This is a genomic window from Pilosibacter fragilis (genome assembly GCF_032490495.1).
Taxonomy (GTDB): Bacteria; Bacillota; Clostridia; order Lachnospirales; family Lachnospiraceae; genus Pilosibacter; species Pilosibacter fragilis.
In genome coordinates, this window is sequence record NZ_JAVYJB010000011.1 from 1 (window position 1) to 57,455 (window position 57,455).

The window sequence follows — 57,455 nt, forward strand, 5'->3', positions numbered from 1 at the left end:
CACTGGCGATCGACTTCGGGATCGACAATCTCATGACGGCCGTTTCCAACAGAGGGGAAAGCTTCCTCATCGATGGGAAACGCTTAAAATCCATCAACCAGTGGTTCAACAAGCGGAACGCCTGCCTGCAGAGCGTCAAAGACAAGCAGCACTACGGAAAGAAAACAACCAGACGTCAGGCCGTTTTGCAGAGGAAGAGAAACAACCAGGTCCGTGACTACATGGGTAAAGCAGCGAAACAGGTGGTCACCTACTGTATCCGGAACGATATCGGAACCCTGATCGTGGGCTACAATACCACATTCCAGCGCTCCTCAGACCTTGGCAGGCAGATGAACCAGGTCTTTGTGGGAATTTCGTTCGGGATACTCCGCAGGAAACTGAAATATCTGTGTGAAATGAATGGGATCCGCTACGTGGAACAGGAGGAAAGCTATACTTCCATGGCATCCTTCTGGGATCTGGATGAAATGCCCGTATATGGAGAAGCAGGACTTGTGCCACCAGTCTTTTCCGGCCGCCGGATCTGCCGTGGCCTGTATCAGGACCGCTCTGGAAGGCGGATCAACGCTGATGTCAATGGTGCTTTAAATATCATGCGTAAATGTAACATTGTGAGTCTAAGGGCTCTATATGATAGAGGCGATGTGGATACGCCTGTAAGAATAAGGATCGCCTGAGAGCGGGCGGAAACTCAAAGATCAAACTTCTTAAACGGGAGTCCAAGGATTCCCCAGAAGCCCCCACTTCAAATTTCTTCAAAATTAAGTGGTGGGTAATTCACTGTAAAAGTATCTGGCTGTCTATTGTATCCCTAACGCGGACAGTCAGGCATTGGGAAATTACTGAAGGTTTTTATAAACCTCAAAGCTCGGCTTCTTATTTCCGTTCACATCGATGAGGCCGAACGCATAATGCGCACCCAGAAGTCCCTGCTCATCCTTCATGCGGTTCAACAGGAATGCCTCAACATACGGGTTTGCCTTTGCTGCCTCGTAAGCCTCTTTGATGCACTGAGCCTGGAGATCGAGGCACTGGCCGTTGTGGGCAGGAGAATCGGATGTGAAGCCCTGCTCGGAGAGGATCAGGTGGCGGACCTTTCCGGTCGGGGAGAGCATGTCTGCCTGCTGCATATAGTCGGTCAGAACGTGGAGATTCTTCAGGTTGATAATATAAGTATCTGCTTTCTCCAACGTGTAGATATCATCGGTGAAGACCGGATCCTCGAAGGTCTCCGGATATGCGTGCCATGCGATGCCGTAGTCGGTATCTTTCAGGCGGCTGTTTAACCGCGGGATCATGTCCATAGCGCCGTACTTGAAGCCCTCGACCTGTCCGCAGTTCCAGCGGAAGTCAAACGGAATATAGACGTTTGCCAGCTTGTTGGAACCTTTGATGGTGTCGTACCAGGTGCGGAATCCGGTGGCGTAGTTGGAACAGTAGGTGTCGATATCCATCTGTCCGATATAGTTCCATGCCTGACCGTCATTGACTTCGTTGCCGATGACCCAGTTGGAGACACAATCCTTGAATGCCTCTGTGACGCGCTTTGCGGCATCTCTTGTGGACTGGACGCCTGCATCGTTTAAGGTGTTGAACGCGTAGTAGCTTGCGCCGGTTGGCTGGGATACCGGAAGAAGGGACGGGCTGTAGCTCGCTGCCGCCCAGTCGTTTAAGACGATCAGTGTCACGGTGACACCCGCCTGGTCAAGCTTTGTGTAGAGATCCTGGCAGACAGACAACTGGCTGCTGAATGCCCAGGACATTGGAAAGTTTAAAACGACCTGAGATGCGCCCACCTCGAGGACATCCGGGATCTGGGCGTGCTCGTTGATCAGAACGCCCTTGATGGACTTCGGAGTCTGATAGTGGTCGGCATAGGCCGGAACAGCCATGGAAAAACAGAGAGCTGCGGACAGCGCGGCAGCTGCGATGCGTTTTAGCGAATTCATAAAATATCCTCCTGTGGAATGAGCCACTTTTGCGGAGTTTTGATTTCTGAAAATAATGCCTCCGCGTTGCTGGCAATGTTAATATATTTACTATACCGTGAGGGAAAATAGAAGTCAATGGAAAGGAACATAAAACTGGTGAAAAGGGAAGGATGTCGAAAGTTGAAGTTGAAATCAATAGCTGGAAGGATTATGTCCGGAAATAAAAGTTAAAAAACAAGAATATAGGAAACAAGGACTTTGGTAAATTGGCTGAGCAAAAAAATAGGAACCGCAGCCGTTCCTGCAGTCCCTAAGGGGAGTATGGAAAGTATCAATTTTTTAGGGGGACCTGCCAGAGTTGCCTCCGACAGGTATGAGTATGAAAAAGCTTTGTGTGTTCAAGTGTAACACTTGAAACAAAGGCAGGTTATCCTTTCGGATAACGTAATTATATTATATAGACAAAATGTGTCTAAACTGTGAGTAAAAAATTAAAAGAAAGTAAAATTACTTAACGAATAATGAAGAGCCGTATCGAAATATGGCGAAAATTGGCACAGAGACAGACAACAAATCCTGCGCCGAGGATTTCCCGGAGATCTGCCGCATTTTTGCCGAAGTTTGGCAGGAAATTTGAACATAAATTGTCCATAAATATCTGATATACTATATAATAAATTGGTATCAGAGAGGCCAAAAGCTTTTGATCCCAACATCTTGAGATAAGAGAAAAAGAAAACGGGGAGGTTCACAATGAAGAAAGAAAAAATGATATTAGTACCCGCAGCGTTTCTTATGACAGCAATGCTGGCATTTCCGGTTATGGCATCGGAAAGAATCGAGGAGGTCACGATCGATATCAGTGCAGTCCTGACAGATTCCGACAACCTTGAAGTTGAGGCGGAAGTGTCGGATGACGGCTGTTATGTGGATGAGGTGACAGTCACAAATACACCGAGCGGAGACTGGAACGACAGCACAAAGCCGAAGGTAAAAGTTACTCTTGGCGCGGAGAGCGGATATACGTTCTCCACCGGACTCGGTAGATCCGATGTATATCTCGGAAATGATGATCAGACGGTGACATCTGTTTCGAGAAGTACTTCAAAGCTGTCTGTCTATGTGACACTCCCGAAGATCGAAGATATCGACACGGACTATGATTCTGATGATGATTTGGAAGTATATGATCTTTTCTGGGATGACAGCTACGGTGGAGTTGCATGCTGGGAGGGATCTGATTCCGCAAAGAAATATCAGGTTCGTTTATATAGGGACGGAAGCGCAGTGGGCTCCACATATACGACAACGAATGATTACTACAACTTCTGTGGTTCCTTCACAAAAAGTGGAAGTTATACATTTAAGGTAAAAGCGATCCGGGGAAACAACGAGACCAGCTGGCAGGAGTCTGACTCCAAAGATGTAAACAGCAGCGAGGCATCCGCAATCTACGCGAACCGCACAGCAGCAGCGAAGTATTACGGCAGCGGTTCCTCAGGATCAAACAATCAGACAAGCTCCAGCTCCTCCAGCACCGTAGACGGCGCATGGCTCCGCGACGGCAACGGCTGGTGGTGGTGCAACCCGGATAAGACTTACCCAGTGGCGAACTGGAAGCTGATCAACAACGTATGGTATTATTTCAACCAGTCCGGATATATGACAGAGAACCAGTGGGTAATGAACAACAACCGGTGGTATTACTGCGGAGTGTCCGGCGCGCTGGTCAAGAGCCAGTGGGTACAGACCAACGGCGCATGGTACTACTGCGGAGCTGACGGCGCGATGCTCACGAGCCAGATGATCGGCGGACAGTATTATGTTGATAAAAATGGCGTCTGGGTGCAGTAGAATAAAAATTTCAAAAACCCCTTTAAAAACAAAGGTCTTTCGTATATAATAAAAACTGATATTTCGCGCCCTGAATAAAGCAGGGTTTTCTGATAGAGAGATAAGCGAGGCACATCCCACCGATGGGATGTGGAAATGGATTCAGGAGATTTTCAGTTAGAGAGACAGGAGGAAGACGACAATGATGATGTCCAACGACATTGGAATTGACTTAGGTACCGCCAGCATCCTTGTATACATTAAGGGAAAAGGCGTTGTTTTAAAGGAGCCGTCCGTAGTAGCACTGGACAGGGAGACGAATAAAGTAATTACCTTCGGTGAGGAGGCGCGTCTGATGATCGGACGTACTCCGGGTAATATCGTTGCGGTAAGACCGCTCCGTAAAGGTGTAATTTCCGATTATACCGTAACCGAAAAAATGTTAAAATATTTCATCAACAAAGCGGTCGGAAAGAGAACCTTAAGAAAACCGCGTATCGCTGTCTGCATCCCGAGCGGAGCGACAGAGGTTGAGAGAAAGGCCGTTGAGGATGCAACATACCAGGCAGGTGCCCGTGAGGTCTGCATTATCGAAGAGCCGGTTGCAGCAGCAATCGGTGCCGGAATTGATATCTCCAAGGCATGCGGAAATATGATCGTAGATATCGGAGGCGGTACTGCGGATATCGCAGTCATCTCTCTCGGCGGTACTGTAGTCAGCACCTCGATCAAGACGGCCGGAGATGACTTCGATGAAGCCCTTGTCCGCTATATGAGAAAAAAACACAACCTCCTGATCGGTGAGAGAACCGCTGAGGAGATCAAGATCAACATCGGCGCGGCTTACCGCCGTCCGGAGCTTGTGACGATGGAAGTCCGCGGAAGAAACCTTGTGACCGGCCTTCCGAAGACCATCGTTGTCACATCTGACGAGACACTTGAGGCGTTAAGAGAGCCGGCGATGCAGATTGTAGACGCTGTACACAATGTATTGGAGCGTACCCCACCGGAACTCGCGGCCGATATCTTCGACCGTGGAATCGTTCTTACCGGCGGCGGATCCCTGATTTCCGGACTTGACGCCCTGATCGAGGAGAAGACCGGAATCACGACAATGATCGCGGAGGAGCCGCTTACAGCGGTTGCGATCGGAACCGGTAAGTTTATCGAGTTCGCACACGGCGGAAAAGGCGCAGAAAAATAAAAAATGGCAACTGTAACAGGCTATGTGGAAAGAATCAAATACCGCAACGAGGATAACGGTTACTCGGTCTTAAGCGTGGCGGACGGGGGAGAAGAATATATCCTCGTCGGCACATTTCCCTACATCAGTGAGGGAGAGCGGATCGAGGCGACGGGCCGGATGGTGGAACACTCCATCTACGGTGAACAGCTTGCGGTGGAGAGCTATGAGATAAAAGCTCCCGAGGACACACTGGCAATTGAACGGTATCTCGGCTCCGGTGCTATCAAAGGCATCGGAGCTGCTTTAGCTAAAAGGATCGTGAAAAAGTTCAAGGCGGATACATTCCGGATCATGGAAGAAGAGCCGGAGCGCCTCGCAGAGGTCAAAGGCGTCAGCGAGCGCATGGCGATGGAGATCTGCAGCCAGGTGGAGGAAAAACGGGATATGCGCCAGGCGATGGTCTTCCTTCAGCAGTACGGGATTTCCATGAACCTTGCGGTGAAGATCTACCAGCATTACGGTCCGAAGATGTACTCGGTCATCCAGGAAAATCCTTATCAGCTCGCGGATGATATCCAGGGCGTAGGCTTTAAGATCGCGGATGAGATCGCGGCGAAAGTCGGTATCTTTACGGATTCCGATTACCGGATCCGCAGTGGACTCTTCTATGCACTGCTCCAGGCGACGGGAAATGGCCATACATATCTGCCGGAGGAGGAGCTGTTTGCCAACGCATCGGCACTCTTAAATGTGGAACCGGAGCACATGGAAAAACATCTGGTGGATCTCCAGATGGAGAAGAAGCTGGTGGTGAAAGAAAAGGACGGAAAGCGGATCGTCTATCCGGCACAGTTCTACTATATGGAACTCAATACGGCGAGAATGCTGCATGATCTGAATATTCACTCGAAGATCAATGAGGAGGACGTGAAAAAACGGCTCAAAAAGATCACGGAGGCGGAGAAGATCGAGCTGGATGAGCTCCAGGAGCAGGCGGTGATGGAGGCGGTGAGCAATGGTCTCCTTATTATCACCGGAGGACCTGGAACTGGTAAAACAACGACGATCAACACGATCATCCACTATTTTGACCAGGAAGATATGGAGATCCTTCTGGCGGCCCCGACGGGGCGTGCGGCAAAGCGCATGACGGAGGCGACCGGATATGAGGCAAAGACGATCCATCGCCTTCTGGAGCTGACCGGAGCGCCTGTCGCGGATCCGAAAAACAACGGCAATTCTGGCGAGAACCGGCTGGAGGGCATGCATTTTGAGCGGAACGAGGAAAATCCTCTCGACGCGGATGTGATCATCATCGATGAGATGTCGATGGTCGACATCAGCCTGATCCACTCACTCTTAAAGGCAGTAAATGTGGGGACGAGGCTGATCCTTGTGGGAGATGTGAACCAGCTTCCGAGCGTCGGACCGGGAAATGTCCTGCGGGATATGATCGCGTCTGAGGCGTTCCCTGTTGTAAAACTTACAAAGATCTTCCGCCAGGCGGCCCAGAGTGACATTATTGTCAATGCCCATAAGATCAATGACGGCGAGGTGGTTCCCTTAAATAAGAAGAGCCGTGATTTCCTTTTTATTCGCCGTGACTATCCGGCGGACATCGTGAAGGATATGATGGTCCTTGTACAGGATAAGCTGCCGAACTACGTCCATGCGGAGATGTCGGATATCCAGATCATGACGCCGATGCGGAAAGGTGCTCTCGGAGTGGAGGCGCTAAATAAGCAGCTTCAGGAGCGGTTTAATCCGCCTGCACCGCAGAAAGCGGAAAAAGAGTCCGGCGGAACGATCTTCCGGGTCGGCGATAAGGTCATGCAGATCAAAAACAATTACCAGATCGAGTGGGAGGTCCGCAACAGGTACGGGATCCCGGTGGAAAAAGGGGAAGGCGTCTTTAATGGAGACACGGGGATCATCCGGTCCATCAACAGCTTTGCGGAAACTCTGGAGGTGGAGTTCGATGAGCGGAAGATGGTGGAGTATAGTTTTAAGCAGCTGGAGGAGCTGGAACTTGCCTATGCGATCACGATCCACAAGTCCCAGGGAAGCGAGTATCCGGCAGTGGTGATCCCGGTCCATTCCGGTCCGAGGATGTTGATGACGAGAAACCTGATCTATACAGCGGTCACGAGAGCAAAATCGTGTGTCTGCCTGGTCGGGATCCCGGAGGTGTTCCAGGCGATGGTGGACAATGAGGTGGAGCAGAAACGGTACTCGGGGCTGAAGGACCGGATTCTGGAGATTGATACATCTATGATGCAGAAATAGACCTGCACTATTTGTTCGAATATTTATATTTAATATGAAATTTAATAAAATTCTTGATGTTCTATATCCCCGCCGCTGTCCGGTATGCGGGGATATCACTGGCGGTTCCGGGCGGATGATCTGTCCGGACTGCCTTCATAAACTATCGTTTGTAAGATCGCCGGTATGTAAAAAATGCGGAAAAGAGATTGAAGACGGGAGTCTGGAGTTCTGTCCGGACTGCATGCGCCATCCGCGTGCCTTTGAGTACGGAATCGCCTTATTAAATTACGATGAGGTGGCGAGGCATTCCATGGCGCAGATCAAGTACAATAATAAGAGAGAGTACCTGGATTTTTACGGGACAGCTCTGGCGGCACGGTACGGACGGACAATCCGCCGGATGCAGGCAGATGCCCTGGTCCCGGTGCCGGTCCATGCCACGAGGAAAAAGACCCGGGGATTCAATCAGGCAGAGATTCTGGCACGGGTCATCGGAAAGAAGCTGGGGATTCCGGTAATACCGGAAATGCTGGTGAGAAATAAGAAGACGCTGCCGCAGAAGGATCTTTCGGCAGCGGAGCGGCTTAAGAACCTTTCCGGTGCCTTTGCGGCGGGGGAGATCCCGGAGGGGATCAGGAGTGTGATCCTTGTGGACGACATTTATACAACGGGCAGTACCATCGAGGCGTGCGCGAGAGCCCTGCGGGCATCGGGGATCAGCCGGATCTATTTCGTTGTGATCTGCATGACCGGGGGCAGATAGGACAGGGAAAAGTGATATGCATACAGGTTATAGAATGAGAGATACTGCATAAATATGCAAAAGCATATGCATAAACACTTGCTTTTTGTATAGGCCTGTGGTATAGTGGGTTCCGTCGAAAAAGTTGCAAATCCGTATTGGGTTAGAGGAGGAAAATATTATGAAAAAGGCGATTGCATTATGTCTGACCGCTGCAATGGCAGCATCACTTCTTACAGGCTGCGGCAGCAAAACTACAGAGACAACGGCAGCAGCAGAGAACAAGACAGAGACAACAGCAGGTGCGGCTGCAGAAGAAAAGAAAGATGAGGCAGCCGGAGTTGTTAAGGTGATCGAATATGATCTTACAGATGAGCAGTATGCATTCGGCGTGGATAAAGACCAGCCGGAGCTGCTTGAGCAGGTAAATGCATTCATCGCAAAGATCCAGGAGGACGGAACCTTCGATACGATCTGTGATAAATATTTCAGTGATGGCGAGCCGGCTGCAGTAGAATCCGCAGAGTATGATGCTTCCAAGGATCAGCTTGTTGTTGCGACAAACGCATCCTTTGAGCCGTTTGAGTACGTAGACGGCGACAGCTACAAGGGAATCGATATGGAGATTGCTTCTCTTCTTGCACAGGAGCTTGGCAAGGAGCTTGTGATCGAAAACATGGACTTTGATGCCGTATGCTTATCCGTTGGACAGCACAAATGCGATATCGCAATGGCCGGTTTAACGATCAACGAGGAGAGAGAAGAATATGTAACCTTCTCCGACCCGTATTATAAAGCATCCCAGAGACTGGTTACACTGGCGGGTGACACGGCTTTTGATGACTGCAAGGACGCAGCTTCCGTAGAAGAGATCCTTAAGGGCTTAAGTGCGAGCGACAAGATCGGCGGACAGCAGGGAACAACAGCCCAGTACTTCATTGAGGGCAGTGATGACTGGGGCTTTGAAGGATTTCCGGCTGAGTGGGTACCGTATAAGAGCGCATCTCTTGCAGTTCAGGATATGATCAATGGCAACTTGAAATATGTGCTCATTGATGCGGCTCCGGCAGCAAGCATCACAAAGGCGATCAACGCAATGCAGTAAAAATATTGGAAATACTGGTTATAAAAGCGGGGGCAGGATACGGTTCGCTCCCGTTTTTGACTGTACTGGAACATGGCTGGAAACGCTGTGTTTTTGCTATCTGGAGGTATTATGGGAAACTTCGGGAACAAATGGAACAAGTTTGTACAGATATTTATTGAGAAAAACGGTTACGTCAAGGTCGTACAGGGTCTGCAGAATACGCTTCTGATCGCGGTAGTCGGCATGCTCATCGGTGTTTTGATCGGTACCATCATCGCGACGGTCCGCGTCCTGCCGAAATATAAGACACTTCCGCGGGCGCTGAATGCGGTCTGCAGCTTCTATGTGGGTCTCTTCCGCGGAACCCCGATGGTCGTGCAGCTTCTGATCTTCTACTATGTTATGCTGCCGCTTATGGGGATCAAGCTGCCGGGTGTCCGTGTTGCCATGGTGGTCTTTGGCTTAAACAGCGGCGCGTATATTTCCGAGATCATGCGAAGCGGTATCCAGTCCGTTGATCCGGGACAGCTTGAGGCGGGACGTGCAGTTGGTCTTGGCTTTGGTCCTGCGATGATCCGGATCGTAATCCCGCAGGCAGTGAAAAATATTCTTCCGACTCTGGGCAATGAGTTTATTGCCCTGATCAAGGAAACCTCCGTTGTCAGCTTCGTCGGCGCGGCGGATCTTTACGTTGCCTTCAACTATATCGGAAGCAACAGCTACGAGTTCATGGTCCCGTATCTTGTCATGGCGGCGATCTACATCGTTCTCGTGCTGGTGATCTCAATTCTTGTTAAACTGATGGAAAGGAGCCTGAAGAAGAGTGATAGACGTCATTGATCTGAAAAAAACATTTGGTGATCTGGAAGTCCTGAAGGGAATCAATGTGACCATCAATAAAGGTGACATCGTTGTAGTCATCGGTCCGTCCGGCTCCGGAAAAAGTACATTTTTAAGATGCCTGAACTGTATGGAGGATCCGACCTCCGGCAGCATCATTTTTAACGGCGTAGATATCGCCGATATGCGCGTGGACATCAATATCCACCGCCGCCATATGGGCATGGTATTCCAGCACTTCAACCTGTTCAACAATATGACTGTGATCGAGAATATCATGATGGCGCCGGTCTATGTGCGCTGTAAAGAGTTAAAGAAGGCAAAGAGAAAAGGAACGCTGGCACCTGATGCGCCGAAGACAAAGGCGGAGATCAAGGCACAGGCGAGAGAGGAAGCCCTTGAGCTGTTACGCCGCATCGGCCTTGAGGATAAAGCAGACGTTTACCCGTCCACTCTTTCCGGCGGACAGAAGCAGCGTGTGGCCATCGTCCGCGCTCTGGCGATGAAGCCGGATGTGATCCTCTTCGATGAACCGACGAGTGCTCTCGATCCGGAGATGGTAGGTGAGGTACTGGATCTCATGAAGGAGCTTGCAAACGAAGGAATGACCATGGTCGTTGTAACCCACGAGATGGGCTTTGCGAGAGAGGTTGCAAACCGCGTGCTGTTTATGGATCAGGGAAAAATTCTCGAAGAAGCTCCACCGGAAGAATTCTTCGCGCATCCGAAGAATGAGAGAACAAAGGAATTTTTATCGAAGGTCCTGTAAATATTAGATAATGAAAAGCTTCTTGTTGCCTGAAAGATGGAAACGAGAGGCTTTTTTTATTTACGCGACAACTGACCAAAGTCCGCTCTTGCGCAAAATCTTGTTCCCAATAGTGCCCCTTCTCCTTGGCGTGCCAACTACACAGCAGCACCCCGCCAATCAACTAAAACTCCACGAAAACTCTTATTTCTCAAGGAAATGCTTGACGCGCCGCAATTTTTATGTTACAATATTCGGGCGAATGGAAGATATAGGTCTTTTTTTTATGCTCAAAAAACGATAGCAATGAATAGAGAAAAGACCGCCTTACAAAGAAATTAAACGGAGGTGGAAGTCGTGCGCACTAAGATTACACTGGCATGCACAGAATGCAAGCAGCGCAACTACAACATGACGAAGGATAAGAAGACTCATCCGGACCGCATGGAGACAAAGAAGTACTGCAGATTCTGCAAGAGACATACGATGCACAAAGAAACTAAGTAATCCGGTTTGCAAGAAGGACGTGAATTTATGGGAGAAACGGCAAGTAATGAGAAAGCCCCTAAAACGGACTTTATCAAAGGCTTAAAAGCTGAATTCAATAAGATCATCTGGCCGGATAAGGATACGCTTACGAAAGAGACCGCTGTAGTAGTCGTATCAACAGTAATTCTGGGGATTGTTATCGCAGCCCTTGACCTGATCATCAAATTTGGTCTCAATATTGTACTTGGTTAAGGATGAGGTGAAGATATGTCAGAAGCACAATGGTATGTTGTACACACTTATTCCGGATATGAGAATAAGGTAAAGGTTGACATTGAGAAAACAATCGAAAACAGAGGTCTTCAGGATCAGATCTTAGAGGTCTCCGTCCCGCTGGAAGAAGTCATCGAGCTTAAAAACGGTGCTCAGAAGCAGGTCGAGCGTAAGATGTTCCCGGGCTATGTGCTGATTCATATGATCATGAATGATGATACATGGTACGTTGTACGGAACACCAGAGGCGTAACCGGATTCGTAGGACCGGGATCCAAGCCGGTGCCGCTTTCAGAAGAAGAGATGATGAGCCTTGGCTTTAAGACACCGGATGTCGTTGTGGATTTCGCCGTCGGAGATACCGTCGTTGTTACGGCCGGCGCATGGAAGGATACAGTCGGTGTCATTAGAACCGTCAATGAGTCCAAGCAGTCCATTACAATCAACGTCGAAATGTTCGGCCGTGAAACACCGGTGGAACTGAGCTTTTCTGAAATCAAGAAGATGTGACCGTAAACGGACTAAGATCCGGACCGGTCGTCCGTACCTTTTTTAGGAAAACGGACTTTGTGCCCGCGTGGGAGGGAAATCCCCGACATTACCACATTATTTAGGAGGTGCCTAATTATGGCAAAGAAAGTTACAGGTTATATTAAATTACAGATTCCTGCCGGCAAGGCAACACCGGCTCCGCCAGTTGGACCGGCTCTTGGACAGCACGGTGTAAACATCGTACAGTTCACAAAGGAGTTCAACGCTAAGACTGCTGATCAGGGCGATATGATCATCCCGGTTGTTATCACGGTTTACGCTGACAGAAGCTTCAGCTTCATCACAAAGACTCCGCCGGCTGCTGTATTATTAAAGAAGGCTGCAAAGATCAAATCCGGTTCCGCAACACCGAACAAAGCAAAGGTAGCTACTCTTACAAGAGCTGAGGTACAGAAGATCGCTGAGCTCAAGATGCCAGACTTAAACGCTGCAAGCATCGAGGCTGCTACAAGCATGATCGCTGGTACTGCTCGTTCCATGGGTATCACCGTAACAGACTGATCGTAAGCGACTGAATGGAGGATGGACCTCCATATACAGCAACAATCACGTGGGAGGGAGGACTCCCGACACTACCACAGGAGGTTTTTTATAATGAAAAGAGGAAAAAGATACGTAGAAGCGGCAAAAGCTATCGACCGCGCTACTCTTTATGATACAGCAGATGCAATCGCATTAGTTAAAAAGTCTGCTGTTGCTAAATTTGATGAAACAATCGAGGCTCACTTAAGAACAGGCTGTGATGGCCGTCATGCTGATCAGCAGATCCGTGGTGCAGTAGTTCTGCCGCACGGAACAGGTAAGACTGTTCGTATCCTTGTATTCGCAAAAGGACCGAAGGCTGATGAGGCTCAGGCTGCAGGCGCTGACTTCGTTGGAGCAGAGGATTTAATTCCGAAGATCCAGAACGAAGGCTGGTTAGATTTTGATGTAGTTGTTGCTACACCGGATATGATGGGCGTTGTTGGACGTCTTGGCCGTGTACTCGGACCGAAGGGCTTAATGCCGAACCCGAAGGCTGGTACCGTAACAATGGACGTTACAAAGGCTATCAAAGAGATCAAAGCTGGTAAGATTGAGTACAGACTCGATAAGACAAACATCATTCACGTGCCAGTAGGTAAGGCTTCTTTCACAGAAGAACAGTTAGCGGACAACTTCCAGACGCTTATGGATGCAATCAACAAAGCAAAACCGAGCACAGTAAAGGGCGCTTACTTAAAGAGCGTTACTCTTACTTCCACAATGGGCCCGGGCGTTAAGTTAAACGTAGCTAAGTTAACAAACTAGTCGATTGTGTCATTTTAACTGTCAGACATTGATCTGGTTCTGCGCCCCAGCGGCGTACAGCCGGATTGACCGTCTGGCAGTATTTTAATGCAAAAAACTAAAAAAGTGATTGACAATCCAAATATATTATGATAAACTATTTGGGTATTGAATGCCGAAGACAGCAGGTGCCGTAAGGCGTAAGGTAAAAACACCTGCCGAGGGACGTACAAAACTCACACAGAATTTTGTAAACCTCTCGGTCTGCGGACAGAGAGGTTTTTCTGATAAGCGAAAAAATGCTGTGACGGCGAATCCAATACTAAATAAAACAGGAGGTAAACCATTCATGGCAAAAGTTGAATTAAAGCAGCCGGTAGTTGCTGAGATCGCTGAAGTCCTCAACGGAGCAAAGTCTGCTGTAGTCGTTGACTACCGTGGATTAACTGTTGAGCAGGATACTGCTCTTCGTAAACAGTTAAGAGAAGCTGGTGTTTCTTATAAAGTATATAAGAACACAATGATCCGCTTCGCTGCAAAGGGAACTGAGTTCGAAGCACTTGAGCCGCATCTTGAAGGACCGACAGCACTTGCTGTTTCTAAAGAAGATGCAACAGCTCCGGCCAGAGTATTAGCTGAGTTCGCAAAGAAAGCTGACAAGCTTGAATTAAAAGGCGGCGTTGTAGAGGGAACATACTACGATGCAGCAGGTATCGGTGTGATCGCAAGCATCCCGTCCAGAGAGGTTCTTCTTGGAAGACTTCTTGGAAGCATGCAGTCCCCGATCACAAACTTCGCACGCGTTCTCAACCAGATCGCAGAGAAGAACGGCGAAGGCGCAGAAGCTCCGGCAGAGGCTTAATCCTCATCCCGGTCCTGCAGGCGGAAACACGCATCGCGTGATCCCGTCAAAGGCAGCATAGATGCTGTATAAAAGTTGTGAAAAACAAACGTGAAATATAAATTATTATGGAGGTAAATTATAATGGCAAAGTTAACAACCGCTGAGTTTATCGAAGCTATCAAGGAATTATCCGTATTAGAGTTAAACGAATTAGTAAAGGCTTGTGAGGAAGAGTTCGGTGTATCCGCAGCAGCAGGCGTAGTAGTTGCAGCAGCAGGCGCTGGCGCAGCAGCAGAGGAAGAGAAGACTGAGTTCGACGTTGAGCTTACAGAAGTAGGCCCGAACAAGGTTAAAGTTATCAAAGTTGTTCGTGAAGTAACAGGTCTTGGCCTCAAGGAAGCTAAGGACGTTGTAGACGGCGCTCCGAAGGTTCTTAAGCAGGGTGCATCCAAAGACGAAGCTAACGACATCAAGACAAAACTTGAGGCTGAAGGCGCTAAGATTACTCTTAAGTAATCAACTTTTATACTTTGAATGTTTTGATCCGCAGGAAGATGACTTCCTGCGGATTTTTTCATGTAACAGGAAATTCCGAGGAATTCCCCGTTACATAAAAAGGCACTGACGTGCCAAAGATGCACACTCGCGCAAAGATGTAGATTGTCGCAAGCGGCCGCGCGAGGCGCGAGAATGTGCTAAGGCACATTCTTTTCATTTTGGGGCGATTGTAAGTAATTTGGCGGTGGAAAGACAGGCGCTTATGTGTTAAAATGGATAGCATGAAAATGGCATTGCCTGCCCATTATGCGTATCAATGATCGGGCGGGACAAAAAGGAGAAAGAAATGATTGAAGAATTAGTAAAGAGATACCCGGTTCTGGAATCCGTAAAGGGGCAGATCGAGGATGCATACAAGATCTTGGAGACATGCTATGAGGACGGAGGAAAGCTTCTGATCGCCGGAAACGGCGGAAGTGCCGCAGACTCTGACCATATCGTCGGAGAGCTGATGAAAGGTTTTGTAAAGCGTCGCCCGGTATCTGCGGAACTCGCCGAGGCGTTAAAGCAGACAGACCCGGAGAGAGGGGAAGAACTGGCGAAAAAGCTTCAGGGCGGGCTCCCGGCCATCGCCCTCACAAACCATGCGGCTCTCTCCTCAGCATTCGCAAACGATGTGGATGGAATGCTCTCTTACGCACAGCAGTTAAACGGCTACGGAAAAGCAGGGGATGTGTTCCTCGGAATCAGCACCTCCGGAAACTCTGAGAATGTGATGTATGCCGCTGTGACCGCAAAGGCGAAGGGACTTAAAGTTATCGGTCTCACAGGAAAGACAGGCGGAAAGCTCGCGAAGCTCGCAGATGTCGCTATTATCGTGCCGGAGCAGGAGACCTACAAGATCCAGGAACTCCACCTGCCGATCTACCATGCGCTCTGCCTGATGCTGGAAGACAGATTTTATGCGGAATAGTACCGATATGATAATACATGTCTGCATGATGTTGAAAAATCCTATGAATGCCTGCGGACGATATCCGGATGTGCGAATGGGCAGACAGCAGGAATCATGCCGGAGAAGAACCGCAACCGGGGGAAAATTATGAAGAGACGGGAATGTGCCTCGTTAATTATTCTGGCATTGGCGGCGGTACCCGCACTGTTAGTTGCCATCGGACAGGTTTATGTGACAGGCGTAGACGGGATCAGGCTCAGAAGAACGGAGACCATCGACCTTCTGACGGAGATCGCGGTGCTGTTCTTTTTATATCTGTTCACGATCTGGAAAATTGAATCGAACCGGATCCGGACAGGTGCGGTACTTCTCATCACAGCCGGATTTCTCTGGATCCACCAGGCATTCACGGCGATGATCCTGTCCGGCGCGTATGTGCTGGTGCTTTTGATGCTAGGCGCACGGATCCGCAGGGGGATGGACCGGGAGCACAGATGGCGGGAGTACCATGTGATCACAGGGCTGGCGGACTTCCTTCTTGGAAGTGGATTTATGATATGCCTGTTCTGCCTGGGATCCCTGTTTTTCGGATGTGGGATCACAAGCTTCCGGTTTCTCACAGTGGTCATCGCCGGACTTCTGGCTGGGTACCGGATGATGGAATTGAGGGCGGCGGGAGATAGCGGAATGCCGTGGAAACGCGTGCCGCAGAGAACCATGATCTCCCTGGAGATGTCCATCTGTATCGCGCTGATGTTCGCCATGATCCTTTTGCAGGCGGGACGAATGAATATCTGTGCCGACTACGATTCCCTCCATTACGGACTGCGGAATGAGTATGTTCTGGACAACGGCGGCGGAATCTATGAAAATCTCGGAATGGTCAATGTGGTGTACACCTATTCGAAAGGTCTTGAGACACTGCTTTTACCGATCTCCGGGCTGCCGTCCTACGGATTTTTCCTGAGCTTCCAGATCTGGATGACTGTCGGCACTCTGATCGCGGCGGGACAGATCGTGGAGCTGTTTGTCGGAAGAAGGTATGCGGTGAGATGCATGACACTTCTCTCCTGCATTCCGGGAATCATGAACATGTCCATCACGGCAAAGACGGACTCTATGACGGTGTTTATGCAGCTTGTACTGCTGTTGTTTCTTCTGCTCTATATTCGCAGACAGAGGAGCGCGTATCTCGTGCTGGCGGTGGACGCCTACCTGATGACGCTTGTGTTAAAGCCAACGGCACTTGTATTTTCAACAGTGGCCGCGGGAACGGCGGGGCTTTATATCCTGCTAACGAGACTGCTGAAATTCCGACTGAAGGGAAGTTTTCTTCCTTCCTGTATTTATATGATCCCGATGTGGCTTCTCATCTGGTACCGGACATGGCTGCATACGGGACTTCCGCTGACATCCGTGTTCAACTCGATCTGGGCGGCCCTCGGATTTACCGTGAGGTACCCGTACCGGTTTGAAAGTCTGCCGTCGAACGGCGGATCCCTGATCTCAATCGAGGGACTAAAGCACATTTTAAAGAGAATTTATGGTGTCCTCATGGCCCCTGTGGGCGAGGACATGGCCCATGTGCGGATTGCCTGGGGCACACCGCTGCTTCTGCTCTTTCTTCTTCTCGTCTGTCTGCCGGTGCTGGCGGATGTGAGAAGATCGAGGCAGAAAGAGAAAAATACCTTGATCTGTCTGGCCTTGGTATTTGTGACGAACGGACTCATGAGTCTCATGGCTCTTTACCTGTTATGGCAGGTGGACGGCAACTATTTCCTGCTTCTCTATGCGCTGTCAGCGATCATGGCGGTGATTGTGGTAGGAAAATTAAAGAGCGGTTTCCTGCGCGGATCCATATGCAGGATGCTGGTACCGTTTATTCTCTTTAATGTGACCATCACGGCGGTCAGCAACTGGGGCGGAACCCTGGGACTGACACCGGTGAAGTTCATCCACAAGGGATATTATGATCATATGGAAGAGTCCCATGAACTGCTTGCTTTCTACGGAAATGAGAAGATATGGGATATCCTGGCGGAGAACCCGAGAAACCGCGTCGTCGTATTCGGTGAGCAGCCGGAAATGCTGAGGTTCCCGTGCAGCACTCAGAGTTACACGGACATTGAGGGAAGCGGTGGAAACTTTAATCTCTCATCCAGCCCGGAGGCGCTGGCGGACTTCTTTACATTCGCGGGAGTAGATTACATCTATCTCGGAAGCGGATACTTAAAGCCTGGAACGGATGGATTCCGGAACGTGACAGGTCTCTTAAAACAGGGGTATCTTATGGATCTCCTGTATGAAAACGGAAACGGGCTTGCGGTATTCTCGTCTGATCCGAAGAACCTCACCGAGGAGGAGAGTGAGGCGCTTTTAGCGGAGTTTACTGAAAAATACTGGCCCGGAGAACAGCAGTAAGGGGATAAGACATGAATTTACAGGAGAAGATCCTGAAAGTGTGGAGGAGGTGGAGCCCGGAGCTCCTCATCTTTGCGATCTTTCTGGGATTTGGATTTTGGATCAACCGTGGAGTGGAATTAAAGGGACTTTACATGGATGACCTGTATCTCTGGTCCTGCTACGGGAACCAGTCATTTACGGAGTATGTATTCCCAATGGGCAGCAGCCGCTTCCGCTTCCTGTTTTATCTGGCGTCCTGGCTGGAGCTTTTCTTCATCGGGGGACATGTGGAATGGATGGTTCCATTCAACATCATCCTGAATACGGGAATCGCATACAGCATTTACAGGATGGCGGTGTCATTCAGCGACGGGCGAAGGATCATAAGCTTCGCTGTGGGGATTCTCTACCTGTCATCCAGAATGGCATATTATCAGATCGGCCAGTTTTACGGTCTGATGGAGAGCCTGGCGCTCTGGGCAGCGCTGGGGATACTGTGGTTTCTGTACCGGTATGTGAATGAGAAAAAAACGGGGGCCTTTCTCATGGCAAACCTCCTGTATTTCGTGGTCAGCTTCATTCACGAACGGTATATGGCGCTTCTTCCATTGTTGCTTCTGGCAGTAGCCCTCGGATTTGGAAAGGGACTGGCGCCGGAGACTGTGACAGCGGAGACAGGGAGAAATAGTGAACCGAACCGCGCCGCGGAGCCGGGACGAAGCCGCGGAAGAGGACAGAGCCGCGGGGCGCAGAATAAAAAAGAGGCGGCGGCCCGCACAGCAGCGGCTGAGGAGAAGGTTGGTTTCCATCTCCCGAAGCTCCTGCTTTTCGTGATCACGCTTTTCGTGTTCGGCGCGATCCAGATGATCCGCCTTTACACTATCGGAACGCTTTCACCGGCGGGAACCGGCGGAACTGACGTGGCAGATACTTTTAAGTTCACGGACGCCATTGGACAGGCACTGAACCAGGTGGGACTCGTGTTTGGGAGAAACTCCGGACCGCTCCACCTCTGTATCGAACCGTTTGCGGACAGCCCGGATAGAATCAAAAATCTAATCCTGGCGGCGGAGGCAATTCTGGGTGTCGGCGTTCTGGCGGCTGTGATCGGTATGATCCGGGCGCGGGATGAGATCGTCTGCCATTTAAAGAACGCGGTGCTGTTCCTTGTGTTTATCACACTCTGCATCGGCAGCTCCAGCGTGACGATCCGTGTGGAGATGCGCTGGGTCTATGTGGCTTACGCGGCGGCGCTTCTGTTCTTTGCCTACCTGTCACGGGTGATGGGGAAGGCGGGGATCCTGGTGCTGTTGTACGGCTGCCTGATCTTCCCGGTGGAGACATATTACCGGGACAACTGGGACAACCTGTATCTGTGGGCGCCCCAGAGCCAGTATAATTCCCTGGCGGAGAAGACATACGGAACATACGGGGACGATATCTTCGACAAGGAGATCTACATCATCGGGAAGGATTTTGAGATCAGTGATTTTAATGCTGAAACATTCCTGAAAGTATATGCAAAAGATAAAACAAATGTTCCGAAGCTCCAGTTTATCGACAGTGACATGGATCTCAAGGAGATCACGGATGACATGGTGATCCTGTGTGAGGATCCGGAGCACAACGCATACAACGATGTGACGGAGATCGTGAAGAGGCAGAGGTTCGACACGCCCTTCGGCAGCTATTCGGACGGATGGATCGATGAGCACGCGAAGATCGTTCTGACAAACGGGGAGAGCAGCAAGCTGACCTTAAAGTGCTACTACCCGGGCAGGCTTACAGGCGGTGAGACCTGTAAGATCAAGGTGAACGGACGGCAGATGGCTGATCTTGTATTTACGGACAACACGATGTACTACGAGATCCCGGCTGCGCCGTATCAGAGATTTACCGTGGAATTTTCCTGCAACTTCTATGTGAAAGGGGCGAAGGAACACCGCGGGGAGGAAAATCTGGCGATGGTCGTGAAGGTGGTAGACCAGTAAAAGAGGCAGGTCCGCAGAAATTTTTGCGGACCGCCGGGAAAACGCAGGAATGAAATTTTCTGCAAAAGGGCAGCCGGAGAAGGCTGCGACAGTAAAAAAGGAGAATCAGAAGAATGAATGGACAGCAGTGGGCTCCAATGTGCGCGGGCTTTGCCGTTGCTGTGGTCCTGTTCCTTGTACTCGGGTATTTCCTGAGGAAGAGGGACATGACTGCCCATCTTGCTCCCGTAAAGCGGGAACTCAAGAAGGAAAAGCAATGGCTGCGGCGCGGGGAGTATAATGCGGCTATGGTAAAGGGCCGCCAGAATCTGGAACTGTTTCTGAAGCTGGTGGCGGAATTTAATGGGATCGAGCTCGACAATTCTGCCCAGGCGATGGCGAACGCCAAGAGCGGTCCGGATGGAAGAGGACAGCGCGAAACTTACCGGATGAACGGGAGAAAGCGTCAGAGAGTCATGACATTCCAGCAGTTTGGATGGTGGCTCGACGAGAATGGGTATCTGGACCGGGTCGGAAAGTGGGAATTGAACGAGATCCGCGTGATCGGAAACAAGGCGGTTCATGAGAACTATGTTTCTAAGGAAGATGCCTGGAATCAGTACAATTATATGGAAGATGTTCTGCGGATCGTCGCTGACCACCACGCAAACCGGCGGAAACAGAGAGGACCGGCGGTTAAAAAGAGCCAGACGGGGTGCCATGGGGCGAGCGTGAAGAAGACGTCCGTGGCACAGATGAAAGGACGCGGACAGGGGCAGTCAAAGAGTGGAGGACAGAGTCAGGCAGGAAAAAGCCAGGCGAAGAACAGCGGACAGGGACATGCCCGGAAGCGTGAAGGCGGAAAGCAGACCAGTGGCGGGAACGCGAGGCAGGACGCAAAGGTAAGCGGCAATCAGAGAGTGGTTCAGAAGACCGAGGGAAAGAAAACGGCGGAACAGAAAAGCACTGAGAATAAGCAGACATTGAGAAAGCCGCAGAACGGCAGCAATGGGAAGGCAGCTGGAAAGAATGAGACGTCGGAGAGAACTCAGCAGAAGAGAGAGGTAAAAACAGCGGTCAATAAAGCCCAGCAGAGCAGGGAAGTAAAGATTGTAGAGAAGACCGCAGAGAATGCCCAGCCGGAGAAGCTGAGTTCTTCCGCGAAGAGGCGTCAGAGAAGAAAGCGCGCGAAAGCAGCCAGAGAGCAGGCTGAGGCAGCAGGAATGGTTCGCGAGACTGCACCGCAGAGTAAGGCAGCAAAGCCGACAGAAAAAATAGCAGAGCCGACAGAAAAAACGGTAAAGCCGACAGAAAAACGCACTGTGTGTCATGGGAAAGAGACAGATCGCCAACCGCGCCAGGTACAGCCCCAGACTTCCATGAGGATCGTGACACTCAGTCAGCCAACCGGCGGATGGACAGCGGGAACTGATAAGAAAGAGACAGTGAAGTCAGAAAAGTCAAAGAAGAACACAGCACCGCAATTGAAGCGGAAGAGTGGAGAAGCGGAAAAGCGGACGCAGGGGAACATTGCAGCAAGGCAGACACAGAATGAAGGCGCAGCAGATCCGACAGCGAGACGCCGCCGCAGACCGAAAAGAAGACCGGCAGCGGAACATGCAGGAAATAACGTAGGAAGAACCGCAGCAGGCGGAGGAGATCATGAAGAATAAGAAAAGCTATGTCTATATCGGACTTCCAGTTCTGGGGATGATTTTTTATCTGGCATATATCAGGCGCTCCGCCATTGACATGGTGTATTCCGATTATATCCGGCTCATCAATTCCTATCTGCCGGACGTGTGGAACCCGGATAAGTTTTTTGTGGCGGATCTGCTCACAAGAATTCCGGTGAACTTCTTAGAGCGCGGACTGAATGTCATGATCTTTGGATACAGCGTCACTGTGGACCGGATCATGGGCATCCTCGGATTTGGACTCTCCGCCCTGGTCATCGGCCGGTACAGCAGGAAAAAGGAACTCTGCCCGGTCTGGTACGCGGCGATGATGATCGTTATGTTCAGCCTTAATAAGTGGGAGATGCTGTACAACGGAACCGGATGGGCGCATTTCCTGGCATTCGGATTGTTTTTCTGGAATTATGCCCTGCTGGATCAGGTGTACGAAAAGGGATTCCGAAACGCGAAGAAATCGGAGCTTGTACTTCTCTTTGTACTGCCGTTTGTGATCACCATAGGGGCGGCGGGACCGTACTGCGCGATCTACACGGTAACGATCGTGATGGCGTACCTGTTTATTTACGTGCGCGATATTGTAATTGCAAAGAGTTTATCTGGAAAATATCAGGCAAAGGCCGACAGACAGAATTTAAGCAGCACGGATAGGAAAAACGTATCGGGCAAAGGCAGGGAAAACGCTGGCGTGATCGGTGTAATTTCAGATGATCTTGCCGGAATCGGAACCGCCCGCGTGATCGCCCTGATCGCAGTGGCAGTCATTCCGTTTCTCATTTACCTCTGGAGCAACTCCCAGGCGGTTTACGAGTATTCGGGAGCGGTAAATGTGCCGCTCTTTACGGCTTTCCGACAGGATCCGAAATTTTTTATTAAATTTCTTCTTAAGTCTTTTGCTTCCATGGTTTTTGGAGTAGAATTGATTGACAGGAGCTTTGCAGGGATTCCGGGGAAGGTCTGGTGCGCGGTCGGCGTGATCGTCCTGTTTGCGTATTTCTTTGCGCTGTGGATGAATTTTTATTACCGGATCGAGGAACAGACGATCCTGCCGCTGATGCTCCTGGCAGGCGGTGGTATGAACCACCTGATGGTGCTTGTGAGCCGGTATATCTTTATGCCGAATGACAAGTATGGGATGAGTTCCCGGTATGCGCTGCAGTATCAGATCGGTGTGATCGGAATCTTTCTTACGTTCGCTCTGGCTGCGAAGTGCGGATTCTGTAAAAAGGAAGAATGCAGGGAAAGCAGAGGCACAGAGCCGAAAGGGGCACAGCATATCAGCAGGACTGAAAAGGATCCTTTGCCAAAGCTGGTAAAGAGATTATCGATCGCCCTCGCCGCCATGTTCCTCATCGGAAACGTGATGACGACGGCGGAGGAATTCTGCTTCGGAAAGTACCGGAAAGAACATAACCGGGACGAAGTAAAACAGATCTTATTAAATTTTGAAAACGAGTCAGACAAAACACTGGAGGACGCGCTGGAGTATCACAAACCGGGATGCCGGGAAGCACTTACGGTCCTCAAAGAAAACGGTTGGAATATATGGAGGTAAACCTATGAAAGTAGTAATCCTGGCAGGAGGATTCGGAACAAGGATCAGCGAGGAGAGTCATTTAAAACCAAAGCCGATGATCGAGATCGGTGAGAAGCCGATCATGTGGCATATCATGAAATATTATTCCCAGTTCGGGTATAACGAATTTATTATCTGTCTGGGATACAAACAGTATGTGGTAAAGGAGTTCTTTGCGGATTACTTCCTTCACACATCTGATGTGACCTTCGATCTTGCGAACAACAGCATGAAGGTCCACAACAACTATGCGGAGCCGTGGAAGGTGACTCTGATCGACACAGGACTCAACACCATGACCGGCGGACGCGTAAAGAGGATCAAAGAGTATGTGGGAAATGAGCCGTTTATGCTGACCTACGGCGACGGTCTCGCAAACATCGACTTAAAGGCACTGGAAGAGTTCCACAGAAGCCATGGAAAGCTCGCAACCATCACGGCAGTCAATATCGGACAGCGCTTCGGTGTCCTCGACCTCGAGGATAACGGAAAGATCAATTCCTTCCGCGAGAAGAATGACGATGACGGCAGCCTGATCAACGGCGGTTACATGGTATTAAATCCGGGCGTATTCGACTACATTGAGGGCGATTCCACCGTATTCGAGCAGGCACCGTTAAGAAACCTCGCAAAGGACGGCGAGCTCATGGCATACCGCCACGAGGGATTCTGGAAGTGCATGGATACCCAGCGCGAGAAACAGCAGTTAGAGGCGATGTGGCAGTCAGGAAACGCGCCGTGGAAGATCTGGGAATAGGTTCACACGCCTGCTTTCCGGAAGCCGCTGTGAGGATCGCAGAAAACGGCTGCGCGGAGAGCAAAAATCCGTAAATGGAGATACGAAAATGAATTTGGAAGAAGTATTTAACTTTTATAAAGGAAAGAAGGTCCTCGTAACCGGACATACCGGCTTTAAGGGAACCTGGCTTTCCAGGATCCTTGTAAACGCGGGGGCGGAGGTCACAGGATATTCCTTAAACCCGCCGACAGATCCGGCACTGTTCAACATGGCAGGTTTTGAGGGTAAGATGAATTCTGTCATCGGTGACATCAGGGACCTCGCCCATTTAAAGCAGGTATTCGAGGATACAAAACCGGAGATCGTCTTACATCTGGCGGCACAGCCTATCGTGCGGGACTCCTATAAGGATCCGGTCTACACCTACGAGACGAACGTCATTGGCACCGTCAATATTTTGGAGTGTGTCCGCCTGAATCCGTGCGTGAAGTCCTTCTTAAACGTGACGACGGATAAGGTCTACGAGAACAGGGAGTGGGAGTACGGCTACCGCGAGGTGGACCGCCTGGACGGCTATGATCCGTATTCCAACAGCAAATCATGTTCTGAGCTTGTGACACACAGCTACAGGAAGTCCTTCTTTGCGGACGGACACTGCGCGATCTCAACCTGCCGTGCGGGAAATGTCATCGGCGGCGGCGACTTCGCGAATGACCGTATCGTTCCGGACTGCGTCCGCGCGGCGATGGCGAAAAAGCCGATCGTTGTCCGCAATCCGCATTCTACCCGCCCGTACCAGCATGTGCTGGAGCCGTTAGCGGCATATCTCATGGTTGCGAAGGCCCAGTATGAGGACGGAAAATACGCCGGATACTACAACGTGGGACCGGATGACAAGGACTGCGTGACCACGGGTGAGCTTGTGGACATGTTCTGCAGCGCCTGGGAAAATGGACTTTCCTGGGAAAACAAGAGCGACGGAGGTCCTCACGAGGCAAACTTCTTAAAACTCGACTGCTCCAAGTTGAAGACCACATTTGGATGGCATCCGCGTTATGGCGTGAAGGAAGCCATCGGACTCACTGTTGAGTGGTGCCAGGAGTATGAGAAGAACGGCGATGTTGTGGCTGTCATGGACAGACAGATCAAGAAGATGTTCCAGTAGAACAGAAGAAAATAATCCACTATTTGAAAAAGACAGGAAACCTGGAGGTGCGTGCAGAAACTTCCCGGCAAATGAAACATTGTATACAGCAGGAACGAGTTCAGAAATTGGTCTGCTGTATCATCAGGAAAGGAAAAAGTTATGTTTGAAAACAAGACAGAGGCGGAGGCAAGAAAAGAGATCCTTGACCTCGTAGCCGAATATGCCGATAAATTCCATAACCAGAAAAAGGAATTCCATGAGGGAGACCGTATTCCGTACGCGTCCCGTGTGTACGACAGCAGGGAGATGGTAAACCTTGTGGACAGCTCCCTGGAGTTCTGGCTTACATCCGGACGTTACACGGATGAGTTCGAGAAGAAGCTCGCGGAGTACCTTCATGTGCGCTACTGCGCCCTCGTAAACTCCGGTTCCTCCGCAAATCTGATCGCATTCATGACACTTACATCCCCGCTTCTCGGCGAGCGTCGTGTAAAGCGCGGGGACGAGATCATCACTGTTGCGGCAGGTTTCCCGACCACCGTAACTCCGGCGATCCAGTATGGCGCTGTCCCGGTGTTCGTTGACGTGACGATCCCGCAGTACAATATCGATGTCACAAAGTTAGAGGCGGCACTTTCCGATAAGACAAAGGCAGTCATGATCGCCCATACACTCGGAAACCCGTTCGATTTAAAGGCAGTGAAGGAATTCTGTGAGAAACATAACCTGTGGCTCGTTGAGGACAACTGCGACGCGTTAGGCTCCAGATACACCATCAACGGTGAGGAGAAATTCACCGGAACCGTAGGTGATATCGGAACCTCCAGCTTCTATCCGCCGCACCACATGACCATGGGTGAGGGCGGAGCCGTTTACACGGACAATCCGCTGTTAAACAAGATCATCCGTTCCTTCCGCGACTGGGGCCGTGACTGTGTCTGCCCGTCCGGACATGACAACCTCTGCGGACACCGCTTTGACAGACAGTATGGTGAGCTTCCGCTTGGCTATGACCACAAATATGTATATTCCCATTTCGGATATAACCTGAAAGCCACAGACCTCCAGGCAGCCATCGGATGTGCCCAGCTCGAGAAATTCCCGACCTTCGTGGAGCGCAGACGCCACAACTTCGACCGCCTGAGAGCAGCTCTCGCTGAGACAGAGGACCGTCTGATCCTTCCGGTACCGGCTGAGAATTCCAGACCAAGCTGGTTTGGCTTCCTGATCACATGTAAAGAGGGAACTGACAGAAATAAACTCGTCCAGTACATCGAGAGCAAAGGCATCCAGACGAGAATGCTGTTTGCCGGAAACCTCATCAAGCATCCGTGCTTCGACGAGATGAGAGCAGAGAAAAAGGGCTACCGCGTAGTAGGAACCCTGGAAAATACGGACCGGATCATGAGCGACACCTTCTGGGTTGGCGTTTATCCGGGAATGACAGACGAAAAGATCGACTATATGGCAAAAGTGATTAAAGAGGGGCTGTTACAGTGAGCGGAGAAAAATCCTTTGACCTGACGAAAGTCCATGAGGTCAACTTAAAGCTTTTAAAGGAGATCGACCGGATCTGCAGAAAGTACAAGATCAAGTACGCACTGGATTCCGGCACGCTTTTGGGCGCGGTGCGCCACGGCGGCTTCATCCCGTGGGATGACGATGTGGACGTCATGTTCACGAGAAAGAACTACGAGATGTTCGCGAAGGTCGTAAGACGGGAGCTGCCGGAGGACATGTCCTTTGTGGAGCCGAACGAGTACCATGGCGGAAAGGCGTTCTACGACTTTATCTCCCGTGTGACATACAATAAGAGCCAGAAGTTCGAGGACTCCGGAAAGATGGAGTTCTATGACGATAAGATCAGCCGCCTGAACGTGGACCTGTTCATCGTGGACGGACTTCCGGAGGGAAAGCTCGCGAAGAAGCTCACAAAGCTCTCCCACTGCGTTCTCTACGGATTTGCCCTGGGACACCGGTATGAGATCGATTACAGCGATTACAAGGGCGTTATGAAGCTTTTTGTGGCAGTTCTCGCGACCATCGGAAAGCTGATCCCATTCCCGGTGATCTGGAAGCTGTGGAATGCCCTCTGCCATATGGACAGCAGGAAAGAGCGCCCGTTATATTTCTACACGGGTTACGCGCCGAACTGGTTCTATGTGGAGATGAAGAGAGAGTGGGACGATGAGGTCGTTGAGATGCCTTTTGAGGACACAAGGTTCTACGCTCCGGTCGGCTGGGATGAGCTTCTGACGCAGCTTTACGGCGACTACATGAAGCTTCCGCCGGAGGAAAAACAGATTCCGGAACATTCCGATATGGAGATCAAAATTTATGACTAAACTGCTTTCGGTCGTTGTATCGGTATACAACGAGGAGCTGGCGCTAAGAGAATTCTATGCAGAGACAGGGAAGATCCTGAAAAGGCTGCCGGGAAACTGGGACTATGAGTTCCTGTTCGTGAACGACGGCAGCAGGGATCAGTCCCTTTCGATCCTAAAGGAGTTCGCGGCGTCGGACGAAAAAGTGAAGATCATCAATTTTTCCAGGAACTTCGGGCATGAGGCGGCGATGATCGCAGGGCTGGACTATGCGGGCGGTGACGGTATCGTCTGCATGGACGCGGACCTGCAGCATCCGCCGGAGTGCCTGCCGGAGATCGTGGAAAAATTTGACGAGGGATATGAAGTGATCAGCATGGTCCGCACGAGGAATAAGACGGCTGGGCTGGTGAAGAATGTCACATCCGCGGCGTTCTACAAGCTGATCAACCATCTCTCCGATGTGAAGTTTGAGGCCAACGCCTCGGACTTTTTTGCGGTGAGCAAAAACGCGGCGGAGGTTCTCAGGAACAACTACCGGGAGAAGGTCCGCTTCCTGCGGGGCTATGTCCAGAGCATCGGTTTTGAGAAGACCACCATCGAGTACGAGGCGAGACCGCGTTTTGCAGGGGAGAGCAAGTACAGCTTAAAGAGTCTGTTCAAGTTTTCCATCAACACGATCCTGTGCTTTTCTGATCTGCCGTTAAAGCTTGGAATCTATTCTGGTGTGATCACAGCGCTTTTCGGACTGATCATGGTGATCTATACGGTCTATACCTGGAAAATTTATGGGGCGCCGAACGGCTATGCGACCATCGTGGTACTGATCTCGTTTATGTTTTCCGTGTTGTTTGTGATCGTGGGGATCATCGGCGAGTATATCGCGATCCTGTTTGCGGAGATCAAGGACAGGCCGGTGTATATCGTGAAAGATACTGCTAATATCAAAAAAAAATGAAGCAAAGATACAGATGGACAGGATGCCCGGTAGGTTCTATGCATGGAAAATGATCCTGGCAGGAACTTTTTCAGCTGTGATCGGCGGACTCCCACCGGAACAAATGGAAAAACATTACAAAATCATGAATTATTTGTGTAAATTTGAGAAAAGGACTTCAAAAATAAAAGGGAATCGTATATAATACGTGAGTATGCCGATTTCCCGGAAAATTCTATTTAGCATAATGGGAGATCCGTTGAATTCAGAGGAGGAATTTTATCATGAAATTATTAAAGAGAATGGCTGTGCTGTCTTTAGTAGTTCTTGCCCTTGGCGGATGTACAAAGAGCAGCATTTCAACAGATGCACCGGTATCCGGAAGTGAAGAAGTGGATCCGGCAAAAATGGAGACGGATGACGATGAGACACTTCCGAGAGATCAGAACTTCCTTGTAGAGGATGAGACTGTAGAGACGACGATGTACGACTGGGAGCAGGCACAGAGCGAGTGCGACGGACTGTTCAACGACACATCTGCATTCCCGCAGTCTGTAAAGATGGAGTTCACTTATGATGAGTCCGCATTAAACATCGGTCTCACATGGACAGTAAAGAACGACACAACAAACGATGACGCTATGGAATATGCTGTGACAATGGTTAAGCAGTTCAACGACATTATCGCTGCACAGAGCATGGATCTTGAGAATTCCAGCACTGATTCCTTCGGAACACTCTGGAACCAGTTCTCCCTTGATGTAAAAGTTGTTACTGAGGGAGGAAAGGCACTTGTAGATAAGAGCTACAAGGCTGGTGACAAGATCGACCTCAAGAGCACTGAGTCTGTTGCAGAAGGTCCGGAGGACGTTGCAGACGATTCACCGAAGAAGCTTGACGAGACAAAGGCTTCCAAGTAATTAGTTGGAATAATTTTAACAGAATAAATAATTAAGACAATATAATGGCAGAATGCTTTTCAATGTGATCCGGAAAGCGTCCTGCCATTTTTTATTGTCATATTTTCTTATGGTCTGCACAGACCTGCTGAACAGTAACAAACGCCGCACTATTCTTAACGGCAGAATAAATGCGGCGTTTATAGTATGGATTCAGTTTTAAATTTCAGACCTGCGTTTATTGACGCGGCTTATTTTGCACACTGCTTCACGAAGTACTCAAACATCGGAAGAGAGTCGGCACATTCCTTCGGGTTTGTAACCGGGCCGGTCATGCGCTCCGGGTGCCACTGTACGGACCAGATCGGAAGAGTCTCGTGCTGCACAGCCTCTGTGAAGGTGTGTCCGTTGGACTCGCCCCATGCGATGGCCTCAAGACCTTCGCCGAGCTTATCGAGGGCCTGGTGGTGGTAGCTGTTTACTTCCATGGACTCGCCGTAAAGGTTTCCTAAGATGGAATCTTTCTTGAGCGTCACCTGATGGCAGACACCCTTGGAGTGATCACCGCCGAGCTGTGTCGGGATATCCTGGGTGAGAGTACCGCCGAAGTATACGTTTAAGATCTGGATTCCGCGGCAGATGCCCCAGATCGGTTTCCTGCGGTCAACGAAGGCCTTGATGATCTTGTATTCCAGATCGTCGCGCTGTGGGTCTGTGATGACGAAGTCAAACATCTTTTCCTGACCGTAGAGCTTTGGTTCAACGTCTTTACCGCCGCTTAAGAGAAGTCCGTCAGCGAGATCCGCGTACTCCTCAGCACAGTCGTTGTTGACTGCAAGGATCGGGATGCCGCCTGCGCGGCGGATATTCTCAGCATAGTTCTGGTTTAATGCCCATGTCGGTGTTCCGTTGGCTGCTGCGCCGGTTCCTCCGGTCAGTAAGATCAATGGTTTCATAATGTAATTCTCCTTTTCCATTTCTGCCCGTCTGCCTGTCCCCGTAGTGAAATCTGCCGGAATGGATCCGGCTGTCTCTCATACAGACAGAGCGGAAGTTGATAGATGGCAGCTGTTTAAAAAGTGAAACAGCTATGATAGTATATGATAATTCTGCAGCACAGGGCAGAAATCATCCGTTTTAAGCGGTATGCCCCGGAAAGTGAAGCCTCCCAGGATCCGTGTCTGGCATCAGATGATGCAGGTCATCCCACATCAAGCCCGCTGTGGTAGGAATAGTTTCCAAGCTCCGCCAACAGCGCGGACATATCCGGCGGCCCGGATGAGACATTCGCGATCAGGAACGCATTGAGGTAATAGTAGACTGCATTGCATTTCTTCAAGGTCTGATGGTACAGATCCGGGAATGACGTCGTCGAGGCGATGGAATTATCCCATGGATTCGTCCAGACCTCATGGTCCAGGTTCAGGATATCGCGGACCTGGGCGGAAAGCTTATCCGTCACAAGCTTTTTAGAAGCGATCGGATGCTTTAGAAAGATTGATTCCAGGGAGCCGATCACATGGGTCTTATGTCCCGCAGGATCGGACAGGATCCGGCTTCCGAAGCGGATCGCGAAGATCGACCGGGCAACCATTCCGTCTGTGACCTGGAAGTTGTTTTTCTCTGTGATCTGGTAGTAGGTGCGGTTGATGCACCGGCTGAGATATCTGGAGATAAACTGGCTCTCCTGGGCGTTTAAACAGAGGGAAGCGGTCTGGTTGAATTCGGACGGCTTTTTGTGCTTGAACTTCCAGAGCAGGATCGCGTCGATATCGTTTTCCAGGGCGGCATGGAGTCCATGACACTCGGTCTTTTTCTTATCGGTGCGGTACTTGATCCGCCCGTAGACGAAGGGGTGGCAGATCGAATCAGAGATATAGTGGCACATGAATCCTGCGAGGAATGCCGCCGCCTCCTCTTTCTGCTGTCTCGAGTGGATCTCGGTGAGCTCTAAGAGGCTGTTCTTAAAAAAGTCGTTTACCTGATACTCATGCATATGGGAGCCGACGTTGCGGTAGTCCCTGTGACGGAGGATCGGGACATTATAAAAGAAGATATCAGGTCCCTGGAGACCAAGCTGGTAGAGCCAGCGGTATTTGGATATCACATGTTTTAAATAGTTGTTCGGCAGGTCATTGTAGGCTTTCACACCGAACAGGTAGTGGGTCGTAAATCCCGGCACAAGAATCATCTCCTTTGAAAGAAAATGCCAAGGTCCTGCTCCGGCGCGGACTTTGGCTTTCTGCTTGTGCAAATAAAAGCTGCCATGGGCAGACACAGTGTTTATTATAGCATAGATGTGTGGAAATGGGAATAAAACGTAGTAAGAAATAGAAAAGGTAAAAACGCGGCGGGCGGCGGTAATGCGCGGCGGGATAGAAAATGAGGCCGTCAGGCTGCAGGGCGTGATATGGAATGAATATGATTGGGGAGATCCATGATATTGTCTGGGGACCATGGACACCGATACTGTTTTTGATGGTGGGGACCGTATACAGTGTGCGGATCCGGTTCTTTCAGCTCAGGAAGATCCCATGCTGGTGGGATGCGACCATCGGGAATCTTTTACGGGATCGGAAGAACCACCGGGAATCGTTCCGGTCGGCATGTACGGCGTTGGCGGCAACCATAGGGACCGGGAATATCACGGGGGTCGCAGCGGCTGTGATCGCCGGAGGACCTGGTGCTGTGTTCTGGATGTGGGTGTCGGCATTTCTCGGAATGGCGACGGCTTATGGGGAGACGGTCCTCGGGATCAGGTACCGGGAAAAAGGCCGGGACGGCGGATGGATAGCGGGACCGATGATCTATCTGGAAAAACGGCTGGGATGTCCCGGGGCGGCGGTCCTCTACGGATTTTTCTGTATTCCGGCGGCTTTCGGCATGGGAAGCATGGTGCAGGCAAACGCGATCTCGGAGACGGTGTCCTATGTGTACGGGATCCCGGAGGCAGCCGTGGGGGTGATCCTTGTGGTCCTTGCGGGTATCGTGCTGGCAGGGGGCGGCCAGCGGATCTTCCGCGCGGCGGAGCGGCTTGTTCCATTGTCTGCGGGGCTTTATACAGCAGCAGCGCTGGCAGTGATCATTCTGTATGCCGGGAATGTGCCGGGAGTGATCCTGGGAATTCTGGTGGATGCATTTTCCTTCCGCAGCGCTGTTGGCGGAGTCGCGGGTTACGGGATCTCCCGATGCGTCAGCTATGGGATCGCCAGAGGTGTCTTTTCCAATGAGGCGGGGCTCGGGAGTCTTGCAGTGTTAAACGGGAGCGCGGAGATGGCATCGGAGGAGCTTCAGGGGCAGTGGGCGATCTTTGAGGTATTTTTTGATACCATCGTGAGCTGTACGCTGACAGCGCTTGTGATCCTCTGCGTGGCGGGCAGCGGGACGGCCTCAGAGTTCGGGGCGGAGAACGGAGCATCGCTCACAAGCCTCTGTTTTTTTACAGCGCTTGGGAGCCCCGGCGGGTATGCGGTGGCGGTCTGCGTGGTGCTGTTCGCGTTCTCCACGATCATCGCATGGTACTATATGGGGCGGCAGGCGGCGGAGTATCTTGGCGGGAAGATCTCGGGAAAGATCCCGGCAGTCTATGCGGTGGGATATCTTCTGGCGGCGTTCCTCGGGTGCCTCGGGGCGATGGAGACGGTGTGGGAGGTCTCGGACATCTTTAATGGACTGATGGCGGTGCCGAACCTGGCGGCGCTGGTGCTGCTGGCGGGGGAGATCTATGCGCCGGGGGAAAAGCGGGATCCATAGCTGCTGCCTCACGCCGGAGAGTGTGTGCGATACGGCCTGCGGCGGTGCAAAATTGCTATCGAAGTCCCGTCCAAAATCGTCATTTTGGCCGGGGCTGATTCTCCCTTGAAATTCTTATATTTTCCTTCTTCTTTCCTGGAAGGCTTTCCGCCTTCCTCTTCTTTTGGCTTTTCCTTCTTTTTTCCTTTATTTACAATAGTTTTCAGGCTTCTTTCCTTTTTTCTTTTGAAAATCAGGAACGACGAAAAAAAGACTTTTCTGCTTCGTTTCAGTTTCTCTTTTCTTCTGGTTGAAAAGAAAGAGAGAAAAAAGCGGAAAAGGGTGCGTTCTGTTCTCGGTGGGATGATGAAAATGATGCTGTTGGGATGGGAACAAAACAATCAGAAATAATTCAGTCGTTGATATTATTATAAATCAGATTTTCTAACGCGGATAGCCGGGATATTTTGCAATTTTGAGGATAAGCTGCCTGAATCTCGCTGAAACTGAGGAAAATCTGAGAATTTATAAGGAAATCACTTGAAATCGCATAGAGAATTGTCTATAATAAAAGAGAAAAGAAAACACCCACTCCAAAAAGTGGATGCTTCAGTTGTGAGCTAATGTCCTAACGGACACCGCCCATCCTGTTGGCCGACAGGGTGGGCTTTTTACTTTCTTTTGTTTCTCTTATCGAGAAAGGAAAGTAATGCGATGAGCAAACCGCCAAATGAGATAAGTAATCCGATTATCCCAATCACAACGGATAAAATTTCGTATGCTGTCATCGGCACCGCCTCCTTTCCTATGTACTCCGGGCAAGCCGGGCAATGAAAAGAGAAGCAGCCATTCCTGTCATGGGTGTTTTCCTGTTCCTATCATAGCATAAAAACAGCACTTCCTCAATAAGGAAAGAAAGGATCAGGTTGGAAGAAGGCGGAAAAGGGTGCGTTCTGTTCTCGGTGGGATGATGAAAATGATGCTGTTGGGATGGGAACAATTGCCCTTTTTCGTGTTCATATCTTGTTCAAAAAGTCTTCAAAATTCTTTTACACAATTCACACGATTTCTTCATGTTTTATGGATATCATATAACCATAAACAGAGAGACATCTGATATAGATGCTGCTTATAAGATTTTTTTCATAATACTCGAGCTGATAAGTGATTATCAGCTCTCCTCCCTTTTTCAAATAATTATTTTGTCGAAGAAAAGCACTCGGCGGGGTGCTTTTTTTCATGTCTTTTTTCGAAAAGGATCCATGATAAATTCCATTTCGCGTTTATGAGCGCCGTGTCCGGCACTTGTTTTCAGCTTGAAAAAGCGTATGGTGAGCAGGATTTCTCGCAGAGCTCCGGGAACAGGAAAAACTCTCCTATGAACTCCTGATCGATCTGGAGCCCATGAGCCGCGATGAAAATGGACAGGAGGTATTCCTGGGATCCGTCGGAAAGTGCATGCCGGTGGTGCTGGTCCAGGGGCGTACCGCCCATGTGAGCCGGTGCTTTGACGGACTCAATGCGGTGGGTGTCCTGGGACGCATGTTTGAGAAGACGGAGCTCTCGGCGGAGTTTGCGGAAGTCTTTGACGGCGAGGTGTGCATGCCGCCGACATGGCTGAATTTCAAGGATCTCAAGAAGGAATACGACGTGTCGGTTCCGGCGAGAGCGGCGGGATATCTGAGTGTGCTGAGTTTCCGGTCCGGGGGAGATCCTGGAGAAAATGCGGGAGCTTGGGTCTGAGGCGTTTGCGGAGTACATTGAGAAGATGGATGCAGAGAGGAGAAGGCTGGAGGAGAAGCTTTCCGGCAGGGCGATGCAGGGAAAGAAAAAGTGCGTAAAGACTGCAAAGCCGCAGGCGGCAAATGCAGAAAGTGTGGATCATGCAGATCCGGTATCGGAAGAATATGCGGACAATGTTGGAGAATGTGAAAAAACGAATGATGTCGTTCCGCAGAAGTTTAATGTCCTCTCCTTCGAGGAACTCTCCGAACAATGCCGCAAGAAAAATGCGGATGGCTTTGAGGATTTCCTGGAGGGGCTAAAGGACCGCACAGAAGCGCGGATCCGCAGCGGAGAGACAAATTATCCCCAGGCCACCATCGACATGATGACAGAGGTCCTGGACTGGTCCGGACTCACAGAGCCGGTGATGGTCATCGGCTTCGCCCCGCCGCTCTACCCGGCATACCACAGCGATCAGATGACCGGAAAAGAGGGCGCCGGAAGCTGGCAGTTCAGAAAGATCAAGAAAGCGTCTGAGGCAGCCGGATGCATGGTAAAGAAAGTCCACTACTTTACAGGAATCTCCGACCTCAGCTACTGCGGCACCTGCGGGGATATGGACTTTTCCGGCTACGCCGCCGAGACTCCGCTCTGGGGCGGCGGCTACCAGGTAGACTTTGAAGAGATCGGAAAGCTGAATATCCCAGCCGTCCTCATGGGCCCATGGGGAAAGGACATCCACAGGAGAACAGAGCGGGTAAATCGAAAAAGCCTGCTTGTGGAGCTGCCGGAGATCCTGCATACGTTGATAGAAGACCAAGCTTAAAAGAATAATGAAAAGGCACAGTAAAAAAGAACAATATCAAATATGATTGACATTGTTCCGAATTCAAATGACATTGTTCCAGATTGTGTTGACATAGTTCTCGAAAATAACGGCATAAGGCTGTGTATAAATATGGTGAAATCGACCAGCAGTATGCGGATATCACTTTAATAGAACAGAAGGAAAGATCGCTTATCGGATGCCATTTTTTCTACAGGAAAATGTCCTAAAAAAGTAAGAGAAAAGATAAAACGCTGCAATGTTTTTCTGTTATACTCCTTAATATAAAAGACGTGTTTTCGTATGGTTCACAGTCAACGCAGGAAATACGCATATCTGCAGGCATGTTTTGGAGTGTGAAACCATACCATTCAGGGATAAGGAGGAATCCAGTATGAAGAAAAGAACATTGGCGGCGGCAGGTTTGGCGATGATAATGGCAGTTTCTCTTGCGGGATGCAGCACGACGGTGTCTGTGCCGGATACCGTGAAGGTCGAAAATGTGGGAGACAGCTCGGACGGAAAGATCACCATGGACAGCAGCGAGACGGTGAAGATCGTGCCGGATATGGCGAAGATCGTGTTTGCGGTGAGATCTGAGGCGAAGGCTGCAGATGAGTGCCAGCAGAAGAATACGGAGAGCTTAAATTCCCTGACCGAATACCTGAAAGGACAGGGGATCGATGAAAAGTCCATCACGACCTCCGGATATTACCTGAACCCGCGGTATGACTGGAGCAGCAACACAAGGAAGCTCATTGGATACGAGATGCAGACCGAGGTGACCGTCTCCGATGTTGCGGTGGACCAGGTCGGCACGCTGCTCTCCAACGGTGTCGGAAACGGGGCGAATGAGATCTATTCCGTGTCTTACTATTCCAGCGGATATGATGACGCGTATGCGGAGGCGTTAAAGAAAGCAGTTGATCTTGCCCGGACGAAGGCGGAGGCACTTGCGGAGGCCAGCGGACGGACACTCGGATATGTGGTGAGTATTGAAGAGTATTCGGACAGCCAGTACGGCAGATATGTGGACGGCGGCGTGAACCTGAAAAAGGAAAGCGCTGTAATGGAGGCAGCCGGGGCAAAGGACACCGCGGCAGATATGAACGTGATGCCGGGAGAGATGGAAGTCAGCGCGAATATTAAAATCGTGTTCTCCATGGGAGACTAGGTAATTCACAGGGCATGGACCGGAAAACAGTGGACATCCAGGACCATGCCCTGTATAATATAGGGTACGATCAAGTGGCTGTCCAGTATCCTGGCAGTCATGTAAATTACTGTTCAGGCGGTAAAAGCCCACAGTTAAAAAGGAGAAAGACAATGGCAGAAAAGAAAAATCCGGTCATTACCATCGAAATGACAAACGGCGATATCATCAAAGCTGAGCTTTACCCGGACGTTGCTCCGAATACGGTAAACAACTTTTTAAGTCTTGTAAATAAGGGATTCTATAACGGACTGATCTTCCACCGCGTGATCAAGGGATTCATGATCCAGGGCGGATGCCCGGACGGCAACGGAATGGGCGGCCCGGGATACTGCATCAAGGGCGAGTTCTCCCACAACGGCTTCCAGAACGATCTGGCGCATACCGAGGGCGTTCTCTCCATGGCCCGTGCAATGAACCCGAACTCCGCAGGCTCCCAGTTCTTCATCATGCACAAGGACGCTCCATACTTAAACGGTGAGTACGCAGCGTTTGGTCAGGTCATCGACGGTATGGACATCGTCAACAAGATCGCTGAGGTCCGCACCGATTACAGCGACCGTCCGATGAAGGAGCAGAAGATCAAATCTATCACAGCAGAGACCTTCGGCGTAGAGTATCCGGAACCGGAGAAGTGCCGATAAAAATGGCAGTTGGATTCCAGACATGGAAAAGTACTGTTTTTGAGCTGTCATGCATTCGGAAGAAGCTGCCGGAGGAGATTCGGCAGGTGTGCAGGCGGAGCAGGAACAACTGCCGCAAATATAAAAAAGGAGACATGCTATGCAGGAGACCCGTTATGCAGTTGTAGACGGTGAGAAAATTCCTGTCCTGCTCTCCGATGAAAACGAGGCTCTCCTGGCGGCAAAGGCTGCCGGGAGGGCCATTGTTGGCTTATGGAGAGAAGACACACAGGGGAATGAGTGGTGCGCGGCGGACACATTGATCGCGGATGTGGAGGATGCGGACGAAGAGTTTTTGGGGCGGATCGCGAGAAGGCATCTTGGGCTGCCGTGGGCGATCTGCGAGACGGAGCGGCTTAAGATCCGGGAGATCGCGGAAGGCGATTATGAGGAGATCGTGGAGAACCATGTGGATGCCGACCTGGATACGGTGGAGAAGGTAGCCGGTTACACAAAGCACCATTATGAGGTGTTTGAGTTTGGATTCTGGGCGGTCGAGGAAAAGAAGAGCGGAAATCTCACCGGTGTTGTGGGGTTCCGGATCCCGCAGGATGACGGCATCGGGGATGTGGATTATTATGTCCTGTCCCTGGATGATGAGAATATCCTGGATGACACGCTGGAGCTGGGCTACCATATTTTCCCGGAATACCGGAGAAAAGGATACGCGAAAGAGGCATGCCGGGCGGCGATCGAATACGCTGAGGAAGAGTTTGGAACTGTCCAGTTTATCGTCAGGATCGGGAAGGAAAACATCGTGTCAAAGAAGGTCGCGGAAAGCCTGGGATTCGTGCGGACGGAATAAAGGTTTATTGAGGAAAAAAGTCATTAATTCCGCAAGATTTCTCTTGTCAAATGGTGTATCAATCATGTATATTAAACATTGTATACAAACAACACAAATACAATTTGATGATACCAGGGTAACAAGCTTAAAGGTTCGGCTCAAGCCTGCCTGCAGGAGAAGCTTTAAATTTGTTCCTGGGAATGCGAAGCATTCCGATGGTAGGACTCGCGTGTAGAAAATATAGAAGGTGATAACATGAAAGACCATTTAGACCTCAAAGCATATGCCAAGATCAACCTTGGCCTGGATGTGGTCCGGAAGAGAGAGGATGGGTACCACGAGGTCCGCATGATCATGCAGACCGTGAACCTGTACGACCGGATCGAGATGGACCGGACCGAAGACGGCGTGATCAGGACGGAGACGAATCTCCCGTTCGTTCCGGACGGGGAGGGAAACCTTGCGTGGCGCGCGGCGAAGCTGCTTCTCGATGAAAAGGGGATCAAGGACGGCGTGACCATAAAGATCCGCAAATATATTCCTGTTGCGGCCGGCATGGCCGGAGGCAGTACCGATGCGGCAGCCGTTTTAGTCGGTGTGAACCGGATGTTTGATCTTGGATTCACGAAAAAAGAGCTTATGGAGCGGGGTGTAAAGCTCGGCGCGGATGTTCCGTACTGTATCATGCGTGGAACGGCCCTGTCGGAAGGAATCGGTGAGATCCTGACAGAGCTCCCGGCGTCTCCGCAGTGCCATCTCGTGATCGCGAAGCCGCAGATCTCCGTGTCAACGAAAGCGGTATACGGAAAACTGCGCGTGAATGAGCTTGCACCGGAGGAACACCCGGATATCGATGGCATGATGGCGGCGATCAAAAATGGTGACCTGGACGGTGTGATCGAACGTCTTGGAAATGTCCTGGAGACCGTGACGGTCCCGGATCATCCGGAGATCTCGGAAATCAAGGAAATAATGGTGGAGAACGGCGCCTGCGGCTCCCTGATGAGCGGCAGCGGGCCGACGGTATTCGGTATATACAAGGACAGGGAACTGGCAGAAAAGGCCTGTCAGGCCCTCAGGGAAGCGGACGGCGGACGTCTGACCCGTCAGGTGTACCTGACTGAATTCTACAACCGGAAGAAAGCCAGATAGAGGAGAGAGACACGATGACGAATCATTTTGAAGTAAATATGGATGAATATCTGCCATTACGGGATGTTGTGTTCAAGACCCTGCGCCAGGCAATTTTAAAAGGAGAGCTGGAGCCGGGCGAACGCCTGATGGAGATCCAGCTTGCGGAGCGGCTTGGCGTGAGCCGTACCCCGATCCGTGAGGCGATCCGTAAACTGGAGCTCGAGGGCCTGGTCCTCATGATACCGAGAAAGGGCGCGGAGGTTGCGAAGATCTCTGAGAGCAACCTGCGGGATGTTCTGGAGGTGCGCCGTTCCTTAGAGGAGCTTGCCATCGACCTTGCATGCCAGAGAATCACCGCGGAAGAGCTGGAATCATTAAATAAAGCGGAAGTTGATTTCAAGGCAGCCATCGGGAACGGGGACGCGATGCAGATCGCCCAGACTGACGAGCAGTTCCATGAGATCATCTACAACAGCACGAAGAACCAGAAGCTGGTCCAGATCTTAAACAATTTAAGAGAGCAGATGTACCGCTACCGCCTGGAATACATTAAGGACGCGGACAAGCGCCAGATCCTTATGGTGGAGCATGAACATATTTTAAAGGCACTGACGCTGCGCCATATCCAGGAGGCGAAGATGGCTGTGCGGGAACACATCGACAATCAGGAGATCACGATTCTCAAGAATCTGAAGGAGCAGGAAAATGACATTCAAAGAAAAGTACCAGGCAGGAGAAATTGAATTTGAAGCGATCGACGACTATGTCGATGAGTGGAACAACAGCGATGACGAGAGAACGCTGGCAAAATTCCTGGGTCTCAACGCGGACGAAGAGGACGCGTGGATCGATGACGGGGATGAGGCGCTGAAGGAGATGCTGGACGCAGGAAAGCAGTAGCTTTGGCATGCCCGTAGCTTAAGGTCACAGATAGGGGAAAAGGTTACGGGCAAACGTATAGGAAGAAAGGAGAGTCTTCATGACAACAGTTACACTTGGAAAGACCGGGATCACGGTGAACAAGAATGGATTCGGCGCGCTTCCGATCCAGAGAATCACGAAGGAAGAGGCCGCAAAGCTTTTGAGAAAGGCATATGACGGCGGAATTACATATTTCGATACGGCGAGAGCATACTCTGACAGTGAGGAAAAGATCGGATATGCCTTAAGTGATGTCAGAAACCATATCTATCTGGCGACAAAGACAGCGGCAACGACGGCAGAAGGCTTCTGGAAGGATCTCGAGACCAGCCTTCGTCTTTTAAAGACGGACTGTATCGATGTATACCAGTTCCACAACCCGGCAGTCTGTCCGAAGCCGGGCGATGAATCCGGCCTCTATGACGCTGCTTTAAAGGCAAGGAAACAGGGAAAGATCCGGTTCATCAGCATCACGAATCATCGCCTTGCGGTTGCAAACGAGGCGGTGGATTCCGGTCTGTACGCGACGTTACAGTTCCCGTTCTGCTATCTCTGCAGCGAGAAGGATCTGGAGCTCATGGAAAAGTGCAAAAAGGCAGATATGGGCTTTATTGCCATGAAGGCATTGTCCGGAGGTCTGATCAACAATTCAAGAGCCGCTTACGCGTTTCAGGCACAGTACGACAGCGTACTTCCGATCTGGGGTGTCCAGAAGGAACATGAGCTTGACGAATTTTTAAGCTATATCGACAATCCGCCGGTGATGGACGACGAGATCCGCACCCTGATCGAGAATGACAGAAAACAGTTATTCGGAAGCTTCTGCCGTGCCTGCGGCTACTGTATGCCATGTCCGGCCGGGATCGAGATCAACACCTGCGCGAGAATGTCCCTGCTTCTCAGAAGATCCCCGTCCCACCTCCAGCTCACACCGGAGGTACAGGCGAAGATGATGAAGATCAAGGACTGCCTCCACTGCGGTCACTGCATGAGCAAGTGCCCGTATGGTCTGAATACGCCGGAGCTGCTGCAGAGAAACCTGAAGGATTATGAGGAGGTTCTTGCGGGTAAGGAGATCCTGCCGGGGAATTTCTAAGGATAGGAAATAGATAGACTTGGCGAAAAGAGGATGGGTGGCTGTCCTCTTTTTGCATATGATGAAAGCGGAGCATGCAAATTTTGCACATCGATATTCGGCAATATGCAAAAGTGCTTTTTGATAAATTCCGTTTTTCAAATTTGCTCATTTATAGTAGCAAAATTAAAAAACTTAACAAAGTATATTTATTGACAAAATATAACATCTAAAACGTGCAAAATAACGGTGGAGTTATGCAAAATCACAATTGTATGGGCAAAATAAAAAAATAAATAGATATAATAAAAAGACAATGCAAATTGCTATAAAACTTTGTGACAAATTACCAATACAAAAAAGGCGGCAGCTAAAAACATAAGACTTGAAAAAAACATAAGAATTATATATTATATAGAGTGTATAGATAATGATAAAAATACGAAAATTGTAACCCCTTCCATCAAGGGATATTAACGGTATGTATTTTTTGAAGAAAATTATATCGGCCACACAGGAGGATGAACATTTATGATGGACTTGTATGGAAATGGATTATTACTTGGAGAAAAAACCCTGGACAGCTTATGGATGAGACAGAACCTGACTATGAACAACATTGCAAATGTTGATACGCCAGGCTTTAAGTCACAATATATGACCTTTGAGAATGAACTGGCACAGAAGATCCGGTCTGCTCTTACTGTGAAGAAGACTTCTATGAAAAATGTGGCAAGAGGGATTGAAAATATGAGACCGTCTGTCCATACAACCTTAAATGAATCAACCAGACTGGATGAGAATAATGTGGATATGGATCAGGAACAGGTTGAATTGGCAAGAACAGCTTATGAATACCAGTTTATGATCAGTTCTGTAAGTAGCGACCTTTCACGTCTGCGCAGCGCAGCTAAAAACTTTTAAATCATACAAATTATACAGTTAAGGAGAAAATATAAAATGATTGAACAGGTGAATGGGTTTATTACCCCTATGAAAGGGTGGGATGCTGTTGAAAAGAATGATAAAAAAATAACAGGAACAGAAAATGGCACAAAATCTGTGTTCCAGTCAGTGCTTGAAGATACAGTGCAAAATGTTTACGACACACAGAAGGATGTAGAACAGAAACAGTATCTTCTGGCAACGGGGCAGTTAGAAGATGCCCACAGTCTTCCAATCGCCCAGGCAAAAGCAGAACTGAGCCTGGAAGTTATGATCTCTCTTAGAAATAAAGCAATGGAAGCGTATAACGAAATTTTAAAGATGAGTGTTTAATACTGCTGGCCATGGAATGGAACAGTAGATTTTTAATATTTGCTATATATGGAAATGCAAAGGATGAATGGAACAGTGCAGAATCTAAAAGAAGCATGGCAGAAGATGCCAGGGAAAACAAAAAAAATGATCGCAGTCATTGCAGCGGGGACGATTATCCTGGCGGCAGCCGGACTTCTGGTCCTGAATATAGGCACGAAAAAAGGATACAGTACCTTGTTTACAGGAATGAGCTCGGATGATGCCCAGGCAGTTGTAAGTCTTCTTCAGGATGAAGGTGTTGATTACAGATACAATGACAAAAACGGCTCTGTCCAGGTAATGTCAGATACAGTAGATAAGACCAGGGCTGAATTGCTAAGCAAAGGATATCCTAAAAGCGGCTTTACTTATGATATGTACCGTAATAATGCGGGAATCATGAGCACTGAAAAGGATAAGGAAAAATATACATTGTATGAACTTCAGGATCGTCTTGGTGCCCAGATCGGATTATTTGAAGGGGTACGTGATGCAAAAGTGACCATAGCAGAAGGCGGAACCCAGAAATATGCACTGGATGATACACAGCAGACAGATGCATCAGCCTCTGTTGTGGTGACAATGGATCCCGGACAGGATCTGACAGATACAAAGGCAGCTGCTATCAAGAACCTGATCGCAAGAGCTGTAAAGGGAATGAATTTTACCAATGTTTCTGTATTTGATGCTGCTACCATGATGGAAGTCGGCGGTGAAGATGAGGCAGGTAATACTGCCGGTACAGGAAAAGATGTAGCAGAGCTTACCAGTCAGGTAGAAAAAAGTATAGCAGGAAATGTGCGCCGGGTCCTGGAATTAATGTATGGACAGGGAAAAGTTGCAGTTTCTGTAAAAGGCACACTGAATATGCAGAAGCTGATCCAGGAAACAGTCCAGTATACCACTCCGGATAAGGTTGACCAGAATGATAAAACAGGACTGCTGGAAAAAGAAGAAACAGCAGGGGAGAATACAGGAAGTACGTCTTCGGGAAATGGAGGCGTAGCAGGCGCAGATGCTAATGCAGATACACCCCGTTATACGGGCCAGACAGGCACACAGGCAGGTTCAGATACATATTCCAACAACAGCGCAATAAGAGAGTGGCTGTATAATTCCACAAAAGAACAGCGTCAGATCGATCCTGGTGTTCTGGAAAATACAACAGTAGGCGTTACTATTGATACAGATGATACATCTATTGCAGACGCAGATCTGGTCAGTCTTGTAGCTAATTCAGCAGGTATTACCCAGGAGGACGCTCCTTCAAAGATCACAGTTATAAGAGCCCTTTCAGCAGCCAGTAAAAACACAAACGCGGTGCCGGTAACAGCACCGGCACAGAAAGCAAAGCTTCCATTGCCTCTTTTGATCGCCATAGGGGCAGGTGGGCTGCTTCTGGTATTGCTGATTGCTTTGCTGATACTCAGCAGGCAGCATTTGAAAGCGTCAGAAGAAGAAAGACAGGCACTGTTGGAACAGATACCGGATGGAGGTGCGATTACTGAAAATTCTCAAAATGCCATTGCCGCCGACAATAAAACTAAAAATGATGGGAATATATCCTTGTTAACTGAAGAGGAACAGTCGGCGCTTCAGGGACAGGACGATGAACTTAAGAAAAATGAAGAAATTTTAAATCTGAAAATGCAGCACAGTCTGAAATTAAAACAGGAGATCGGTTCCTTTGTGGATGAAAATCCGCAGATCGCAGCAAAACTGATCCAGAATTGGCTGCTTACTGGTGGAGGAAACGATGGCAGAAATAGGGGAAAGTAAGATAACAGATATTACCGGGGGATCCGAACTGGATAAAATGGATGCGCGGGCGAAAGCAGCAGTGGTAGTTGTGTCTTTGGGAGCAGACCGCGCTTCCCAGATTTATAAATATCTCAGTGAACAGGAAATCGAAGACCTGACTTATGAGGTAGCAAAGCTTGGAAAAACAAATAATGCCCAGGTGGAGAATGCATTAGATGAGTTTTATAAAATGTGCCTTACCCACAAGATGATGACAGATGGAGGTCTGGATTATGCCAGAAGTGTACTGGAAAAAGCTTTTGGAGAAACCACAGCCAGAAATCTTCTGGAAAAAGTATCCAAGACTCTCCAGTCCAAGCCATTTAACTTTTTTACAAAGGGAGATCCCAAATCCCTTCTTGCCCTGCTCCAGCATGAGCGGCCCCAGGTGATCGCTCTGATCATGGCTTATATGGATCCTCAGCAGGCGGCCCAGATACTGGAACAGCTTCCAAATGAAAAAAGGATACCGGTACTGGAAGGCATGGCAAATATGAGCCGTGTATCTCCTGAGGCAATAGCTATTGTGGAAGAGGAAATGAAGAGGAAATTCGCTACGATCATTACCAGTGAGGATAATATGAACCTGGGCGGTATTGATTATGTGGCAGATGTGATGAACCATGTTGACCGAGGAAACGAGAAACAGATCTTTGATGAAATGGATAAAGATAATCCGGAACTGTCAAAAAGCATCAGGGACAAGATGTTCATGTTCGAGAATATCATCGATATGGATCCAAGATCTGTACAGCGTTTTATCAGGGATTGCGATTCCAAGGATATTGTATATGCATTAAAGACTGCATCAGAGGATATGAAGAACGTATTCTTTGCAAATATGTCCAAGCGTATGGCAGAAACAGTCAAGAGCGATCTGGAGATCACTACCAATGTAAGACTGAAGGAAGTGGAAGAGGCACAGCAGCGTATTGTTAATCTGATCCGTAAACTGGAAGATGCAGGAGAAGTAATAATCAATAAGGGAGGAGATGACGATAACATTGTTGTCTGATCAGGATACAGGCTTTGAAAATAAAGCCAGAGTCCGGAAGCTTCCCTTACAGGTATTTACGGCACCGGATGCACAGAAACCAGAAACAGAAAAGCAGAATAAAAAAGAAACGGAAGCTTCTTTAAATGCGGACAATGATACATACAATGGTCTGGAATGCAGTCAGGAACAAATAGAGCTGGGGCTCAGGGAAAAAGAAAAAATATTAGAAGAAGCCCGGAAAGAAGCGGCAGCCATTGAACAGGAAGCAAAGGAAAAGGCAGAACAGATCTCTGAGGAAGCCCAGATGAAAGGATTTGAAGAAGGCAGACAAAAAGGCTATGAAGAGGGACTGATTAGGGCAGAAAAGGAAAATGAGGCGAAACATCGTGAAAATCAGCGGTTTTTTAAAGAAAGCCTGGAAAAAGCCTTAATAGAGATCAACAAAGAAAAAGAAAAATGCCTCAGAGAATATCTGGAAGAATTAAAAGATATTGCTGTGGCAGTGGCTGAAAAAGTGATCCATATCAGCCTGAGATCCAGCGGTTCTGTTATAAGCAGGATGATAGAAGCTGAAACAGAAAAACTGCAGAAAATGGACTGGGTCAAGATCTATATGGAAAAAGAAGACTATGAGACCATGGTTCAGGCAGATGGACATCTGGCAGAGAAACTGTCACGGCTCTCTGACAACGTCAAATTTATAGTAATGGAGGACGGAAAATGCGGAAGCTGTATCATCGAAATGCCGGACGGGATTATAGATATGAGTGTAGATACCCAGCTTGAAAATATACACAGACTTGTAGACAACGCCAATACATAAAGATTTTATGGATACATAAAGTACACAGAGGTGAAAACCATGTATGAAAATCTCCTGAAGTTAATACAGCAGGCAGAAACAGCAGACCGCATTGGAAAAATTGAAAATGTAGTGGGAATGTCAATGGAAGCTTCCGGAGGCAGATCCGGTATTGGTGATATTGTTATGATCTACAATGAAGCTGAGAACTGTCAGGTTCCTGCGGAAGTGGTAGGATTCAAAAATGGCAAAATACAGCTGATGACCTATGAAAATATCAGCGGGATCACAGCGGGAAGTTTTGTCCGCAATACCGGATGCCGTTTGCAGATACCGGTGGGAGACTTCCTGAAAGGCCGTATCATCAACGCGCTGGGGCATCCCATTGACGAAAAAGGAGAGTTTCCCCCAGGGAAGCTTTATACAGTAGACAGTGCCTATATCAACCCTCTTAACCGTCCTCCTATCAGGGAACATCTGGAATTTGGGATTAAGGCCATTGATGGTTTAAATACCATTGGAAAAGGTCAGAGAATGGGGATTTTTGCAGGCTCCGGTGTTGGAAAAAGTACATTGATGGGAATGATCGCCCGGAATGTAAAAACAGATATCAATGTGATCGCCCTGGTAGGAGAGCGAGGCAGGGAGGTTCTGGAATTTGTTAAAAAGGATCTGGGAGAAGAGGGCATGAAACGTTCTGTCCTTATTGTAGCCACATCAGACCAGCCGGCAATGCTGCGTATGAAATGTCCCTTGGTTGCAACAACGATCGCTGAATATTTCAGGGATCAGGGAGCAGATGTGCTGCTGATGATGGATTCTCTTACCAGATATGCCATGGCACAGAGGGAGATCGGTCTTGCTATTGGAGAACCGCCTATAGCCAGAGGTTATACACCTTCTATTTATGCAGAATTTCCAAGGCTTCTGGAAAGAAGCGGGAATTTTGCAAAAGGTTCCATTACCGGGATTTATACGGTACTGGTGGAGGGAGACGATACCAATGAGCCGGTGGCTGATACAGTCAGAGGTATTTTGGATGGTCATATTGTTTTAAGCAGGCAGCTGGCTAATGCAAACCATTTTCCGGCTATTGATATCAGTGCAAGTATTTCACGTCTTATGAATGATATAGCCGGGGAAGAACACAGGAAAGCAGCTTCAAGGTTCAGGAACATGTTAAGTCTTTATCAGAAAAATGCAGACCTGATCTCCATTGGCGCTTACAAAAAAGGTGCAAACAGTGCTCTGGATGAAGCAGTTGACCGCATAGGTGATATGAATAAATTTCTGGAACAGGAAACAAATGAAAATATCCCTTATGAGGAAAGCATAAGGAGAATGGAAAAAATCGTGGGTTAGCAGTTATAGGAGATGATACTTAAGATGAAGAGATTTAAATACAGTCTTGAAAATGTACTTCATTATAAGGAACAGATTCTGGACAGCATTAAGGCAGAACATGGTACACTTCTGGCACAGATCCGGAAAAAAGAAGCAGAGATACAGGAACTGGAGAACAAGCTGGTATCTGCCCAGAATAAGATGGATGATTTGAAAAAACAGGATGTACAGATAAAAGATATTTGTCTTTATGGTATGTATATCAGTGAAATGGAAGATCAGATCCGGAAAAAACAGGAACAGTTAAAGCTTTTACAGCAGCAAGAAGAAAAGAAAAAAGTACAGGTGATCGCTGCAAAGATAGATACGTCCCGTTATGAAAAGTTAAAGGACAGGCGGCAGAGTGAGTATGAAAAAGCTGCTAAAAAGGCACAGGAGCTGTTTATAGAAGAATTTGCTTCAAGAACAGCCAGATATTCTCAAAACAGGGAGGTAATCTAGGTTGAGCAGGATTGAAAATACCGGTCAGATAAAAACAGGATATTCTGTGAAGTCAGGTACGAACTCAGAAGAAAAAGTGGAGAATGGGTCAGATTTTGCATCGATGCTGACAAAATACCAGAAAAAAGCAGCCCAGAATGACGAAACAAAAAAAGCAGAAACAGGGGAAACAAAAAATAAAGAAACACAGCCAGAAGAAACCAAAAACAGGGGAAATGAAAAACAGGTTAATGGCAGGCAGTCCGGAGAAAACGTAAAAACAGATGAAATAAAAGCAGAAATAAAAGTAACGGACATACAGGACGGAAAGAACAGCCAGGATGGAGAAAAAGAGCAGGAGCAGGAACTGGCAGCTGCCTATGTTTCTGAAGCCTGTTACAGGACCTTTGTACAGATAACAGCAGAAAATAGTAAAACGCCTGCTGTTTACAACAATGAAATAAATGGAATACAAGATCTGGCTGTACAGACAACGGTGGAAACAGGAATGGAGGACCAGACGGCAGCGGTCAGTACCATACAGCAGACAGAATCCCCCCACACAGAATCCCCCCACACAGAAACAGCTGTCCATGCAGATGACTTAAAGCTCCGGAACAGATCGGACCAGACTGGAGAGAAAGAAAAATCAGGAGAGGCAGAAGAAGCCGGGCAGTCAAAGCAAACTGCCAAAATGAACCGGGAAGAAGAAATACCAGACCAGAAGGAACATATTTCCGGAAAGGAAATGACAGCCCTGGCATCGCCCGGTTATACAGGAACTGTTGAAAGTTCAGCTGGCACAGCAGCAAAACCAGTTGCTGTTGATACAGGACCGGCAGACCGGCTGCCAACAGCCCAGGATACATTGACAGAGGATCTGGGAAACTACCTGGATACAAAGATCAGTGAAAAAAAAGGAAAGCTGGAGCTTTCCCTGGAGCCGGAAAGGCTTGGAAAGCTGACTATCCGGCTGGAGTATGAAAAAGGAAAAACAGAGGTCACTATTTTTTCAACCAGTGCAAAAACACTGGAGATATTAAGCAAAGAAGCAGGGCATCTGGCACAGATCCTGGAAGAAAAAACAGGAACTCCTACTGTTATTTACACACCGGAACAGACTGAAAACAGGCAAAACATGGATCAGGATCCCGGTCATGGCAGAAACGGCAGGCAGGATCAAAAAGAGCAGCGCCAGAAGCAGGATGACAGCTTTGCCCAACAGCTAAGGCTGGGACTGACCTAGAAGGAGGATTAAAGTGATATGGCAGATCAAATAACAGTCAGCAGCACTGCAAACCCGTATCAGGCAGGTGTTTACAGTGCCGGATCCAACAGCAAGAACACGATGGATGTAAACAGCTTTATCAAGCTGTTAGCAGCACAGCTTTCCAATCAGGATATGACAAGCCCTATGGATAACAGCGAAATGATGTCCCAGATGACAAATATGGCAATGGTCCAGTCACTTACTGCCATGACAGAGTCATTAAATACATCAGCTGCTGTTACAACTCAGACATATGCAGGCAGCCTGATCGGTCAGGAGGTAACTGTGGCGGTTACGGATCCTGATACCGGGGCAGCAAATGGCGTGAAATATGGGAAGGTAATTTCTGTTGATTTTACCCAGGGAGATCCGGTGGTACGTCTGGAAGGTGATGATACCAGCTATAAGATGTCCAGTGTCCTGGGAGTAGGAAAGCTTCCAGAGAAAGCAGGTGAAAAAGATCCTGACAGAGGATCTGAAAAAACAGATAAGATCACAGAACAGTTAGCAAATGCAGATCTGAAAGACACAGGATCTGAAGATACAGAAACAGAAGAAATGTAAAAAGGAGCAAAAGAATATGTTAAGAGCAATGGATTCAGCAGTATCAGGTCTTAGGGCGCATCAGAACAAACTGGACGTCATCGGCAACAATATTGCAAACGTAAATACATTTGGTTTTAAGTCCCAGAGCTACAGCTTTAAAGAGGCGATGTACCAGACTTCCACCACCTCCACAAAGGGAAGCGAGAATGCCGGTGGTGTAAATGCAGCCCAGTATGGATATGGTTCCATGATGGGTTCCATCAGTACGGATATGAGTGCCTCTACACCAACCTATGTAGGTGGTCTTAATGCAAGTGTAAACGGAGAAGGCTTCTTTATTACATTCCCAAAGAGCACAGAAACGGTTACAGTAGCGGATATGAAGAAAACGGACTTTGATTATACCAGAGTTGGTCAGTTCAAGATTGACGGAAACGGATATCTTACAGATGCCAACGGAAATTTTGTTTATGGTTTCCGTCCGGATGAGGTAGATAAGCCAACGAGATTTGATGGAGATCTTGTAGCCATCAAGGTTCCTAGTGATGTAACAGGCAATGATTTTGGTGATGATCCGCTGCAGCTGACAAATGTAAAGATTAACAGTCTGGGAGAGATTTCTGGTACAGTACAGTCAACGGATCCGGATAAGGATGGAAAAACCGTCAGCATCGGTAAGGTTGCCATTGCCACCTTCCAGAATCCGGAGGGCTTAAGCAAAAAGGGTTCTTTTTACTATGGGGCAGCAGAAAGCGATAACAGTGGTAATGCTTCCGCTACGATCCCAGGAGGAAGCACCTCTTCTTTAATGACCGGATATCTGGAGGCTTCCAATGTGGATCTTGCAAAGGAATTTTCTGATATGATCACAACACAGAGAGGCTTTCAGGCCAATTCAAAGATCATCACAGTCAGTGATGAGATCCTGTCTGATCTGATCAACATGAAGCGGTAAGGAATATGATCTGTGTAGAACGACTTAACGGAGAGATTTTATATCTGAACTGGCTTCAGGTTGAATTGATCGAACAGATTCCGGAAACAAAGATCCGTATGATGAATGGAGATTACTATCTGGTAAAAGACAGTGTAGAAAGCATCAAAGATCAGGTGACCGGGTTCTTTCAAAGGTGTGTCAGCATAAAAAAAGAGATGCAGATTTAGGAGGAAAAGCAGGTGGATCCTACAACATTACTAGGTATAATCCTGGGTTTTGCTTTAATTGTAAACGGAATCGGTTTTGCCAAGATTGGTAACTTTATTAATATCCCCAGTATGGTCATTGTAATTGGTGGGACTCTGTCAGCAACTTTGTCCAGCTATCCATTAGGGATATTAAAGGATATCCCAAAGCATTTTGCAGTACTTATAAGGGGAAACCGCTATAATATCCCCAAATTGATCGAACAGCTTGTAGATCTGGGAACCATAGCAAGGCAGAGCGGCCTTCTGGCGTTGGAGGATAAAGCGGCGGAGATCAAGGATACTTTCTTTAAGCAGAGTGTCCTGATGATCGTAGATGCAAACGATCCGGACAAAGTAAGGCTGGTTCTGGAAAGAGAACTGGATAATATGATGGTCCGTCACGACCAGGCGGCAGGTCTTTATGAAAAAGCTGCATCTTATGCACCGTCCTTTGGTATGATAGGTACCCTGATCGGTTTGATCAACATGCTGAAGGGAATGAATATGGATGCAGGCGGTTCATCTACTATCGGCAGTGACATGTCAGTAGCATTGATCACAACCTTTTACGGCTGTATTCTTGCAAATGTTATTTTTAATCCGATCGCAAAGAAACTGAGGATCCGTCAGGATGAGGAAGAACTGTATTGTTCTACTATCATTGAAGGGATCATTGCCATACAGGCAGGAGAAAATCCAAAATACCTGAGGGAACATCTTCTTGCATCGATTAAACAGTCACAGCAGCGGAAGATCCTTGCAAAAGCAGAAGCTGGAGATTTTCAGGGGAAGGAACAGGAAGATAAATGAGTAAGAAAAATCGCCCCACAGACAGCGGCGGCAACTGGATGGATACTTATGGAGACATGGTAACATTGCTGCTTACATTTTTTATCATGCTGTATTCCATGTCTAACCTGGACGCACAGAAATGGACTATTTTTGTGAAAAGCATCCCAAGCATACAGAACCAGGGATCAGAGAATATTACCATTAATTCCCAGATGTCAGATACCCCAGAGGTGGATAGCAAAGGCCAGGAGATCGGCCAGGAGATTGCCCAGGAAGCTCTTCAGGCAGAAGATGTAAATGAACTGTATCTTACGATCGCTGAAAGCCTGAATCAGGCGGGTGTAAAGGAGGCTACGGTCATCAGGGGAGATGATTATACTTATGTTTCTTTTGCAAATAATGTGTTTTTCGGTGCAGACAGCTCCGTGCTTACACGGGAAGGACAGGCAGTCCTCTATACATTTGCAAAAGCCATAGCTCCTGCAGCAGGTGGGATTGAACAGGTTAATATCATGTCCCACACTGCGAAAGTAACAGATAATTCACAGATCAATCCACAGATTATACGAAAAGACCGTATCCTTTCGGCGATGAGATCTGCAGAAGTATGTATTTATCTTCAGCAGCAGAATGTAATAAAGCCGGAGAAGCTGGTGGATATAAGTTATGGTGAATATCGCCCTATAGCAGATAATTCCACAGAAGAAGGAAGGATAAAAAACCGCAGGATTGAATTTTTGCTTTTAGATAATGGGGCAAAAGAAAGAGACCTGAATGAGTATTATAAAGAGTTTAAGAGCGGTGAATATGCGAATACTACAGTAGTAACAGTAGGAGAGTCACAAAGCTCTTCCCAGGGTGGTGAAACCGTACCGGCAGATACAGAGGCACCGGTAGATACCGGTGCAGCAGATGCAGGTGCAGAAGATGCAGGTGCAGAAGATGCAGGTGCAGAAGATGCAGGTGCAGAAGATGCAGGGTCTGTGGAGAAAATGCAAAATACCAGTGAATAAGAGAGGTCAGGAAGAATGGCAGATGTTTTATCACAAAGCCAGATAGATGCACTTTTAAAATCCATGAGTGCGGATGCACCAGCACAGGAAAAGAAAACCGAATCTGTACAGCCTCTGTCACCAGAAGAAAAGAACTATATTAAATACGACTTTTTCAGCCCGAGGAAATTCACAAAAGAAAAAATGAAGATCCTCAGGAGTGTATTTGAGAATTATGCACGTATTCTTACTTCCCAGATCAACGGTATTTTCCGCGTGATGACGGACATAACGGTGCTGGATGTACAGGAAAGAAGGTATTACGAATACGTAAATGCCCTTCACGAAAACGACTGCATGACAATGATAGACGCATCAATAGCAGGAGAAGAAAAAATGAGTGTTCCACTGATGCTGTTTGTAACTCCGGGTATGGTGATTACACTGATCAACCATATGCTGGGGGGCGAAGATGTTGTAGCAGTAGAGGATGATTACCGGTATTCCGACGTGGAACGTGCTTTGTACAAGCGGATTGTAGAATATATGACAGGTACCTTAAAGGATGGATTTTCGAATTATGTGAGCATTGTTTTTTCCGTAGAACATGTAGAAGAAAATCCAACCATGGTCCAGGATGTAGGTCTGGATGAAACAGTAGCCATTATCATTTTAAATGTGGACATATCTGGACAGGCACAGGAAAAAGTAAAGATCTGCCTTCCGGGCAATCTTCTTACGGTGATCTTTCACAGTATTGACAACCGCAAGCACCTGGCAAGAGGATTTTCTTATCAGGATAATAAAGAGAAGATCATGGATAATATCCGTTACTCCAAACTGCCTATTACAGGACAGCTTGGCACGGTACAGCTGGATCTGAAAGGACTTTATCAGATCCAGGTAGGAGATGTGATCGATCTTGGAAAGCCAAAAGACAGTCCGGTCAGACTTTTTGTAGGACGTCAGCCTTGGTTTACAGGACAAATGGGATGTTATAAGAAAAATGTGGCTGTGAAGATTGAAAAATGCATTGCGTCACAAATAGAAGAAAAGAAAACGGATATAATGCCGCAGAAGGAAGAAGATCCTGATAACAGTGACGGATCTGTAAAAGAACAAGGATAAATACGCTCCGGAATACGGGAGTATAAATAAGAATGAAGGAAGAAGAGGAATAAGAAATGGCTAAGATAATGCTGGTAGACGATGCTGCTTTTATGAGGATGATGATCAAGAAAGCTCTCAGTTCAAGTGGATATAACGATTTTATCGAGGCACAGGATGGGGCAGAAGCAGTAAAAAAATACAGTGAGGAAAAACCGGACATGGTAATTATGGATATCACCATGCCAAATATGGACGGGCTTCAGGCTTTGAAAAAAATTCGTGAAGGTGATCCAAATGCCAAAGTTGTTATGTGTACAGCAATGGGACAGGAAAGCATGGTTGTAGATGCGATCAAATCAGGTGCCCGTGATTTTGTGGTGAAGCCTTTTGATGCACAGAGAATTGTAAAAACTGTAAATGACATTTTAGGAAAATGATCCATAAGGAGGGAACTGTTATGGCATTTTTAGGTTCATTCGATATAAGCGCTTCTGGAATGAGCGCACAGCGTGTCAGGATGGATATTGCGGCAGAAAACATAGCAAATATGGACACAACGCGGACAGAGTCAGGTGGTCCATACCGAAGGAAAAATGTACTTCTTGAAAGCTATTCAGATACGTCTTTTGCCCAGGCAATGGAAAATGCAGCACGGGGAAAAGGAATAACCAGCCGTCATGCAGGAGTAAGAGTTTCTGGCATTGTGGAAGATGACAGAGAAGCTAAGAAAGTTTACAATCCGGATCATCCGGATGCGGATGCAGACGGCTATGTGACTATGCCAAATGTGGATGTGCTGAAGGAAACGGTAGACAGCATGTCAGCGACCCGGTCTTATGAAGCAAATGTAACAGCGTTAAACGCAATTAAGCTGATGGCTCAGAAAGCACTGGAAATCGGTAAGTAGAAAACAGGAGGAAAATAAGAATGGGTGCACTCAGCTTTAATGAGATGGAAATAGATGCTCTTGGGGAGATGATGAATATCAGCCTCGGAGCATCAGCGACAGCAATGTCTACCCTTTTAGGATCTACCGTTCACATTACGACTCCAAAGGTAAAGATCCTTACAAGGGATCAGTTTGAGTTTAAAAAGCTGGAACCGGCAGTAGGAGTAGAGATCGCTTATGTAGAGGGACTGGAAGGAAGCAATATTATGATGTTCAGCAGAAATGACGTGCGCATCATAGTAGGAACCCTTCTGGGCGAAGAGGTACCAGATGATAAATTTGAACTGGATGAGATCAACAGAAGTGCTATTTGTGAGGTAATGAACCAGATGATGGGTGCTTCAGCAACGGCACTTTCAGAATTTTTGAAATTTACAGTTAATATATCCACACCAGTTTCTTTTGAGATCACAGACGCAGAAAGCTTTAAAAACAAGTATTTTCCGGAAGCAATTCCTATGGTGGTCATTTCCTTTACCCTTGAGATCGAAGGAAAGCTGAAAAGTGAGTTTTTAAATATTATGCCGGAAAAGCTTGCCAAAAGGCTTTTGGAACCATTTGAGATATCCCTGGAAGAAGCAGCAGAGGTTCAGACAGAAGATAAGGAGTCAGGATCAAAGGCAGTAGAAGAAACTGCAGAGAAGGTAATAGAAGAGGCAGCAGAGAAAGAAAAAACGCAGCCTGATCCAGAACCAGCACCTACACCGCAGCCAGAACCGGCCCCACAGCCAGCACCGGCCCCGCAGCCAGCACCGGTCCCACAGCCAGCATCTACACCGCAGCCAGCACCTACATCGCAGCCGGTATATTCCCAGATTCCAGCTGGTATTTCTGCAGATATGAATCCGGCTATTTTACAGCTTTTGAATCAGATGCAGCAGTCACAGGTGCAGATGATGCAGCTGATGCAGGATATGGAAAAACGGGAACAGGAAGGGAAAAAGGAATCCAGGGAACCTGCCCTGATCCGGCCGGCCAATGCGCCTGGTCTTGAATCTTCTGGAAGTGAAAATGGAGAAGAAAGCGCCAACCAGGAAATGCTCATGAAGGTGCCGTTGGAGATATCAGTGGAAATAGGACGCACTAAGAAATTGGTAAAGGATATTCTGGAGTTTACCCAGGGATCTCTTGTAGTCCTGGACAAAATGGCAGGAGAACAGGCAGACCTGTATGTAAATGGACAGTGTGTTGCCAGGGGAGATATTGTAGTAGTAGAGGATAATTTTGGTATCCGTATTACCGATATTGTAACCAGGGATATCAATCCGGAGAGCCCTTAATATGATAACAGATATTGTTTCTACAACAGGTATGCTGCTTGCTTTTGTAGTCATTTTGTTTTTGGCATGGCAGGCAAGCCGGTACCTGGGGAAAAACGCCCCTTATGGAAATAAGGGGGGAAAGATGCGGATACTGGAACAACTAAAAGTAGGAAATGATCAGTACATTATTCTTCTTAAACTGGATGAAAACCAATATCTGCTTGGGACTAGTCAGACGGGGATCCAGGTTCTGGAACGGTTTAAGGAGGAGAAAACGAATGAATGAGCTGATTACAGGCTTAAATGGAGGAAATGTTCCTGCGCTGGATATTATCATGCTGCTTACCTTTGCAGCATTGCTTCCTTCCATTGTGGTTATGATGAGTTCCTTTATGCGTATTATAATCATACTTTCTTTTACGAGAAATGCAATGGGAGTCCAGCAGACACCGCCTAATATGGTATTAACAGGCATGGCACTTTTTTTGTCGCTGTATATTATGAGTCCGGTTATAGGCCAGATCAATACGGTTGCCTACGAGCCCTATAAAAATGGGGAGATCACACAGCAGGAGGCAGTAAGCCGCATGGCAGATCCACTGAAGCAATTCATGCTTCGCAATACAGAGAAGGATACGCTGGATCATTTTGTACAGATGTCAAAACAGGAAGTTAAGAAAGATGTGAAAGAATATCCTCTTACTGTTGTTGTACCAGCTTTTATGACCAGCGAATTAAAAAAAGGGTTTCTTGCAGGATTTCTGATTTATCTTCCATTTCTGCTTATAGATATAGTGGTGTCTACCACCCTTATGTCCATGGGTATGGTAATGCTTCCGCCAACTATGGTCTCTCTTCCCTTTAAGTTACTTTTATTTATTACAGTAAATGGCTGGGAACTTTTATTTTCCAGTCTGGTACAAAGCTTCCGGTAGGAAAGAGGTGGGAATATGACAGAAGTGCAGATCCTGGATATCATGTATGAAGCATTCCAGCTGGCAATGAAGCTGTCGCTGCCATTTCTGTTGATCAGTATGATCGTAGGTGTGGTCATTGCTGTTTTTCAGGCAGCCACACAGATCAATGAACAGACAATGACATTTGTCCCCAAGCTGCTGGCTATTATGGTGCTTTTAGGTTTTTTAGGAAGTTCTATGCTGGTCATGCTTCAGGAATTTTTTCAATACATAGTGGAATTGATCGCAAAGGGGTAAAGAAGATCTATGTTTATCACATTTTCAATGGCAGTGATGCGTATGAGCGGAGCCATCGGATTCAATCCCCTTTTTGGAAAAAGTAATTTTCCTGTAAAAATAAGGGCATA

The 57,455-nt window shown here is 48.4% G+C and carries 62 protein-coding genes and 1 other annotated feature (1 of these 63 running past the window's edge); of the genes, 58 read left to right on the forward strand and 4 right to left on the reverse strand.

The features are described from left to right. Nucleotides 1-680: RNA-guided endonuclease TnpB family protein (locus ABCW45_RS11260; protein ID WP_343220859.1), on the forward strand; the 680-nt coding region annotated here is incomplete at its 5' end. Nucleotides 681-842: 162 nt separating this feature from the next. On the opposite strand, the gene ABCW45_RS11265 is transcribed toward ABCW45_RS11260, so the two are convergent. Continuing rightward, nucleotides 843-1,952 (reverse strand): DUF5722 domain-containing protein, encoded by a 1,110-nt coding sequence (locus tag ABCW45_RS11265; protein WP_343220860.1) that lies wholly within the window; start codon nt 1,950-1,952, stop codon nt 843-845. A 735-nt stretch (nt 1,953-2,687) separates the two neighbouring features. Between ABCW45_RS11265 and ABCW45_RS11270 the strand changes: the two genes are divergently transcribed. From ABCW45_RS11270 to ABCW45_RS11390, 25 genes are all read left to right on the forward strand, one after another. Next, nucleotides 2,688-3,788, forward strand: coding sequence for a hypothetical protein (locus tag ABCW45_RS11270; protein ID WP_343220861.1), 1,101 nt, complete (start codon nt 2,688-2,690; stop codon nt 3,786-3,788). A 181-nt stretch (nt 3,789-3,969) separates the two neighbouring features. Then, nucleotides 3,970-4,971, forward strand: coding sequence for a rod shape-determining protein (gene mreB, locus ABCW45_RS11275; RefSeq protein ID WP_015553090.1), 1,002 nt, complete (start codon nt 3,970-3,972; stop codon nt 4,969-4,971). Between the two features lie 3 nt (nt 4,972-4,974). Beyond that, nucleotides 4,975-7,239 (forward strand): SF1B family DNA helicase RecD2, encoded by a 2,265-nt coding sequence (recD2, locus tag ABCW45_RS11280; RefSeq protein ID WP_117566708.1) that lies wholly within the window; start codon nt 4,975-4,977, stop codon nt 7,237-7,239. A gap of 34 nt (nt 7,240-7,273) precedes the next feature. Continuing rightward, nucleotides 7,274-7,984: a ComF family protein gene (locus ABCW45_RS11285; RefSeq protein ID WP_343220862.1), complete on the forward strand. Its 711-nt coding sequence runs from the start codon at nt 7,274-7,276 to the stop codon at nt 7,982-7,984. Nucleotides 7,985-8,144: 160 nt separating this feature from the next. After that, nucleotides 8,145-9,068: a transporter substrate-binding domain-containing protein gene (locus ABCW45_RS11290; protein WP_343220863.1), complete on the forward strand. Its 924-nt coding sequence runs from the start codon at nt 8,145-8,147 to the stop codon at nt 9,066-9,068. Nucleotides 9,069-9,179: 111 nt separating this feature from the next. Further along, nucleotides 9,180-9,890 (forward strand): amino acid ABC transporter permease, encoded by a 711-nt coding sequence (locus ABCW45_RS11295; protein ID WP_015553094.1) that lies wholly within the window; start codon nt 9,180-9,182, stop codon nt 9,888-9,890. Continuing rightward, the gene (locus tag ABCW45_RS11300; RefSeq protein ID WP_117469075.1) at nt 9,874-10,659 is read left to right on the forward strand and encodes an amino acid ABC transporter ATP-binding protein; all 786 of its coding nucleotides are present in this window, start codon (nt 9,874-9,876) and stop codon (nt 10,657-10,659) included. The genes ABCW45_RS11295 and ABCW45_RS11300 overlap by 17 nt, the downstream gene beginning before the upstream one ends. A gap of 336 nt (nt 10,660-10,995) precedes the next feature. After that, entirely contained in the window at nt 10,996-11,145 is a 150-nt protein-coding gene (gene rpmG / locus ABCW45_RS11305; RefSeq protein WP_008726232.1) for a 50S ribosomal protein L33, read from the forward strand. Nucleotides 11,146-11,172: 27 nt separating this feature from the next. Then, nucleotides 11,173-11,379 (forward strand): preprotein translocase subunit SecE, encoded by a 207-nt coding sequence (gene secE / locus ABCW45_RS11310; protein ID WP_117469077.1) that lies wholly within the window; start codon nt 11,173-11,175, stop codon nt 11,377-11,379. Between the two features lie 15 nt (nt 11,380-11,394). Then, nucleotides 11,395-11,910: a transcription termination/antitermination protein NusG gene (nusG, locus tag ABCW45_RS11315; protein WP_117484019.1), complete on the forward strand. Its 516-nt coding sequence runs from the start codon at nt 11,395-11,397 to the stop codon at nt 11,908-11,910. A gap of 117 nt (nt 11,911-12,027) precedes the next feature. Then, nucleotides 12,028-12,453, forward strand: a complete 426-nt coding sequence (gene rplK, locus ABCW45_RS11320) for a 50S ribosomal protein L11 (protein ID WP_117469078.1) — start codon at nt 12,028-12,030, stop codon at nt 12,451-12,453. Between the two features lie 93 nt (nt 12,454-12,546). Next, nucleotides 12,547-13,242 (forward strand): 50S ribosomal protein L1, encoded by a 696-nt coding sequence (gene rplA / locus ABCW45_RS11325; protein ID WP_015553098.1) that lies wholly within the window; start codon nt 12,547-12,549, stop codon nt 13,240-13,242. Nucleotides 13,243-13,378: 136 nt separating this feature from the next. Continuing rightward, nucleotides 13,379-13,516, forward strand: a sequence feature (ribosomal protein L10 leader region). Between the two features lie 54 nt (nt 13,517-13,570). Next, on the forward strand, nt 13,571-14,083 hold the full coding sequence (gene rplJ, locus ABCW45_RS11330; protein WP_015553099.1) for a 50S ribosomal protein L10: 513 nt from the start codon (nt 13,571-13,573) through the stop codon (nt 14,081-14,083). Nucleotides 14,084-14,206: 123 nt separating this feature from the next. Continuing rightward, on the forward strand, nt 14,207-14,581 hold the full coding sequence (gene rplL, locus ABCW45_RS11335; RefSeq protein WP_015553100.1) for a 50S ribosomal protein L7/L12: 375 nt from the start codon (nt 14,207-14,209) through the stop codon (nt 14,579-14,581). A gap of 328 nt (nt 14,582-14,909) precedes the next feature. Continuing rightward, the gene (locus tag ABCW45_RS11340; RefSeq protein WP_343220864.1) at nt 14,910-15,536 is read left to right on the forward strand and encodes a D-sedoheptulose-7-phosphate isomerase; all 627 of its coding nucleotides are present in this window, start codon (nt 14,910-14,912) and stop codon (nt 15,534-15,536) included. Nucleotides 15,537-15,665: 129 nt separating this feature from the next. Further along, complete coding sequence (locus ABCW45_RS11345) at nt 15,666-17,939, forward strand: hypothetical protein (RefSeq protein WP_343220865.1); 2,274 nt, start codon at nt 15,666-15,668, stop codon at nt 17,937-17,939. A gap of 11 nt (nt 17,940-17,950) precedes the next feature. Then, entirely contained in the window at nt 17,951-19,912 is a 1,962-nt protein-coding gene (locus ABCW45_RS11350) for a hypothetical protein (protein WP_117469081.1), read from the forward strand. Nucleotides 19,913-20,025: 113 nt separating this feature from the next. After that, entirely contained in the window at nt 20,026-21,564 is a 1,539-nt protein-coding gene (locus tag ABCW45_RS11355; protein WP_117469082.1) for a hypothetical protein, read from the forward strand. Next, nucleotides 21,554-23,140, forward strand: a complete 1,587-nt coding sequence (locus ABCW45_RS11360; RefSeq protein ID WP_343220866.1) for a hypothetical protein — start codon at nt 21,554-21,556, stop codon at nt 23,138-23,140. The genes ABCW45_RS11355 and ABCW45_RS11360 overlap by 11 nt, the downstream gene beginning before the upstream one ends. A gap of 4 nt (nt 23,141-23,144) precedes the next feature. Next, entirely contained in the window at nt 23,145-23,918 is a 774-nt protein-coding gene (gene rfbF, locus ABCW45_RS11365; protein WP_117469084.1) for a glucose-1-phosphate cytidylyltransferase, read from the forward strand. An 88-nt stretch (nt 23,919-24,006) separates the two neighbouring features. Then, nucleotides 24,007-25,065 carry a CDP-glucose 4,6-dehydratase gene (gene rfbG / locus ABCW45_RS11370; RefSeq protein ID WP_343220867.1) on the forward strand — a complete coding sequence of 353 codons (1,059 nt, stop codon included), beginning with the start codon at nt 24,007-24,009 and terminating at the stop codon, nt 25,063-25,065. Nucleotides 25,066-25,206: 141 nt separating this feature from the next. After that, nucleotides 25,207-26,547, forward strand: a complete 1,341-nt coding sequence (gene rfbH / locus ABCW45_RS11375; RefSeq protein ID WP_117515204.1) for a lipopolysaccharide biosynthesis protein RfbH — start codon at nt 25,207-25,209, stop codon at nt 26,545-26,547. Then, a complete protein-coding gene (locus tag ABCW45_RS11380; protein WP_343220868.1) occupies nt 26,544-27,392 on the forward strand; it encodes a LicD family protein in 849 nt (282 codons plus the stop codon). The genes rfbH and ABCW45_RS11380 overlap by 4 nt, the downstream gene beginning before the upstream one ends. Beyond that, entirely contained in the window at nt 27,385-28,329 is a 945-nt protein-coding gene (locus tag ABCW45_RS11385) for a glycosyltransferase family 2 protein (protein ID WP_343220869.1), read from the forward strand. Before ABCW45_RS11380 ends, ABCW45_RS11385 begins: the two co-directional genes overlap by 8 nt. Nucleotides 28,330-28,592: 263 nt before the next feature. Continuing rightward, nucleotides 28,593-29,228: a hypothetical protein gene (locus ABCW45_RS11390; protein ID WP_343220870.1), complete on the forward strand. Its 636-nt coding sequence runs from the start codon at nt 28,593-28,595 to the stop codon at nt 29,226-29,228. A 230-nt stretch (nt 29,229-29,458) separates the two neighbouring features. Here ABCW45_RS11390 and ABCW45_RS11395 read toward each other — a convergent pair whose 3' ends face one another. Both ABCW45_RS11395 and ABCW45_RS11400 read right to left on the reverse strand, forming a co-directional pair. Beyond that, nucleotides 29,459-30,163 carry a gamma-glutamyl-gamma-aminobutyrate hydrolase family protein gene (locus ABCW45_RS11395; protein WP_343220871.1) on the reverse strand — a complete coding sequence of 235 codons (705 nt, stop codon included), beginning with the start codon at nt 30,161-30,163 and terminating at the stop codon, nt 29,459-29,461. A gap of 245 nt (nt 30,164-30,408) precedes the next feature. Continuing rightward, nucleotides 30,409-31,398, reverse strand: a complete 990-nt coding sequence (locus ABCW45_RS11400; RefSeq protein ID WP_252196178.1) for a zinc dependent phospholipase C family protein — start codon at nt 31,396-31,398, stop codon at nt 30,409-30,411. Between the two features lie 224 nt (nt 31,399-31,622). Between ABCW45_RS11400 and ABCW45_RS11405 the strand changes: the two genes are divergently transcribed. Next, a complete protein-coding gene (locus ABCW45_RS11405) occupies nt 31,623-32,960 on the forward strand; it encodes an alanine/glycine:cation symporter family protein (protein WP_343220872.1) in 1,338 nt (445 codons plus the stop codon). A 24-nt stretch (nt 32,961-32,984) separates the two neighbouring features. Next, nucleotides 32,985-33,350 (forward strand): hypothetical protein, encoded by a 366-nt coding sequence (locus ABCW45_RS11410; RefSeq protein ID WP_343220873.1) that lies wholly within the window; start codon nt 32,985-32,987, stop codon nt 33,348-33,350. Nucleotides 33,351-33,610: 260 nt separating this feature from the next. Here the strand turns inward: ABCW45_RS11410 and ABCW45_RS11415 are convergent, their stop codons facing one another. Next, on the reverse strand, nt 33,611-33,727 hold the full coding sequence (locus ABCW45_RS11415) for a putative holin-like toxin (RefSeq protein ID WP_015553113.1): 117 nt from the start codon (nt 33,725-33,727) through the stop codon (nt 33,611-33,613). Nucleotides 33,728-34,343: 616 nt separating this feature from the next. On the opposite strand from ABCW45_RS11415, the gene ABCW45_RS11420 reads away from it, so the two are divergent. The 30 genes from ABCW45_RS11420 to ABCW45_RS11565 all read left to right on the forward strand — a co-directional run. Next, a complete protein-coding gene (locus ABCW45_RS11420) occupies nt 34,344-34,682 on the forward strand; it encodes a hypothetical protein (RefSeq protein ID WP_343220874.1) in 339 nt (112 codons plus the stop codon). After that, nucleotides 34,663-35,490: a hypothetical protein gene (locus ABCW45_RS11425; RefSeq protein ID WP_343220875.1), complete on the forward strand. Its 828-nt coding sequence runs from the start codon at nt 34,663-34,665 to the stop codon at nt 35,488-35,490. The genes ABCW45_RS11420 and ABCW45_RS11425 overlap by 20 nt, the downstream gene beginning before the upstream one ends. Before the next feature lie 394 nt (nt 35,491-35,884). Next, nucleotides 35,885-36,664 (forward strand): SIMPL domain-containing protein, encoded by a 780-nt coding sequence (locus ABCW45_RS11430; RefSeq protein WP_343220876.1) that lies wholly within the window; start codon nt 35,885-35,887, stop codon nt 36,662-36,664. Nucleotides 36,665-36,816: 152 nt separating this feature from the next. Further along, nucleotides 36,817-37,347 (forward strand): peptidylprolyl isomerase, encoded by a 531-nt coding sequence (locus ABCW45_RS11435; protein ID WP_021904634.1) that lies wholly within the window; start codon nt 36,817-36,819, stop codon nt 37,345-37,347. 139 nt (nt 37,348-37,486) lie between these two features. Then, nucleotides 37,487-38,191 (forward strand): GNAT family N-acetyltransferase, encoded by a 705-nt coding sequence (locus tag ABCW45_RS11440; RefSeq protein WP_117469095.1) that lies wholly within the window; start codon nt 37,487-37,489, stop codon nt 38,189-38,191. A 237-nt stretch (nt 38,192-38,428) separates the two neighbouring features. After that, entirely contained in the window at nt 38,429-39,325 is an 897-nt protein-coding gene (gene ispE / locus ABCW45_RS11445) for a 4-(cytidine 5'-diphospho)-2-C-methyl-D-erythritol kinase (RefSeq protein ID WP_343220877.1), read from the forward strand. 14 nt (nt 39,326-39,339) lie between these two features. After that, nucleotides 39,340-40,050, forward strand: coding sequence for a GntR family transcriptional regulator (locus ABCW45_RS11450; RefSeq protein ID WP_015553120.1), 711 nt, complete (start codon nt 39,340-39,342; stop codon nt 40,048-40,050). Further along, entirely contained in the window at nt 40,013-40,207 is a 195-nt protein-coding gene (locus ABCW45_RS11455; protein WP_015553121.1) for a hypothetical protein, read from the forward strand. The genes ABCW45_RS11450 and ABCW45_RS11455 overlap by 38 nt, the downstream gene beginning before the upstream one ends. Nucleotides 40,208-40,286: 79 nt before the next feature. Continuing rightward, entirely contained in the window at nt 40,287-41,324 is a 1,038-nt protein-coding gene (locus tag ABCW45_RS11460) for an aldo/keto reductase (RefSeq protein ID WP_343220878.1), read from the forward strand. Nucleotides 41,325-41,834: 510 nt separating this feature from the next. Continuing rightward, nucleotides 41,835-42,227, forward strand: a complete 393-nt coding sequence (gene flgB / locus ABCW45_RS11465; RefSeq protein WP_015553123.1) for a flagellar basal body rod protein FlgB — start codon at nt 41,835-41,837, stop codon at nt 42,225-42,227. 36 nt (nt 42,228-42,263) lie between these two features. Continuing rightward, nucleotides 42,264-42,581 carry a flagellar hook-basal body complex protein FliE gene (gene fliE / locus ABCW45_RS11470; protein WP_015553124.1) on the forward strand — a complete coding sequence of 106 codons (318 nt, stop codon included), beginning with the start codon at nt 42,264-42,266 and terminating at the stop codon, nt 42,579-42,581. Nucleotides 42,582-42,644: 63 nt separating this feature from the next. After that, on the forward strand, nt 42,645-44,381 hold the full coding sequence (gene fliF, locus ABCW45_RS11475; protein WP_343220879.1) for a flagellar basal-body MS-ring/collar protein FliF: 1,737 nt from the start codon (nt 42,645-42,647) through the stop codon (nt 44,379-44,381). Then, the gene (fliG, locus tag ABCW45_RS11480; protein WP_215703697.1) at nt 44,359-45,417 is read left to right on the forward strand and encodes a flagellar motor switch protein FliG; all 1,059 of its coding nucleotides are present in this window, start codon (nt 44,359-44,361) and stop codon (nt 45,415-45,417) included. The genes fliF and fliG overlap by 23 nt, the downstream gene beginning before the upstream one ends. Next, nucleotides 45,395-46,222: a FliH/SctL family protein gene (locus ABCW45_RS11485; RefSeq protein WP_117483999.1), complete on the forward strand. Its 828-nt coding sequence runs from the start codon at nt 45,395-45,397 to the stop codon at nt 46,220-46,222. Before fliG ends, ABCW45_RS11485 begins: the two co-directional genes overlap by 23 nt. A gap of 39 nt (nt 46,223-46,261) precedes the next feature. Beyond that, nucleotides 46,262-47,563, forward strand: a complete 1,302-nt coding sequence (locus ABCW45_RS11490; protein WP_015553129.1) for a FliI/YscN family ATPase — start codon at nt 46,262-46,264, stop codon at nt 47,561-47,563. Nucleotides 47,564-47,587: 24 nt separating this feature from the next. Then, the gene (locus ABCW45_RS11495; protein WP_015553130.1) at nt 47,588-48,046 is read left to right on the forward strand and encodes a flagellar export protein FliJ; all 459 of its coding nucleotides are present in this window, start codon (nt 47,588-47,590) and stop codon (nt 48,044-48,046) included. 1 nt (nt 48,047) lies between these two features. Continuing rightward, the gene (locus ABCW45_RS11500; protein ID WP_343220880.1) at nt 48,048-49,271 is read left to right on the forward strand and encodes a flagellar hook-length control protein FliK; all 1,224 of its coding nucleotides are present in this window, start codon (nt 48,048-48,050) and stop codon (nt 49,269-49,271) included. Between the two features lie 18 nt (nt 49,272-49,289). Continuing rightward, entirely contained in the window at nt 49,290-49,859 is a 570-nt protein-coding gene (locus tag ABCW45_RS11505; protein WP_117483996.1) for a flagellar hook assembly protein FlgD, read from the forward strand. A gap of 16 nt (nt 49,860-49,875) precedes the next feature. Beyond that, entirely contained in the window at nt 49,876-50,796 is a 921-nt protein-coding gene (locus ABCW45_RS11510) for a flagellar hook-basal body complex protein (RefSeq protein ID WP_343220881.1), read from the forward strand. A 5-nt stretch (nt 50,797-50,801) separates the two neighbouring features. Then, on the forward strand, nt 50,802-51,005 hold the full coding sequence (locus ABCW45_RS11515) for a flagellar FlbD family protein (RefSeq protein ID WP_117483994.1): 204 nt from the start codon (nt 50,802-50,804) through the stop codon (nt 51,003-51,005). 12 nt (nt 51,006-51,017) lie between these two features. Continuing rightward, entirely contained in the window at nt 51,018-51,836 is an 819-nt protein-coding gene (locus tag ABCW45_RS11520; RefSeq protein ID WP_120040165.1) for a motility protein A, read from the forward strand. Beyond that, nucleotides 51,833-52,831 carry an OmpA/MotB family protein gene (locus ABCW45_RS11525; RefSeq protein ID WP_343220882.1) on the forward strand — a complete coding sequence of 333 codons (999 nt, stop codon included), beginning with the start codon at nt 51,833-51,835 and terminating at the stop codon, nt 52,829-52,831. The genes ABCW45_RS11520 and ABCW45_RS11525 overlap by 4 nt, the downstream gene beginning before the upstream one ends. Before the next feature lie 15 nt (nt 52,832-52,846). Continuing rightward, entirely contained in the window at nt 52,847-53,938 is a 1,092-nt protein-coding gene (locus ABCW45_RS11530; RefSeq protein WP_117483991.1) for a flagellar motor switch protein FliM, read from the forward strand. A gap of 56 nt (nt 53,939-53,994) precedes the next feature. Next, on the forward strand, nt 53,995-54,357 hold the full coding sequence (locus tag ABCW45_RS11535) for a response regulator (RefSeq protein WP_015553136.1): 363 nt from the start codon (nt 53,995-53,997) through the stop codon (nt 54,355-54,357). 20 nt (nt 54,358-54,377) lie between these two features. Next, nucleotides 54,378-54,827: a flagellar basal body rod protein FlgC gene (gene flgC, locus ABCW45_RS11540; protein WP_015553137.1), complete on the forward strand. Its 450-nt coding sequence runs from the start codon at nt 54,378-54,380 to the stop codon at nt 54,825-54,827. 20 nt (nt 54,828-54,847) lie between these two features. Beyond that, nucleotides 54,848-56,149: a flagellar motor switch protein FliN gene (gene fliN / locus ABCW45_RS11545; protein WP_343220883.1), complete on the forward strand. Its 1,302-nt coding sequence runs from the start codon at nt 54,848-54,850 to the stop codon at nt 56,147-56,149. 1 nt (nt 56,150) lies between these two features. Then, nucleotides 56,151-56,417 (forward strand): flagellar biosynthetic protein FliO, encoded by a 267-nt coding sequence (gene fliO, locus ABCW45_RS11550; RefSeq protein ID WP_015553139.1) that lies wholly within the window; start codon nt 56,151-56,153, stop codon nt 56,415-56,417. Next, complete coding sequence (gene fliP, locus ABCW45_RS11555) at nt 56,410-57,066, forward strand: flagellar type III secretion system pore protein FliP (protein ID WP_015553140.1); 657 nt, start codon at nt 56,410-56,412, stop codon at nt 57,064-57,066. The genes fliO and fliP overlap by 8 nt, the downstream gene beginning before the upstream one ends. A 15-nt stretch (nt 57,067-57,081) precedes the next feature. Continuing rightward, nucleotides 57,082-57,345, forward strand: a complete 264-nt coding sequence (locus tag ABCW45_RS11560) for a flagellar biosynthetic protein FliQ (protein ID WP_015553141.1) — start codon at nt 57,082-57,084, stop codon at nt 57,343-57,345. Between the two features lie 9 nt (nt 57,346-57,354). Next, nucleotides 57,355-57,455, forward strand: the beginning of a protein-coding gene (locus ABCW45_RS11565; protein WP_117514368.1) for a flagellar biosynthetic protein FliR. It continues 658 nt past the right edge of the window; the window shows 101 of its 759 coding nt (coding positions 1-101); the start codon lies at nt 57,355-57,357; its stop codon lies off the right edge, out of view.

Excerpts from the sequence above, each read along its gene's own strand:
- ABCW45_RS11265 (WP_343220860.1), bottom strand. The coding sequence starts at position 1,952 with ATGAATTCGCTAAAACGCATCGCAGCTGCCGCGCTGTCCGCAGCTCTC.
- ABCW45_RS11270 (WP_343220861.1), top strand. The coding sequence starts at position 2,688 with ATGAAGAAAGAAAAAATGATATTAGTACCCGCAGCGTTTCTTATGACA.
- mreB (WP_015553090.1), top strand. The coding sequence starts at position 3,970 with ATGATGATGTCCAACGACATTGGAATTGACTTAGGTACCGCCAGCATC.
- recD2 (WP_117566708.1), top strand. The coding sequence starts at position 4,975 with ATGGCAACTGTAACAGGCTATGTGGAAAGAATCAAATACCGCAACGAG.
- ABCW45_RS11285 (WP_343220862.1), top strand. The coding sequence starts at position 7,274 with ATGAAATTTAATAAAATTCTTGATGTTCTATATCCCCGCCGCTGTCCG.
- ABCW45_RS11290 (WP_343220863.1), top strand. The coding sequence starts at position 8,145 with ATGAAAAAGGCGATTGCATTATGTCTGACCGCTGCAATGGCAGCATCA.
- ABCW45_RS11295 (WP_015553094.1), top strand. The coding sequence starts at position 9,180 with ATGGGAAACTTCGGGAACAAATGGAACAAGTTTGTACAGATATTTATT.
- secE (WP_117469077.1), top strand. The coding sequence starts at position 11,173 with ATGGGAGAAACGGCAAGTAATGAGAAAGCCCCTAAAACGGACTTTATC.
- nusG (WP_117484019.1), top strand. The coding sequence starts at position 11,395 with ATGTCAGAAGCACAATGGTATGTTGTACACACTTATTCCGGATATGAG.
- rplK (WP_117469078.1), top strand. The coding sequence starts at position 12,028 with ATGGCAAAGAAAGTTACAGGTTATATTAAATTACAGATTCCTGCCGGC.
- rplA (WP_015553098.1), top strand. The coding sequence starts at position 12,547 with ATGAAAAGAGGAAAAAGATACGTAGAAGCGGCAAAAGCTATCGACCGC.
- rplJ (WP_015553099.1), top strand. The coding sequence starts at position 13,571 with ATGGCAAAAGTTGAATTAAAGCAGCCGGTAGTTGCTGAGATCGCTGAA.
- rplL (WP_015553100.1), top strand. The coding sequence starts at position 14,207 with ATGGCAAAGTTAACAACCGCTGAGTTTATCGAAGCTATCAAGGAATTA.
- ABCW45_RS11340 (WP_343220864.1), top strand. The coding sequence starts at position 14,910 with ATGATTGAAGAATTAGTAAAGAGATACCCGGTTCTGGAATCCGTAAAG.
- ABCW45_RS11345 (WP_343220865.1), top strand. The coding sequence starts at position 15,666 with ATGAAGAGACGGGAATGTGCCTCGTTAATTATTCTGGCATTGGCGGCG.
- ABCW45_RS11350 (WP_117469081.1), top strand. The coding sequence starts at position 17,951 with ATGAATTTACAGGAGAAGATCCTGAAAGTGTGGAGGAGGTGGAGCCCG.
- ABCW45_RS11355 (WP_117469082.1), top strand. The coding sequence starts at position 20,026 with ATGAATGGACAGCAGTGGGCTCCAATGTGCGCGGGCTTTGCCGTTGCT.
- ABCW45_RS11360 (WP_343220866.1), top strand. The coding sequence starts at position 21,554 with ATGAAGAATAAGAAAAGCTATGTCTATATCGGACTTCCAGTTCTGGGG.
- rfbF (WP_117469084.1), top strand. The coding sequence starts at position 23,145 with ATGAAAGTAGTAATCCTGGCAGGAGGATTCGGAACAAGGATCAGCGAG.
- rfbG (WP_343220867.1), top strand. The coding sequence starts at position 24,007 with ATGAATTTGGAAGAAGTATTTAACTTTTATAAAGGAAAGAAGGTCCTC.
- rfbH (WP_117515204.1), top strand. The coding sequence starts at position 25,207 with ATGTTTGAAAACAAGACAGAGGCGGAGGCAAGAAAAGAGATCCTTGAC.
- ABCW45_RS11385 (WP_343220869.1), top strand. The coding sequence starts at position 27,385 with ATGACTAAACTGCTTTCGGTCGTTGTATCGGTATACAACGAGGAGCTG.
- ABCW45_RS11390 (WP_343220870.1), top strand. The coding sequence starts at position 28,593 with ATGAAATTATTAAAGAGAATGGCTGTGCTGTCTTTAGTAGTTCTTGCC.
- ABCW45_RS11395 (WP_343220871.1), bottom strand. The coding sequence starts at position 30,163 with ATGAAACCATTGATCTTACTGACCGGAGGAACCGGCGCAGCAGCCAAC.
- ABCW45_RS11400 (WP_252196178.1), bottom strand. The coding sequence starts at position 31,398 with ATGATTCTTGTGCCGGGATTTACGACCCACTACCTGTTCGGTGTGAAA.
- ABCW45_RS11405 (WP_343220872.1), top strand. The coding sequence starts at position 31,623 with ATGAATATGATTGGGGAGATCCATGATATTGTCTGGGGACCATGGACA.
- ABCW45_RS11415 (WP_015553113.1), bottom strand. The coding sequence starts at position 33,727 with ATGACAGCATACGAAATTTTATCCGTTGTGATTGGGATAATCGGATTA.
- ABCW45_RS11420 (WP_343220874.1), top strand. The coding sequence starts at position 34,344 with ATGAGCCGCGATGAAAATGGACAGGAGGTATTCCTGGGATCCGTCGGA.
- ABCW45_RS11425 (WP_343220875.1), top strand. The coding sequence starts at position 34,663 with ATGCGGGAGCTTGGGTCTGAGGCGTTTGCGGAGTACATTGAGAAGATG.
- ABCW45_RS11430 (WP_343220876.1), top strand. The coding sequence starts at position 35,885 with ATGAAGAAAAGAACATTGGCGGCGGCAGGTTTGGCGATGATAATGGCA.
- ABCW45_RS11435 (WP_021904634.1), top strand. The coding sequence starts at position 36,817 with ATGGCAGAAAAGAAAAATCCGGTCATTACCATCGAAATGACAAACGGC.
- ABCW45_RS11440 (WP_117469095.1), top strand. The coding sequence starts at position 37,487 with ATGCAGGAGACCCGTTATGCAGTTGTAGACGGTGAGAAAATTCCTGTC.
- ispE (WP_343220877.1), top strand. The coding sequence starts at position 38,429 with ATGAAAGACCATTTAGACCTCAAAGCATATGCCAAGATCAACCTTGGC.
- ABCW45_RS11450 (WP_015553120.1), top strand. The coding sequence starts at position 39,340 with ATGACGAATCATTTTGAAGTAAATATGGATGAATATCTGCCATTACGG.
- ABCW45_RS11455 (WP_015553121.1), top strand. The coding sequence starts at position 40,013 with ATGACATTCAAAGAAAAGTACCAGGCAGGAGAAATTGAATTTGAAGCG.
- ABCW45_RS11460 (WP_343220878.1), top strand. The coding sequence starts at position 40,287 with ATGACAACAGTTACACTTGGAAAGACCGGGATCACGGTGAACAAGAAT.
- flgB (WP_015553123.1), top strand. The coding sequence starts at position 41,835 with ATGATGGACTTGTATGGAAATGGATTATTACTTGGAGAAAAAACCCTG.
- fliE (WP_015553124.1), top strand. The coding sequence starts at position 42,264 with ATGATTGAACAGGTGAATGGGTTTATTACCCCTATGAAAGGGTGGGAT.
- fliF (WP_343220879.1), top strand. The coding sequence starts at position 42,645 with ATGAATGGAACAGTGCAGAATCTAAAAGAAGCATGGCAGAAGATGCCA.
- fliG (WP_215703697.1), top strand. The coding sequence starts at position 44,359 with ATGGCAGAAATAGGGGAAAGTAAGATAACAGATATTACCGGGGGATCC.
- ABCW45_RS11485 (WP_117483999.1), top strand. The coding sequence starts at position 45,395 with ATGACGATAACATTGTTGTCTGATCAGGATACAGGCTTTGAAAATAAA.
- ABCW45_RS11490 (WP_015553129.1), top strand. The coding sequence starts at position 46,262 with ATGTATGAAAATCTCCTGAAGTTAATACAGCAGGCAGAAACAGCAGAC.
- ABCW45_RS11495 (WP_015553130.1), top strand. The coding sequence starts at position 47,588 with ATGAAGAGATTTAAATACAGTCTTGAAAATGTACTTCATTATAAGGAA.
- ABCW45_RS11505 (WP_117483996.1), top strand. The coding sequence starts at position 49,290 with ATGGCAGATCAAATAACAGTCAGCAGCACTGCAAACCCGTATCAGGCA.
- ABCW45_RS11510 (WP_343220881.1), top strand. The coding sequence starts at position 49,876 with ATGTTAAGAGCAATGGATTCAGCAGTATCAGGTCTTAGGGCGCATCAG.
- ABCW45_RS11515 (WP_117483994.1), top strand. The coding sequence starts at position 50,802 with ATGATCTGTGTAGAACGACTTAACGGAGAGATTTTATATCTGAACTGG.
- ABCW45_RS11525 (WP_343220882.1), top strand. The coding sequence starts at position 51,833 with ATGAGTAAGAAAAATCGCCCCACAGACAGCGGCGGCAACTGGATGGAT.
- ABCW45_RS11530 (WP_117483991.1), top strand. The coding sequence starts at position 52,847 with ATGGCAGATGTTTTATCACAAAGCCAGATAGATGCACTTTTAAAATCC.
- ABCW45_RS11535 (WP_015553136.1), top strand. The coding sequence starts at position 53,995 with ATGGCTAAGATAATGCTGGTAGACGATGCTGCTTTTATGAGGATGATG.
- flgC (WP_015553137.1), top strand. The coding sequence starts at position 54,378 with ATGGCATTTTTAGGTTCATTCGATATAAGCGCTTCTGGAATGAGCGCA.
- fliN (WP_343220883.1), top strand. The coding sequence starts at position 54,848 with ATGGGTGCACTCAGCTTTAATGAGATGGAAATAGATGCTCTTGGGGAG.
- fliO (WP_015553139.1), top strand. The coding sequence starts at position 56,151 with ATGATAACAGATATTGTTTCTACAACAGGTATGCTGCTTGCTTTTGTA.
- fliP (WP_015553140.1), top strand. The coding sequence starts at position 56,410 with ATGAATGAGCTGATTACAGGCTTAAATGGAGGAAATGTTCCTGCGCTG.
- ABCW45_RS11560 (WP_015553141.1), top strand. The coding sequence starts at position 57,082 with ATGACAGAAGTGCAGATCCTGGATATCATGTATGAAGCATTCCAGCTG.